This window comes from Marinobacter sp. B-12 (assembly GCF_056857915.1).
The window spans coordinates 230018-286638 of sequence record NZ_JBSXOB010000059.1; the positions used below are offsets into that span (position 1 = coordinate 230018).

A 56621-nucleotide genomic window follows, 5' to 3' on the forward strand; every position below is an offset into this window, starting at 1 on the left:
CGTATCCTGCATGGCCGAAATCGGCGCACTCTCCGTCGATGCCAGCAGCTCGAAGCCCTCCGGCATCACCACAACCTTGTCGCCATGGCTCATCCACACGTCCAGCAACGACTCGCCGGTGGCCGTGAGATGGTCTGTAATGTCTTTCAGCAAGGGCCCCTTGGCCCGCACTTTGACCTGGGCATAGCCGAATTCCCGCTTTTCGGAACTGGCAACACGACCGCCCAGCTGTTCAGCCATGGTCTGCATGCCGTAGCAAATGCCCAGAACCGGAATCCCTTTCTCGAACAGGCCTTCCGGCGCGCGAGGGCCACCCAGTTGGGTCACCGACTCGGGGCCACCCGCGAGAATGATGCCTTTGGGATTGAACTCTTTCAGTTCCTCATCGGTAATATCAAAGGCCTTGATCTCACAATAGACACCAATTTCCCGAACGCGGCGCGCGATGAGCTGGGTGTACTGGGAACCGAAATCGAGAATCAGAATGCGGTGGTCGTGGATGTTGTGGGCCATGAAATCCTCGGAGCAGAAAGAAAAAACGCGGCTCACCGAATGAGCCGCGCCTGAATCGACAATGGTCAGCCGATACGGTAGTTGGGTGCTTCTTTGGTGATGGTCACGTCGTGGACGTGACTCTCACGCATGCCCGCATTGGTGATGCGGACGAATTCAGGCTTGGTGCGCATTTCTTCCATGGTGGCACTGCCGGTGTAACCCATGGAAGCCCGCAGACCGCCCATCAACTGGTGCACAATGTTCCGCATTGGACCCTTGCAGGCAACGCGGCCTTCAATGCCTTCCGGCACCAGCTTCTCGATGCCTTTACTGGCGTCCTGGAAGTAACGGTCACTGGACCCCTGCCCCATGGCACCAATGGAACCCATGCCGCGGTAGGCTTTATAGCTACGCCCCTGATACAGCTCAACCTCGCCCGGTGCTTCGTCAGTACCGGCCAGCAGGCTGCCGATCATGACGCTGTAGGCTCCCGCTGCAATGGCCTTGGAAATATCGCCAGAGAAGCGAACGCCACCATCCGCGATCACGGGCACGCCACGGTCTTTCAAGGCGGCCGCCACATTGGACACGGCCGTGATCTGTGGCACGCCAATGCCGGCCACGATACGGGTGGTGCAGATGGAGCCGGGCCCGATACCCACCTTGACCGCGTCTGCACCGGCGTCCGCCAGATCGATTGCGGCGTCAGAGGTGGCAATATTACCACCGATCACCTGAACTTCCGGGAAATGCTCTTTAATCCAGCGAACCCGGTCGAGCACGCCCTTGGAGTGGCCGTGGGCCGTATCCACCACGATCACGTCAACTCCGGCCTCAACCAGCGCGGCTACCCGTGCATCGGTATCAGCACCTGTGCCGACAGCTGCGCCAGCCCGAAGACGACCCTGTTCGTCCTTGCAGGCCAGCGGATAATCCTTCGCCTTCTGGATATCCTTGACGGTGATCAGCCCGCGCAATTCGAAGTCGTCATTCACGACCAGGACTTTTTCAATGCGGTGGCGATGCAACAGCTCTTTCACGTCGTCCAGATTGGCGCCCTCTTTCACCGTCACCAACTTGTCCTTGGCGGTCATGATTTCCGAGACAGGCGTATCCAGACGGCTTTCAAAACGAATATCACGACCGGTGACGATACCCACCAGATCGACACCATCCACCACCGGCAGACCCGAAATGTTGTTGGCCATGGTGATGTCCACCAGTTCGCGAACCGTGGTGTTTGGCGTTACCGTAATGGGATCCTTTACGACGCCGCTTTCGAACTTTTTCACCTTGCGAACGGCCGCGGCCTGCTGCTCAACAGACATGCTCTTGTGCATGATGCCGATGCCGCCTTCCTGGGCCATGGAGATGGCCAGATCAGCTTCGGTCACGGTATCCATAGCCGCCGATACCAGCGGAATATTCAGGGTGATACCTTTGGTCAGCTGGGTTTGCAGGCTGACCTGGTGAGGAAGAACCTCTGAGCGTCCTGGAACGAGCAGTACATCGTCAAAGGTGAGGGCTTCTTCGGCAATTCGCAGCATTGGGATCCGCCTTTTGAACATGCTAGATTGGAGAATTCTGACACCACACCCCGCCGGCTGTGGCAGTACAAAATTCTTAATCGACCTATTATAAATGGGCCTTGGTTGACAGTAAACCGGGGCTGACTACCTATTGGGTTGCATCTTTTTGAATTTTCGCTATTTTTACTCCCCAATTTTCGGCTTTTGCGTATACAGCAACCCCACAGAAACGAAGGAGCATTCCCTTTGGACAGCGGTTTTCAGGATTCCCGGCCCCGGGCGCTGAGTGTCAGCGAGCTCAATCACCAGGCCCGCCATCTGCTGGAAGCCAGCTTCATGCAGGTTTGGGTTGAGGGCGAATTGTCCGGGTTCTCCCGTCCCTCTTCTGGCCATTGGTACTTCTCCCTGAAGGATCGCAAATGCCAGATCCGCTGCGCCATGTTCCGGGGATTCAACCAGCGGGTGAAAGAGATTCCGAAAGAAGGCGAGCAGGTTCGCATCCGTGGCAAGGTAACGCTCTACGAGAACCGGGGCGATTTCCAGATCATCGTCGAGCATATCGAGCCTGCGGGACTGGGCGCTCTGCAGCAGGCCTATGAGGAGCTCAAACGCAAACTGCAAATGGAAGGCCTGTTCGATGCCGTCCGCAAAAAACCGCTGCCATCAACCCCTCGCCACATCGGGGTTGTGACATCGCCCACCGGCGCCGCCATTCACGATATTCTGACCGTACTTGCCAGACGTTGCCCGGCCATTCCCGTTACTCTTTACCCCACCGCTGTCCAAGGGCAGGCAGCAACGGCTGATATTGTCCGCGCCATTGACCGGGCAGCCCGACACGGACTCGCCGATGTCCTGATTATTGGTCGCGGTGGTGGCTCACTGGAAGATCTCTGGTGTTTCAACGAGGAAGCCGTCGCCCGCGCCATAGCAGCATGCCCCCTGCCAACGGTCAGTGCGGTCGGCCACGAAGTGGACGTGACCATTGCCGACTTTGTCGCCGACTTGCGGGCACCCACACCGTCCGCCGCTGCGGAAAAGATATCACCCGACCAGCAGGACTGGCTGCGACAACTCAGGGAACGGGAACATCGACTCGCCGGCGCAGCCAGTCGAGCCCTCAAACGTATGGGGACTCAGCTGGCGCATCTTTCCGCCAGGCTCAGGGATCCTCGGCGTGAACTGATGGAAAAGGCCCAACGCATGGACGACCTTGACCTGCGGCTGGGCAAGTCCATGCGCCAACGCATCGAGCGGGAAAAGGTGCGATCTGAGCACCTTGGCCAGCGCCTGAGAATGCAATCCCCCGCAAAACGGCTGGACGACAACCGCAAGAGCGTCAGCCAGTTGTCCAAACGACTGACCCGCTTGGCTCGCCAGTCCGTCATCCAACGCCAGGAGCGCCTTGAGCATCTGGCTCAAACACTGAATGTGGTCAGCCCGCTGGCGACCCTGGGCCGGGGGTACGCCATCGTCCAGCAGGAAAACGGGGATATAGTTCGCCAGGCCAGTGAACTCGCGCCCGGCGACAGGATTACCGCGCGTGTTGCCAGCGGCCACGTTGAAGCGAACGTGACCGCAGTCAATTCAGGAAACCAATAACTTTCAAAAAGACAGAGCCTTAGCCTATGGTCTAGTAGTCCTACACCTCAAAGTGCCTAAAGTTGTGGGTAATACCAAACACAACAACAATAGTGATGCGAGGTGGATGTTATGGACTACCACTCCGAGTTCAGGCAATCGATCGACCAGCCTGACACCTTCTGGCGCGAGAAAGCGTCTGCCATTGACTGGATGGAGCCTCCGAAAACCATCTGGCAGCCCACCGATAACGGCCATGGGCAATGGTTTCCCGATGGTATCCTTAACACCTCCGATGTCGCACTGGATGCCAATGTCCGGGCCGGACGCGGCGAACAGAAGGCCCTGATTTACGATTCTCCAGTCACCGGCACCACCCGCTCATACACCTTCAATGAGCTCACCCTTGCGGTAGCAATCTTCGCCGGCGCTCTCCAGGATAGAGGCATCACCAAGGGCGACCGGGTGATTCTCTATATGCCGATGATCCCGGAAGCCGTTATTGCCATGCTGGGCTGCGCCCGAATTGGCGCCATTCATTCAGTGGTCTTTGGCGGTTTCGCATCCAATGAATTGGCCGTGCGCATTGATGATGCCAAGCCCAAAGCCATCATCACGGCCTCCTGCGGTATCGAGATTAGCAAGGTCATCGAATACAAGCCTCTGGTGGACAAAGCCATTGACCAGGCCAGCCATAAGCCGGACTGTTGCATTGTGTTTCAGCGCCCGCAGGCTCAGGCCACGCTTCAGGAAGGTCGCGATTTCGATTGGGATGAACTGGTTAGCCGGGCCCGGGCGGCAGACCCGGTGCCTGTCAGGGCCACCGACCCGCTCTATATTCTCTACACGTCCGGAACCACCGGTAAACCCAAGGGCGTTGTGCGCGACAACGGCGGCCACGCCGTGGCTCTTCGCTACAGCATGCACCTGGTTTACGACGCGAGCCCGGGGGATGTCTACTGGGCGGCATCGGACGTTGGCTGGGTGGTCGGGCACAGCTATATCGTCTATGCCCCCTTGTTTGCAGGCTGCACCACCATCCTTTACGAGGGCAAGCCGGTCAAAACTCCAGATGCCGGCGCCTTCTGGCGCGTGGTCCAGGACCACGGCGTGAATCTGTTGTTCACGGCACCGACCGCCTTCCGAGCGGTCCGCAAGGAAGACCCTGAGGCTGATCAGCTGTCCCGCTACGACATCAGTTCCCTGAAGCGCCTCTTCCTGGCCGGCGAACGACTGGACCCACCCACCTACGAATGGCTGAAGGAACATACCCGCCTGCCAATACTGGACCATTGGTGGCAAACCGAAACCGGCTGGGCAATCTGCTGCAACCCGGTGGGCATTGAGATGATGACAACAAAACCCGGCTCGGCCACGCTTCCGTCTCCCGGGTTCAACGTTCAGGTGGTGGACATGGAAGGCAGCCAGGTTCCTGCCGGGGAACAGGGCCAGATAGCCGTTAAGCTACCATTACCTCCTGGCTGCATGTCCACGGTCTGGGGGGACGACGACCGATTCCGTAACACCTACCTGGCCCCCATTGACGGCTTCTACAGCTCCGGTGATGGCGGATTTGTTGACGAAGACGGATACGTATTCGTAATGGGTCGAACGGACGACGTGATTAATGTCGCGGGCCATCGGTTGTCCACCGGAGAGATGGAGGAGGTGGTTGCCGCCCACCCGGCCATCGCGGAATGCTGCGTGGTTGGCGCTCACGACGACATGAAAGGCCAGGTACCCGTGGGGCTCGTGCTGATCAAGGATGGTGCGACCATTGACCACGACGAACTTGAAGAAGAGTTGGTTGAAATGGTTCGCGAGAAAATCGGCGCTATTGCCTGTTTTCGCAAGGCATTGGTGGTGGAGCGACTCCCCAAAACCCGGTCCGGCAAGATCCTGCGTCGGGTGATCCGCCAGATCGCCGATGGCGAGGACTACGCGGTGCCAAGCACGATCGACGATCCTGCTATACTGGAAGAGATCAGCGAGCAATTCAAAGGCTGACCACCGGCCCCGTCACCAATCGGAACCTACGCCACAGCGGTGCATCCGTTTGGTGACGAGTTTATGACAACTCGTTGTTTTTGCGGTTTAAAAAACTTAGACAAAGTGCCAGAAAAAGCGTTGACGCCTTCCCAACTCGGTCTATACTGAAATTGCTGTGAAAATACAGCGGTATTTGGTGAATGCGTTTCAACGTCCTGCCGCAGTGCTCTTCGTTGCCCCTTTCCTCAGTACTTTCTGAATTTTTACAGCGCCGGTACTCCGACTGGATACCGATGGTCCCGTGAGGGCAAAATTTCAGAAATACAGGAAAGATCAATGTCAGATACAAAAACAGGCCACGTAAAGTGGTTTAACGAGTCCAAGGGCTTTGGCTTTATCGCCCAGGACGGTGGCAGTGACGTTTTCGTTCACTATAGTGCAATCAACGCGAGCGGCTTCCGCACTCTGACCGAAGGTCAACAGGTGCAGTTTACCGTGACTCAGGGGCCGAAAGGTCCCCAGGCGGAAAACGTAACCCCGGTCTGAGGTTACGCGACCCCGCCCTATGCCCCTCACGGGCACAGGGACTCCGAAAGAGCCGGCATTCGCCGGCTCTTTCTTTTTCAGGCACCCGCTTCCGCCGACGCCTTATTGGCGGCCCCATCCCGACGGCCGGCTTCCACCACCTGGGAAACCGCTGAAAACAGCGCCTGCAAGGTAGCCGAAGTTGTATCTTCGGCCAGAGCGGCCGCACTGCAATGCTGTCCATCCACAGTCACACGGATACAGGCTAGTGCGTTGGCATTGGTACCCTCACCCAATGCAAACTCATCGTAAGCTTCCACCGCCAGGATTACACCGTATTCCGCCTCCAGCGACGCTGACACGGCCTCGACCGCTCCAAGGCCATGACCTTTGAGAGTGATCGGACCGGTTTCAGCGCCAATACTCACGACGGCATTGACACCCTCATCATCCCGGTGAAGGTCATAGGACCTCAACTCCCAGGCTTTGGCCACTTTCAGGTAACGATCTTCGAACAACCGATGAATCGTCAGTGAGTCAATCTCGCCGCCATTGGTTTCGGCCTCGCGCTGCACCAGCTTACTGAACTCGATCTGTAACCATCGTGGCAGGCTGATGTTGTAATCACGCTCCAGAACATAAGCCACACCACCTTTGCCAGACTGGCTATTGATGCGAACCACTTCCTCATAACGGCGACCGAGGTCGTGAGGATCAATGGGCAGGTACGCAACATGCCAGCTTTCGCCTTCGGTGCGGCGAGCCAGGCATTTACGGATGGCATCCTGGTGGCTGCCAGAGAAGGCTGTAAACACAAGCTCACCAGCGTAGGGGTGACGCGGATGGGTGGAGATCTCAGTACAGGCTTCAACCACATCGGTAATCTCAGCCATTCCCGACAGGTCCAGTGTCGGATCCACACCCTGGGAGTAAAGGTTCATCGCCATGGTCACCAGATCCATATTGCCCGTGCGCTCACCATTGCCCATCAGTGTTCCTTCTACCCGGTCGGCACCGGCCATGACCGCCAGCTCCGCCGCCGCCACAGCACAGCCACGATCGTTATGGGTGTGAACACTGATACTGATGTGCTCGCGATACCGAACGTGATCGCAGATCCACTCGATCTGATCCGCAAATACGTTGGGGGTCGCCATTTCAACCGTGGCTGGCAGATTGATGACCACCGGCTGGCCCTGGTCCGGGCGCCATACGTCGTTTACGGCATCGATCACGTCTGCAGCGTAATCCAGCTCCGTTCCCGTGAAGCTCTCCGGCGAATACTGGAAAGTCCACTCGGTGTCCGGATACTTGGCGGCATTTGCCTTGACGACACGCGCGCCATTGACCGCAATATCTTTCACGCCTTCACGGTCCATGCCGAACACCTGCTCCCTCTGAACCGTCGACGTTGAGTTGTACACATGCACGATGGCCTTGCGGGCACCCTTGAGCGCGTCGTAGGTCCGCTCAATCAATTCCGGCCGTGCCTGGGTCAGCACCTGAATGTGCACATCATCGGGAATGCGATCTTCCTCAATAAGCTTGCGACAAAAGTCAAAATCCGGCTGGCTCGCCGCGGGAAAGCCGATCTCAATTTCCTTGAACCCCAGCTTTACAAGCAAATCAAACATCCGCTGTTTCTGGGCTACTGACATCGGCTTTACCAATGCCTGATTACCATCCCGAAGATCCACCGCGCAAAAACGGGGAGCGGTAGTGATGACTTTGTTCGGCCAGCGACGATCGGTTTTAGCCACCGGCGTAAACGCAACGTATTTACGATGATCAAATGCCATTGGGGTGATTCCTTGCTGTTCTCACGGGGAATTCATTGATTGTGTATCAGGATAACGCGTCACACGGGGAAAATGATTGCTTTTTCTCCCTCATGACACCAAGAATAGCTACAATATTTCAGGATTTTCATTGAAGGTAAAATTTTATGTCAATTTCCGACAAGTCGCTTATTAAAATCGACAAGATTGACCGCAACATCCTCGAACAGTTGCAGCAGGATGGTTCACTGACGAACCAGGAACTGGCGGACAAGGTTGGTCTATCGCCCTCCCCTTGTCTGCGGAGGGTCCGCGCCCTGGAAGACGCCGGAGTTATTGTCCGGCAGGTAACGATCCTTGATCATAAAAAACTGGGATTGTCCCTTACAGCGATCATACTCATTGGCATGGACCGGCACACACCAGAGCGTTTCGCAGCGTTCGAACGGCAGGTGGGTGAATACCCGGAAGTTCAGGAGTGCTACCTGATTACTGGCCAGGATGCCGATTACATGCTCAAGGTGGTGGTGCCGGATATGGATCACTATCACCACTTTCTGCTAAATCGTATCACCCGTATCCAGGGAGTCAGCGGTGTTCACTCCAGCTTTGTGCTGAGACGGGTCATTGACAGCACGGCCCTGCCTCTGGGGTATCTGTCCTGACTCGCTAGCGGATGAGCTCAGCCAGATAGGCCCGTGCCATGCACTTGAGTTCACTCACCATCGAATGGGCCTGATCCTCCGGCAGGGTTGCCGCCAGCCTGAGAACGGTTCCCGCCGAGCGGGGTAACATCAGGCTCGCCGTCCATCGACGATCTTCCGGAATGCGGGGACAAACGTCCCGCAAGCGGTTATCCAGGTCACGGGCATGACTGTATAACTCCCGGAGATCCAGGTCCCGCAATTCGGGCATCGATTCCACCCCGCTCCAGATCACGGAATAGGCAGGTTCGGTTCGATAAAACTCATAGAACAGGTCGATCAGAACGTCCACGGCATCTACCAGCTCCAGGGTCTCGAGGCGCTCCCTCAACGCCGTCTCCATACGTTCAACATGCCCTTCGGCAATGGCCTTTACGATGGCAGCCTTGTTGGGAAAATAACGGTAGAGGGAGGCGAGAGACATGCCTGACTGACGGGCAATTGCGGACATACTGGTGGCGTCGACACCCACCTCATGGAAAATCGCTGCCGCATGGCTGAGAATGCTATTCACGCGTTCTCGGCTTCTGGCCTGAACGGGCTGACGACGAGGCGTGATATCCACGGTTTCTTCGGTCATATCTCCTGCTTCAGTTGCGGTTATACGGTAAAGCATAGCTGCCCGTTACATGGGCGACCAGTTTCTCCTCGTTTTCCTGCCCGGATAGCAGCCGCACTTCGCAGAAAGCAAGTCGACGCCCCATCCGCAGAACCCTGGCCTCCCCTATCAGGTCATCCGGCGCCGGCTTATGCAGGAAATTGATCGACAGGTTGCTGGTCACCGCCATTTCAACCTGGCCAATGGCGGCCATCACCGCCGCGTACATGGACGCATCCGCCAGGGCCATCTGCACCGGCCCAGACAGCGTTCCACCGGGGCGAATCAGGCGTTCCGAGAATACCAGGCGGGTGCGGGCAAACCCGTCCTCACGCGCCTCGTCGACCGTAAATCCGATATCCTCGGCCATGGGCACACCGGCCCGGATAACGGCCTCGACTTCTACTGCGGTCAGTGTCATTCGCTGCTCTCCCAATGTCCATCTGTACCTCGTGGTAATCGCTCCGTACAATAGCGAGCACGACAGGATAAATAAAGAACCCTTTCTCAACTGCTTACGGATAACACAATGCGAGCAAGCCGCTACCTGATTGCCACCCAAAAAGAAACGCCTGCCGATGCCGAGATCATCAGCCATCAAATGATGCTCCGGGCAGGAATGATCCGAAAACTGGCCTCCGGCCTCTACTCCTGGCTGCCAATGGGATTGAGGGTGCTTCGCAAGGTTGAACGTATCGTGCGCGAGGAAATGGACAAGAGTGGCGCACAGGAAGTCCTGATGCCCGCGGTGCAGCCGGCGGAGCTGTGGCAGGAGTCCGGGCGCTGGGAACAGTATGGCGGTGAACTACTGCGGATGAACGACCGCCATGGTCGCGACTTCTGCTTCGGGCCCACCCACGAGGAGGTCATCACCGATCTGATCCGCAACGAGCTGAAAAGCTACAAGGAATTGCCCGCGAACTTCTACCAGATCCAGACCAAGTTCCGCGATGAACGACGCCCCCGGTTCGGCGTGATGCGTGCGCGGGAATTCATCATGAAGGACGCTTACTCGTTCCATGTGAATGCGGAATCATTGAACGACACTTATCAGGTCATGCATCGCACCTACTGCGCCATCTTTGATCGACTGGGCCTGGATTACCGTCCCGTCGAGGCCGATTCAGGCGCCATCGGCGGAAGCGCGTCCCACGAATTCCATGTACTGGCTTCATCCGGTGAAGACGCCATTGTGTTCAGCACCGACAGCGACTATGCCGCCAACATTGAAAAAGCGGAAGCCGTTGCGCCAGCCGGAGACCGCTCATCGCCTTCGGAGGAAATGGCGGAAGTGGCGACACCAGAGCAACGGACCATTGAGGCGGTTGCCACGTTCCTGAAGGTAGACGCAAGTCGCTGCGCCAAGACCCTGCTGGTCAAGGCCGAAGAAGACGACAACGGCAACAGTGGCTTGATTGCTTTGATTCTGCGGGGAGATCATACCCTTAATGAAATCAAGGCCGAAAACCTGCCCGATGTCGCTGAACCACTGACTATGGCAACCGACGAGGAAATCGAACAGATTGTCGGCTGCAAGGCTGGCTCCATCGGTCCTGTGGCCCTGCCGGTGCCCGTCATTGCCGATCGCAGTGCGGCGCACATGGTGGACTTTGTCTGCGGCGCCAACAAGGAAGGCTACCACCTGACCGGTGTGAACTGGGAACGGGATGTAGCACTGGCCCGCGTGGAAGACCTGCGCGATGTGGTCGAGGGCGATCCCAGCCCCGACGGCAAGGGCACCCTGGAAATCCGACGCGGCATTGAAGTTGGTCACATTTTCAAGCTGGGCAACAAATACAGCAAGGCCATGAACGCCACGGTACTGGATGAAAACGGCAAGAGCTCCATCCTGGAAATGGGCTGCTACGGTATCGGTGTCTCCCGGATTGTCGCCTCGTCCATTGAGCAGAACCACGACGACAAGGGCATTATCTGGCCCGACGCCATCGCCCCGTTTGAGGTGGCCATCGTGACGCTGAACGGCCAAAAATCCCCGGCGGTGATGGCTGCCGGCGAAAAGCTCTATGAGCAGCTTCGCCAGGCTGGTTTTGATGTTCTTCTGGATGACCGGAACGAACGTCCGGGCGTGAAGTTCGCGGATATGGAGTTGATCGGCATTCCTCACCGGTTCGTGGTATCCGAGCGGGGCCTGGCGGCAGAAACCCTTGAATACAAGGGCCGCCGTGACGAAGACAAGCAGGATATTCCGCTGGCCGAGGCACTTCCCTTTCTGATTAGCGCCTCCCCGCGCAACGGCCTTTAGGCCAGCACGCAACGAGCGTGATCGGTTCAGGCCTGTCCTATGGGCATGAACCGATCACGCCCGGTTCCATTTCCAGCGCAATACCAAAGCGGGCTTCGACATCCTCCCGGATACGGTTGGCCAATGCCAACACGTCCTGACCGCTGCCGTTCGAATGGTTCACCAGCACCAATGCCTGACGGTTATGCACGCCAACCCTGCTATTGCGGTACCCCTTCCAACCACACTGGTCGATCAGCCACGCGGCCGCCACCTTGGCATTGTCATCACCGGGGTAGCCGGCGATCTCCGGATGTTTCTTCTTCAGCGATCCCCAGGTTTCCAGTGGTACTACCGGGTTCTTGAAGAAGCTACCGGCATTTGGAAGCTGTTGCGGATCAGGCAATTTGCGGCGACGAACCGCCATGACGGCATTGGCCACATCAAGGGGAGTAAGATCGTTCAGGTCCTGTCCGTCGAAATAGTCGCGGAGGTCACGATAATCCAGTGAAAATGGGCGGGTGCGGGCCAACCGCAGACGAACCTCAGTGATGACGTAACGCCCGGGTTCATGCTTGAACACGCTGTCGCGATAGCTGAAATGGCACAGGCTGTTGGTCAACACCACTTCGTTGCCAGTCCTCCGATCCAGGGCCCGGATATCCACCAGAGTGTCCTGCAACTCAGTGCCATAAGCCCCGATGTTCTGAACCGGTGCTGCCCCGACGGTGCCGGGAATCAGCGCCAGGTTTTCGATGCCCCTGTAGCCCGCGGAGGCCGCGTACAACACACTTTCGTGCCAGTTTTCACCAGCACCCAGTACCAATGTTGCCTCGTCGCCATTAACCTGCTCCCAGCACCGGCGGGCAATGGCGATACGAATCACCAGCCCCGGGAAATCGCCGGCAAACACCAGATTGCTGCCGCCTCCGAGCAGGAGCGGTTCAACCGACGCTTCCGATGCCCACTCCAGCGCCCTCCGGAGCGCCTCGACAGAGGTTACCGACACAAAGTACCGCGCCCTCGCTTCGATACCCAGACTGTTCATGCCCCCCAGGGACACGTTCTCCCTGATCTCACCGGAACGGGTCACACCAGCCGCTCCCGGATATGTTCAAGAAGGCCTTCACTGGCTTCGGTGATCAGATCAAGTACGTGTTCGAACCCCTGGTCGCCACCGTAGTATGGGTCCGGCACTTCTTTCTCACCGGAACGACCGAATCCCAAAAACAGCGCCGGCTCGGTGCCGCCATGTTGCTGCCAGATATCCCTCACTTCCGCGAGGTTCTGACGGTCCATCACCAGCACGTAATCAAATCGCTCCAGGTCCGGTGCCTGGAACTGGCGGGCCCGGAGATCGCTGATATCTATTCCGCGCTTGCCCGCAGCCGCCACGGCGCGTCCGTCCGGGGACCTGCCCACATGCCAGTCGCCGGTACCACAGGAATCGATGGCAATGCGGCCCTCGAACCCGGACCGCTGAACCACCTGGCGAAAGACGCCTTCAGCGCTGGGCGAGCGGCAGATGTTGCCAAGACAGACAAACAGTACGTTTACTTCCGCATTCATGGGTGTCCTGCCCCCTTTTATCTGGTCATCATGATTTGCCGCAGACGCTCGAGATCCTCGGCGGTATCGACGCCTGCGGGTGGCATCCGGCACGCCTCTTCGACGTGAATGCGGGCGCCGTTGTAGAGTGCCCGCAATTGCTCCAGGGACTCAGTGATTTCAATGGGGGCTGGCGCCCAGGTCACGAAATTCCGCAGGAGGCTAACGCGGTAGCCGTAGATACCAATATGACGATAGTAATTACAGCCTTCGGGTAGCGACCGTACGGCGCCGGTGTCGCCACTGCCCAGCCACGTATCCCGGGCCCAGGGAATCGGTGCCCGGCTGAAGTAGTGGGCCATGCCCCGGTTATCGAACACCACCTTGACAACATTGGGATTGAACACGCTGGTTGCGTCCGGGATCCGCTCGCAGAGAGTCGCAATGGCCGCATCAGGATGGGCTTCGAGGTTTGCGGCCACCTGGTCGATCAGTTCCGGTGGAATCAAGGGCTCATCACCCTGAACATTGACGACCCGGTTATCCGGGCCAAATCCCAGCTTCCGAGCCACCTCTTCCAGACGGTCAGTACCACTGGCATGGTTGGCGGAGGTCATCACCACTTCCGCACCGAAGGCGGCACAAGCGGCCTTGATGCGTTCGTCATCGGTTGCGATCACCACACGACCAGCCTGACTTTCACACGCCCGCTCATAAACATGCTCAATCATCGGCTTACCGGCAATGTCTGCCAAGGGTTTGCCAGGCAACCGAGTGGAGGCATAACGTGCCGGGATAACGACGGTGTAGGACATACAGGCTTCCTGTCAGCGTTTGTGAAGTCGCTCGTCGGTCGTCAGAGTCCGGGCTTCGGTGGCGAGCATCACCGGTATCCCCTCGCGAATCGGAAAGGCCATCGCATCCTGATAGCAGACAAGTTCCGTTTTGGCGTCGTTCAGCTTCAGGTCACCCTTGCATACCGGGCAGGCCAGCAGGGCCATCAGTTTTTTATCCATGGTGCGATTCTCACAATGTCGTTGTATCCAGCGATTGGTTGCAGTCATTGACGCGGGCCACGAACGCCTCGGCAAACGCCTCGGGAAGGCTGGCCGTGACAGCCAGGACCCAGGTGTTGTCCGGGGCGATCCCGCGACACTTGACCGCATCCTTGGCGGTCATCACCAGCCATTCGCCGTCTTCGGAGTGCAGGTCGGCGGGCGTAAAACGGTGATGGTCGGGCAAGGCAAGAGGCCTGACCTGAGCCCCCAGCGCCATCAGTGTATCGAAAAACCGGCTGGGATTACCGATCCCCGCCACAGCCCTCACACGCCGGCCCTTAAGGCACTCCGGAGACAGCGCTTCCCCGGTCACAAGGTTGCGCAGTTCAGTCGGGGCCAGGTTCATGGCGAACTGGCGCTCATGCTCGAGCTCTTCGAGAAGGCCGCCATTGGTGATCACGAAGTCGACGGATTCCAGCCGCGCCAGAGGTTCACGCAACGGCCCCACAGGAATCAGGGCGCCGTTGCCGACGCCACGGGCCGCGTCGAAGACGGCAAGTTCAATATCCCGGGGAAGCCGATAATGCTGGAGCCCGTCGTCGCACACCAGAATGGTACCCAGCTCTTGCTCCAGTGCCCATAGGGCACCCCGTCTGCGATCCGGGTCCACCACAACCGGGCATCCCGATTGCGCGGCCAGCATTACCGGCTCGTCACCGGCGATTCTGGCGTCGGTGTCAGCGTTGACCAACAGCGGATAGCGATCAGACTTGCCACCGTAGCCTCGGCTCAGAATCACTGGCTGCCAGCCCAGGTCCTTAAGCAGGCTGGTGAGGGCGACGGTCAACGGGGATTTTCCTGTGCCCCCGGCGGTGATATTACCCACCACCACCACGGGAACCGGGATACGTTCGTTCCTCGCCTGCCAGGCCCGGCGGCGACGGTTTTCAGAAATGGTGCGATAAAGCCAGACCAGTGGATACAACGGCCACAGGGGGCGCTTACCGCTGTACCATACCCGCTCCACCAGCGTGGTCATGCCTGCTCGCTGAACTGCATCTGGTGGAGCTGGGCATAGGCTCCGCCCTGGGCCAGTAATTCGTCATGGCGACCGGACTCGACAATCCTGCCGCCATCCATCACCAGGATGCGATCCGCCTTTTCAATCGTCGACAACCGGTGAGCAATGACCAACGTTGTACGGCCCTGCATGACGGTTTCCAGGGCTTCCTGTATGTGCCGTTCCGATTCTGTATCGAGGGCCGATGTTGCTTCGTCCAGGATCAGCACCGGAGCGTTTTTCAGCAGGGCCCTTGCAATGGCCAGTCGCTGGCGCTGGCCACCGGAAAGCATCACCCCGTTGTCACCAATCATGGTATCCAGACCTTCCGGCATACGCTCGATGAACTCCAGCGCATGGGCCTTGGCCGCCGCATCAGTGATCTGCTCGCGACTGCAGTGGCGGAGGGCGCCATAAGCAATGTTGGCGGCAATGGTATCGTTGAAAAGAACCACATTCTGGGTCACCAGCGCAATCTGTGAGCGCAGGGCTTCCAGGCTGAACTCCTTCAGGGAATGGCCGTCCAGGCGGATATCCCCCCCGGTGTATTCGTAGAAACGCGGCAAAAGACTGACCATAGTCGACTTGCCACTGCCCGAACGCCCGACCAGGGCCACACTCTGACCAGCCGGTATGTTCAGGGAGATGTCCTTGAGTACGTCGTCCAACTGGTCACGATAGCGGAAGGACACGTTTTCAAATTCAATGTTGCCGTTAACCCGCTGCGGCGCGTAGGTACCCGGATCGTGTTCCGGTTCCTCGTCCATGGCTCCAAAGACGTCGTGGGCAGCGGCAACGCCACGTTGGATCTTGGCATGTACGGACGATACCTGGCGAATGGGCTTGGCCATGGTTGTTGCGGCGGTAATGAAGGCCACAAGCTGGCCGGTACTCATTTCTCCACGGATCTCCGGCGCCAGCATGGTCCACACCAATGCTGCAATGGCAATCGCCACCAGCACCTGGATAACCGGAATGCTGATGGCCTGGGTGTAGGCCATCTTCAGGCTCTGCTCCAGGTTTTTCTCACTGACCTTGCGGAAGCGATCACGCTCATAGTGCTCGCCGCCAAAGGTGCGAACCACCCGGTAACCACCGATAGATTCGGAGGCCACGTGGGTGATGTCACCCATCGACCCCTGGATACGTTTGCTGATCTTGCGGAAGCGTTTGCTCGCGTAACTGACCACCAGGGCAATCAACGGCCCTACGGCCAGAAACACGAGGGTCAACTTCCAGTTGGTGTAGATCATAAAGCCCAGCAGGCCCAGGATGGTAAGTCCTTCCCTGAGGGTGATGGTCACGGCGTTGGTGGTGGCATCCGCCACCTGCTCAACATTGTACGTGATCTTCGAAACCAGCCGACCAGAAGCATTCTCATCGAAATAGCGGGAAGGCAGGCTCAGCAAACGGTCGAAGACCTGCTTGCGCAGGGCGTTAATAACCTGGCGCCCGACGTAACTGATGAAATACTGGCTCATGAAGGTACCGACACCGCGAAAGGCAAACACACCGACGATCAGCAATGTCAGCAGAATCCGGTTCTTGTCGGTGGGGTTTTCCAGCGCGGTGATGACGTATTCCATCGCCGCCGCCATACCGGTGGAGGCCGCTGCGTAGATGACGTTGCCAACCACGGCCAGCGAGAACGCCAGCCAGAAAGGCTTTACGTAGGCCAACAGGCGTTTGTAGGTTCCCCAGTTGGTTGCCGGCTGTTGGGACTCTTCGGCTGTCGACGTGGCGTCACTCACTGCCTTGGGCCTCTCGTTCTGTGGTGATGCTGAGTTTGGCAAAACCAAGACGACCCGCCACATCCATGGCACGCACGACAAACTCGTGAGGGGTACGGGCATCCGCAGTGATGATGAACGGCAGCGACGTGTTGTCCTGTGCCAATTCACGAACCGCCCTTTCCAGCGTTTCCCGACGATTATTCACCAGGGTTCGATCGTTGAGGATGTACTGGCCCTCGGCGTTGATGACCACATCAATCAACTCTGCCTCGGACTCCGACCGCTCACCGTTGGCTTCCGGCAATTCGATATTGAGGTGGCTCTCACGGGTAAACGTGGTGGACACCATAAAGAATATCAGCAGCAGGAACACCACATCGATCAGTGGCGTCAGGTCTACCCCGACCTCCTGACTTCTCTGACGCTTGAACTTCACAGTGTTCAGGCTCCTTCCACGTCAATTTCGCGGTCGCCATGTACCACTTCCACGAGCTTGATGGCTTCCTGCTCCATACCTACGACCAACTCATCGACACGGCGAATAAAGTACCGATGGCAAATCAGTGCCGGTATGGCCACGCTCAGGCCGGAAGCCGTGGTAATCAGCGCTTCCGAAATACCCCCTGCCAGATTGCCGGCATCGCCCACACCGGCGAGCTGGATCTCTGCAAATACCTTGATCATGCCGATAACGGTCCCCAGCAGGCCCAGAAGAGGCGTGATGGTCGCAACGGTCCCCAGGGGATTCAGAAAACGTTCCAGTTCATGGATGACCTGGCTCGCCTCGTGCTCAATGCTTTCTTTCATGATCTCGCGACCATGCTTGGCATTCAGAAGTCCTCCGGCCAGAATCCGGCCCAGCGGAGATGATCCCTGCAATGCCTTGAGCTTTCGCCCGTTAAGCTCCTTTTTCTTGATCCACCGCCACAGTTCATTGATGGTGTGCTGGGGCGTTACCCTGGATGGCCTGAGCGTCCAGAAGCGCTCAAGAATGATGGCAAGGGCAAGAATGGAACAGGCAAGAATCGGCACCATGAGGATGCCACCGGCTTTCAAAAGCTCGAACACGCTTGGTCTCCCTGATTGTTTACAAGCCGCGCTACTTTAGCATAGCTGCCGGTGTAGGCCACACCCGGAATGTCACGGTTTTTACACTCCGTTCAAGGGAGTTCGGGTTTGCGAATCCAGAAGGGGGCACCTGCCCTGGCCTTTGTCGTCAACACTCCGCCCGGTTCCAGAACCAGCCTGATTGCGCCGGAGGTAGCGGTATTGACAATGTCGCTGCCAACGGACCGATAACGTTCAACCACATCGGCATGGGGATGACCGAAACGATGCCGGTAGCCGGCGCTGAACAGGGCGAGATCCGGAACCATCCGGGCGACCCAGGATTTCGATGAGGACGTTTTGCTGCCGTGGTGGGGTGCCAGCACAACCCGATAGTGGTCGGCATCATTCCCCAGAGTATCGGCCCGGGCCATAAACGCCTCTTCCACCCGTCGGGTTATGTCGCCAGGCAACACAACCTCAACGGACGGGACAGTCGACGATACCGTCAGTACACAGGACGCGTCATTGCCCTCAACCCTTCCTGGGCTTCGCCAGAACGCCAATTCTAATTCGCCCATCCGGACATCCACCTGGCCAGAACAAGGCTCGACATTTACACCCTCCGGCAACTTGCCGGCAACTCTCCCGGTTTCACCGGTAATAACCCGCCCAACCTCGAATCGATCGAACAGCAACGGCAGCCCCCCGGCGTGGTCACCATCACCGTGACTGATCACCAGGGTATCAATACGGCGAACTCCCAGAGCACTGAGATTGGGAATCAGCACCGACTCCACCGACGAGTAAATACCTTCCAGTGCTGGGCCGGTGTCGTAGACCAGCACCTGATCCTGCTCACGAAGCATGACGGATAGCCCCTGGCCGACATCCCATACCCAGAGTTCAGGGTGGGCCACCGTCTCGTTCGGTTGTCCCATCTCGTTGCCCCTAAACACGAACACGGCAATCCATAACAACACAACACAGGCACTCACCTTCCGATACCCGCCGAACGGCACCACCAAGGCCATCAGAACCACCAGAGAAAACCCCACAATCTGCAATGGGCCAGGCGCCGTCAGCACAATATCAACGTTCGCAAGCCAGGAAAGCCCCTGCCACAGCACCCCGAAGACCCCGTCCAGCATGCTGATCACCAGTGCATCCCCAGCGGGAAGGAAAACCAGCGTAAAAGCCCCCAGGGCCAATAAAGGCATGACCACCAGCGATACCCAGGGAATGGCAAACAGATTGGCAACCAGACCGATCACCGGCTGAGACTGCCCCAGGCTGGACAATATCGGCCAGAGCCCGGCAAACACGGCCATCTGGGCCAGTAATAGCCCCGCAAGCCAACCGACCCTTCCAACACGGAGGGCAAACAGCATTACCAGGACCGTCACAGCGCCAAAAGACAGCCAGAATCCCTGGTCGAGGGGCGAAAACGAATCACTCAACAACACCAGAACCAACGCGGTCAGCAGACCCGTAAAAACCCCGGTTTGCCGGGCGCCAACGAGAACCCACCCGGCGATGATGACCATAATCAGTGCCCGCCTGGTGGGCACGGAAAACCCGGCCACAAGCGCATACCCGACGCTCGCACTGGCAACCACGAGAAAGACCAGCAACCTTAGCCTCGTGGGCGACACTCGACGTTCCGGAAGACAAAGCAGCAGACGGCGACATAGGAAGCCGGCCCCCGCCGCTATCAATCCCAGATGAAGCCCTGAAATGGCGACCAGGTGAATGGTTCCGGTGGCCTTCAGAACGTCCCAGTGTTCGGGCTGCATATGCCCGCGGTAGCCCATCATCAGGGAGGTTATTAAGGGGAAATGGCGAGCGTCAGATAGTCTATCCGAGGTAGCGTCGACAAGCTCACCCCGCCAGCGGTGGTAGCGGCAACGAAGCGGGCATTCAAGGTGGTCTGCGCGGGAAAGCTCGCGAACTGTACCGGTGGCACCAAAGCCCTTTCGATACAGCCAGGATTCGTAGCGAAACCCCGTCGGGTTCACGGCTCCATGGGGGCGTTTCAGGACAACTGTCAGCGTCAGGCGATGACCGGGCGTGTTCGTGACATCGTCGCCATACCAGGCAAGCCGAAGCTGATCCGGCAATTCATCGGAGGGGTAGGTATTGCCGCCCTCGGGCAGGTGCCATTGCGTCACGCAAAAGCCGAAACGGACGCTACCGAAGCTGCCTTCGGACGGGACATCACAAAGATACCCTGACACGTCCAGTGTCTGACCTTCCAGTGCTGGCGGCAACACCGACTGCTGCCGACCGTCGGCTTGCATTGCCGCCCAGGCCAGACCAGCAATCCCACCGGCAAGCAAGACTGCGACCGCCCTGAATGGCGGGGGCCTGACAAGACGTATCGCGACAAACGGGATGAGCGTGGCGGACATCAGCCAGTGCAAAGGTGGCAAGACCGCCAGGCTATACAGTAAGATAACGCCGCAGGCGAAGCCCACGAGGCCGACCCTGGCCATAAAACTTCCGGACAATCCTTGTCCTCCTGATAGTTGGTCAATTCCGGGAGCCGCCATACCCCGGAACCATTATCCCGAGCAGGCAGAACTTCCCAATGCCAAAGAAGTTCATAAAACGCTATCTACCAACGCCGGAACGGGTGCGCTCGATCGAGTCGCTGCACTTCCTCGGGGATATCCTTCATGAACCCAACTTGTGGCACATCAATCGGCACAGTGTCGCCAGAGCATTCCTTGTCGGCATTTTCCTGACCTTTATTCCGATGCCGTTCCAGATGGTTGCCGCTGCCTTCTTCGCCATCTGGTTCAACGCCAATCTGCCGCTTTCGGTGGTGCTGGTCTGGATCAGCAACCCGGTGACCATGCCGCCGATGTTCTACTTTAATTACAAGATCGGAGCCTGGATACTGGACAGACCGGTACTGAACTTCGAGTTCCAGTTGTCCTGGTCCTGGCTCAGCGGCCGGCTACTGGATATAGGAATCCCTCTCTACCTGGGATCGCTTCTGGTAGCCACCTGTTCAGCCTGCCTTGCCTATCTGGTCATTCAATTCCTGTGGCGGCGCAAGGTCCGTAGCGACTGGCGGGAGCGCCAGCTACTTCGAATCCGGCACCGCCGGGCCACCCGCAAGTCCAAACCGGGCGCAGACGCCCATCAAAGCTCCTGAAATAATTCACCCTGCTCCAGCCGAAGCACCCGCCCCAGGCTCTTGGCCATGGCCATGTCGTGGGTGACCAACACGAATGCAATGCCGATTTGATCCCTGAGCGACTCGATAAGCTCGCGGACACTTTCCCCGGTCTGCTCATCCAGATTGCCAGTGGGCTCATCCATTAAGACGCACTCCGGTTCGTTCACCAGGGCGCGGGCAATGGCCACCCGCTGGCGCTCACCACCAGACAGTTCTCCGGGCTTATGCCCCAGACGCGCCCCCAATCCGACACGTTCGAGAATGGCGGTTGCCTGCTCCGAGGCCCGGCGAACGCCGCGACCACCCAACGCACCCGGCATCATGACGTTTTCCAGGGCCGAAAATTCCGGCAGCAAATGATGGAACTGGTAAACAAACCCGAGGTGACGGTTGCGAAAACGTGCCCGGCCGGATTCACTCATCCGATGAATATCCTGCCCACAAATATCAATATGACCCGAAGAAGGCTTATCCAGACCCCCGAGCAGGTTTAGCAGCGTGGTTTTGCCGGCACCACTGCTGCCAACAATACCAATCGATTCGCCGGCCGATACCTGAAGCGAAATGTCCGAGAAAATCGTCAGCTTTCCCGGCCCTTCGTTATAGGTTCTGGTCACTTTGTCGCAGTTGATAACCAATGACCTGTCATCGTTCATGGTTGCTGAATCACTCATATCGCAGGGCCTCCGCCGGGTCGACGCGGGATGCTCTCCACGCTGGATAGATAGTTGCCAACAGACTCATGGCGAGGCCGGCACCACTGATGATCCACACGTCCTGCCATTGCAGCTGGGACGGCAGATAACTGATGAAATAGACGTCAGCACTCAGGAACTGATGCCCCATGAACGCCTCCAGCCAGGCAATAAACCCGCTGATGTTGTAGGCACCCAGGATACCCAGCGCTGTGCCCACCAGGGTGCCGGTAATGCCAATCACCGCGCCCTGAACCATGAAGATCCGCATCACTCGCCCGGGTGTTGCGCCCATCGTGCGAAGGATAGCGATATCGGCTGTCTTGTCGGTAACCACCATCACCAGTGTCGATACAATGTTGAACGCGGCCACCGCGACAATGAACATCAGCAGCAGGCCGATCATTGTCTTCTCCATACGGATGGCCTGGAACAGGTTGCCGTGGGTTCGGGTCCAGTCCGATATGTAGTGGCGGCCGCTCAGCTGGCGCGCAACCTCTTCTGCCACTTTCGGAGCCTGAAACAGATCGTCCACCAGAAGGCGCACGCCCTGGGCTTTGCCGTCGGTGCGCATGAGCTTGGACGCATCATCCATATGAATCAGGGTGTAGTTGCCATCCAGTTCGGCCCCGACACTGAATACGCCCTTGACCGTGAATCGCTTCAGTCGCGGCAACACCCCGGCCGGAGTGACCGATGCTTCAGGCAACACCACGGTTACCCGATCACCCAGTTGCAGGCGCAAGCTGGCGGCCATCTGCCGGCCGATAATGATGCCAAACTCTCCGGATTTGAGATCGTCCAGCCCGCCTTCGATCATATGGTTTTCGATGATGGAAACGCTTCGCTCCTGTTCTGGCAGCACACCATTGAGCATCACGCCGCGAACGTCACCGCCACCTGTTACCATGCCCTGCCCCTGGATAAAGGGCGCTGCCGCGATCACCGACGGGTGCTTCTCTACTTCCCGGTCCACTTCCTGCCAATTATCAAGATCGGGATTACCCTGGATCACAGCATGAGGCACCATGCCCAGAATTCGCTGCTTGAGCTCGCGGTCAAAGCCATTCATCACCGACAACACGATGATGAGAACGGCCACACCCAGCATGAGGCCAATCATGGACGTCAGGGAAATGAACGAAATAAAGTGATTACGTCGTTTGGCCGCGGTGTACCGCAAGCCGACATACAATGATAAGGGTCTGAACATTGGGAGGAGCCTGTCGCTGCCTTCTGGTCTGTCGAAAATCCTGCGGCGATACGGACCGTCAGGAAGCTGCTAAACTGCTATCAGGAAACAATAATACCGTGTTATGGAGCCCAGATGTCTGAAATGACACCCGACAATAACCCGGCGGATATTCCCTCTGACCGCAGGGACTTCTTTCGCATCAGTGACCATATTGGCCTGGAAATCCGAACGCTGGGTCCTGGCGAGGCCAACCGGGAAAACCCTTTTAACGGCGATCACATGGAGAGCCTGCGCTCGGAGTTCAGGCGCCTGGACCAGGATGTCAGGGCACAGCTCGCCAATTTGGCAGAACGTGACCGCCTGCTGACCTCTCTGATCAAGTCTCTGAACGGGAAGCTGGATACGTTGGCGCGCATTATGGCCTTTGAGCAAAATCCGTTGCAACCTGGGGACTGGCAGGATGTCACACTCAGTGAAGGCGGACTGTCGTTCCACAGTCCCACCAACCGTTTTTCCGTCGGTGACCAACTGGCCCTGAGAATGACGCTGCCGCCGGAGCTGTTTCAGCCCGTGGCCACTGCCCGAGTCATTGACGTTGTGCCGGACAAAAGCGGCGGTGGTAAGGTTCATACGGAATTTACCGACATTCATGACAGCGACCGACAGCAAATCGCCCGCCATGTGATGCGATGGCAGATCCGCCAGCGACAGAAAGACTAAACGGTCCACAAATCATCGAATTCGGGCTGACTTTTGTTAGTCTTTGGTGGATATTACGTTTTATCAATGTCTGGCGGATACCCGCCACGGTACGTTCCAGGCAACCCCGTTCAACCGGATACGATCGATCCCAGGGAGTAAATCACTGATGAAAAACCGCACCATAAAAGCCGTTTGTGCCGTCGCAGCCCTCTCAGGACTGGCGACAGCCCCGCTTACCACCGCGGTGGCGGAAGAGGTTCGGGTTCCAGTGATGTCGCAGGCTGAGCGCGGCGCACAGGAAAACCTTCCACGCACTGGCATGAGCCAGTCCAGCGTTCGCAACGGCTGGGGCAACCCGATACGCATGTCCGGGCCCGTGGGCAATCCACCCATATCGCAATGGCACTACGCGGATTTCGTCGTGTACTTTGAAGCTGACCGGGTAATCCATGCGGTGCTGAAGCCCAACCGCTAAAAAATCCTCTGCATATCCTGACGCAACCCCGCTCGTTCGTTAGAATGGCGACTTTTGGATAAGGTGTTCACAACTTGACTTCCAGACCTGTGATGCCCGCCGAATGGGCACCCCAAAGCGCCATCATGCTTACTTGGCCCCATCCCGGAACGGACTGGAGCGACATCCTCGCCGATGTCGAGCCGGTGTTTTTGGAAATCACGCGGACCGTATTGCGTTTTCAGCACGTATTACTCAGCTGTGAGCATGTTTTCCGTTTGCAGGAGCTGGAAAGGGAACTGAATCAGTTCGCTCAAGAGAATGGCTTTCCCGGCCGCGTTGCGGCCGTCCCCGCCCCGGCCAATGATACCTGGGCACGCGACCACGGCCCCATCGCCATTAGCCGTGGCGAGGGCCACGAGTTACTGGATTTCAGGTTCAATGCCTGGGGCGGAAAATTTCCCTGGGAAAAAGACAATGCCCTGAATAGCCACCTGTCGAATTTTGGCAGCTTTGGAGCGACACCGCTGATACCGGTCGACTTCGTTCTCGAGGGAGGCTCTATCGAATCCGATGGTAATGGCACCTTGCTGACCACCAGCGAATGCCTGTTGACGCCTTCCCGCAATCCATCAATGGATCGAGCGGGTATTGAACACCTGCTGTCGGAGACGCTGGGCGCCGAGCGCATCCTCTGGCTGAACCACGGCTATCTTGCCGGTGACGACACCGACAGCCATATCGACACCCTGGCGCGATTTTGCGCACCGGACCATATCTGTTACGTATCCTGCCCGAACGTCAGCGATGAGCACTACAGCGCCCTGGCGGCCATGGAGGAAGAGCTGCAGCAGTTCCACCAGGCCGACGGCCGACCCTACCGCCTGACCCCGCTGCCTTGGCCGGATGCCATTCATGATGAAAACGGCGAGCGCCTTCCCGCAACCTATGCCAATTTCCTGGTCATCAACGGCGCCGTACTGGTACCGGTTTATGGCGTACCTCAGGATGAAGAGGCGCTGGCCATCCTGTCGAACCTTTTCCCGGAGCGGGAAGTGATTCCGGTCAACTGCCGAGAACTGATCACACAGGGAGGCAGCCTGCATTGCGTCACCATGCAGATACCGGCAGGGGTTGTAGGCACATGACTCAGCCCCCTCTATCCGCCAACCTGGCCATTGCCGCCATTCAACAGCAGTGCAGTGCCGACAAGGACACCAGCCTGGCAACCAGCGAACGCCTGGTTCGCCAGGCGGCAGCGGACGGCGCTCAACTCGTCGTCCTGCAGGAATTGCACGCCACGCTCTACTTTTGCCAGACCGAAGACACCACGGTATTCGAACTCGCCGAACCGATTCCCGGCCCGACCAGCCGTCGGCTATCCGCTCTGGCGGCGGAACTCGGCATTGTGCTCGTCGGGTCTATCTTTGAACGGAGAATGAACGGCGTCTACCACAACACGGCCGTCGTTTTTGAGCGGGATGGAACCATCGCCGGCCTCTACCGGAAGATGCATATTCCTGACGACCCCGGCTTTTACGAAAAATTCTATTTCACCCCGGGCGACGCCAGCTTCAACGACGGCCGCAATGGCTTCACTCCTATCGACACCTCCGTGGGTCGGCTGGGTGTGCTGGTGTGTTGGGACCAGTGGTATCCAGAGGCCGCCCGCCTGATGGCCCTGGCCGGCGCGGAGGTACTGATCTACCCCACCGCTATTGGCTGGGATGTCACCGATGACCCTGAGGAACAGGCGCGCCAGTTGGATGCCTGGGTAACCGTTCAACGCGGCCATGCGGTTGCCAATAACCTTCCCGTCATCGCGCCAAACCGCGTCGGCACGGAACCCGACCCGTCCGGCAGTTCGGACGGCATTCGTTTCTGGGGCAACAGTTTCATCTGCGGGCCTCAGGGAGAATTCCTGGCTCGTGCCGACGACCATTCGGAAACTCTACTGTCCGCTACCATTAACCGCTCTCGCAGTGAATCGATTCGGCGCATCTGGCCGTATTTCAGGGATCGGCGCATTGACGCCTACGGCGACATTCTCAAGCGGGTAAGGGACTGAGTACTGCATGAAAAAACTGACGGACACGGTTATCCGCGAGTTAAACAGCATACTGCTGGGCAAGGATCACCAGGTACGACTTTCGCTCTGTGGCTTGCTGGCCAGGGGCCATCTGCTGATTGAAGACATTCCGGGAATGGGCAAAACCACCCTGTCCCATGCGTTAGCCAAGGTCATGGGCCTGACCTACCAGCGCATCCAGTTTACCAATGATCTTTTACCTGCTGACGTACTCGGCTTCTCGATGTACGACAAGCAGGCGGGCAGCCTGGTGTTCCATCCCGGACCGATCTTCGCGCAGGTTGTCCTGGCCGATGAAATCAACCGCGCCTCCCCCAGAACCCAGAGTGCCCTACTGGAAGCCATGGAGGAACGGCAGGTTTCCATCGAGGGAGAGACACGGCCTCTGCCCCACCCATTCTTCGTTATCGCCACACAGAATCCCATCGAGCAGGGCGGCACCTACCCGCTACCGGAGTCCCAGCTTGACCGTTTCCTGATGCGCGTACGCCTGGGCTATCCCGATCCACGCGCCGAGCGGGAACTGCTGGAAGGTGAAGATCGGCGGGTCATGACCGACAGACTGCAATCGCTGCTTTCTTCGGAAAACCTGCAAACCCTCCAGGACGCCGTAAACCGGGTAACCACCAGCCCGGCACTGCTGGACTACGTACAACGCCTGCTGGAACAAAGCCGGCGTATGCCCGGTTTGCTGTACGGCCTTTCACCCCGGGCTGGTCTCGGCCTGGTCCGCGCAGCACGCGCGTGGGCCCTGATGGACGGTCGTCACCATGTATTACCGGATGACATCCAGGCCGTATTTCCGGCAGTCGCAGAACACCGTCTTGAACAGGGCGAGTCCGGAAAGAGCGCGGAGCGGGTGAGGCAACTTCTGACCTCCGTCTCTGTCATTGAATAGATAGCAACACTTAATGGAATGAATTGGGCAAAACAACTGGAAACCAATCCTGTTCATGTTAGCCTTTTGCCCTTTTCCTCCGGGCCAGTCCCCGGACCAACGTACCGATTACGTGAAAACGCCGCCAGCGCAACACGTCCAGATTCGTTAGCGAGAGACCCACAATGAGCGAAACCAAACACTCCAGACTGATCATCCTAGGCTCCGGCCCCGCCGGCTACACCGCTGCCGTCTATGCCGCACGCGCCAACCTGAAACCCACACTGATCACCGGTATTGAAGTGGGCGGACAGCTGACCACCACCACCGACGTGGACAACTGGCCGGGTGACAACGACGGCGTGCAGGGCCCGGAACTCATGCAGCGTATGCTCAAACACGCGGAGCGCTTCGAAACCCAGGTGGTCTACGACACCATCAACGAAGCCGATCTGCGCAACCGCCCCTTCCGCCTCAAGGGCGACAGCGGCGAATACACCTGCGACGCATTGATCATCGCCACCGGTGCCTCCGCCATGTACCTGGGTCTCGACTCGGAAGAAAAATTCAAGGGCCAGGGCGTCTCCGCCTGCGCCACCTGCGACGGTTTCTTCTACAAGAAACAGAAAGTCGCCGTTATCGGCGGCGGCAACACCGCCGTTGAAGAAGCGCTGTACCTCTCGAACATCGCCGACGAAGTCACCCTGGTACACCGCCGAGACAGCCTGCGCGCTGAAAAAATCCTGCAGGACAAACTGTTCGATAAAGCCGAAAACGGCAACGTCAACATCATCTGGGACCATACCCTGGACGAAGTCCTCGGCGACGGCACTGGCGTCACCGGCATGCGCATCAGAAGCACCAAGGGCGACGCCACCCAGGAAATGGATCTGGCCGGCGTGTTCATCGCCATCGGCCACAAACCCAACACCGACCTGTTCCAGGGCCAGCTGGACATGGAAAACGGCTACATCAAGATCCGCTCCGGCCTGGAAGGCATGGCCACCCAGAGCAGCGTACCGGGCGTCTTCGCCGCTGGCGACGTAGCCGACCATGTCTACCGCCAGGCCGTCACCTCTGCAGGCTTCGGCTGCATGGCAGCGCTGGACGCGGAAAAGTTCCTGGATCAGGACTGAACAACGGAATTCGATCAAAGCCAAGGCAGGTAACTCCCAGGTCTGAAAAGGCGGGTGGAGGCGGGTGTCTGAAACTGTGCGGAGCCATGGATGGCGGAGCCCAAGCGCCACACGGACGTGCTCGAGCGTGTTTCAGACACCCGACTCCACCCGCCGACTCCCCAAGGGCCAGAAACCTGAAGGCAACCACCAAAGCCGAAAACAGATGACCTCACTACCCTGGCTAGAACAAGACCAACTCTGGTTCCCCCCCGCCGAGCAGGCCCTGGACGACCCGGACGGATTGTTGGCGCTGGGCGGCGACCTCTCCACCGAACGGCTCAAACTCGCTTACCGCAACGGCATATTCCCCTGGTTCAGCGACGACCAGCCCATACTCTGGTGGTCCCCCAGCCCCAGATGCGTCCTTTTCCCGGAAGAAATCCACGTCTCCAGAAGCCTCCGGCGCACCCTCAACCGCGGCTATTTCACCATCACCGCCGACCAGGCCTTCCCCCGCATCATCCGCCTCTGCGCCAACACCCGTGCCGAAGGCACCTGGATAACTCAGGATATGATTGACAGCTATGGCCAGCTTCACAAACAGGGGGTCGCCCACTCCATCGAAGTATGGAATCCAAAGGGAGAACTGGCCGGCGGCATGTACGGCCTGGCCATTGGCCGCTGCTTTTTTGGCGAGTCCATGTTTTCACTGGAAACCAATGCCTCGAAAGTACTGATGGTCCATCTGGCCAACCAGCTCCGGGACTGGGGGTACCGGATTATGGATTGTCAGGTGGAAAGCGGCCACCTATTGCGAATGGGCGCACGAAGTATTCCACGCAGCGAATTTTTATCTATACTCAGGACATGCGTCGACAGTAGTCCGGACCACAGCGACTGGGGCTTCCGGTGGCAGTGGCCCGGCCCGGAGGTGTGAATGAGCAATCTCAGGACCCTGGTGTTTTTTGCCACGCCGGCCCACGACTGCAGTTACCTGCCAGATCGCGAAGCAACCACCATGTTCGTCGACCCAAGGGCGCATGTGGACAAGCGGTTATACAGCCAGCTGACCGCCCTGGGCTTCCGTCGAAGTGGCTCGCATTACTATCGCCCCCACTGCGAAAACTGCAATGCCTGCGTCCCTGTCAGGCTCAAGGTGGAACAGTTCCAGCCAGACCGCAGCCAGCGCAGGGTCATGAAAAAGAACGCCGACCTTAGCTGCCGCATGGTCAAGGCAACCTTCTCGGAACGGTATTACAGTCTCTACGCGCATTACATTGAACAGCGGCACTCTGACGGCGACATGTACCCACCCTCCCGCGAACAGTTCATGTCGTTCCTGGTGGAGGGCGCCACCGATTCCTGGTTTGTCGAAATCATGGACGGAGACAACCTGGTTGGCCTGGCCGCCGTGGACATGCTGGACGAAGGCCTGTCAGCCATCTATACCGTATTTGATCCTGCCTATGAAAGCCGAAGCCTGGGCACCTTTGCGGTGCTCTGGCAGATCGAGGAAGCAAAACGACGGGGGCTCCCACACCTGTATCTGGGTTATTGGATCGAAGAATGCCGTAAAATGAATTACAAAACACGATTCCGCCCGATCGAAGCGCTCCAGGACGGGCAATGGCACATCATGGAGGTTAACTGATTTTGCCAAATGGCGGTAAATCAGGCAGAATTGCGCAATTTAAAATCACAGCAAGCCAATTTACGAGGTTTTTACTGAATGGCGAAGTCCGATGCTATTGAAATGGAAGGCGTTATTGTTGATACGCTTCCAAACACCATGTTCCGGGTTGAACTCGAAAACGGCCATATTGTGACCGCTCACATTTCTGGCAAGATGCGCAAGAACTACATCCGCATTCTGACAGGCGACAAGGTCAAGGTGGAGCTGACCCCGTACGATCTGAGTAAAGGGCGCATCGTTTACCGCGCTCGTTGATAGCCTTGAGACATAAAAAGGCCCTGGTGTCTCCACCAGGGCCTTTCTTTATCTTACAGCCAAACCTGTTTCCGCTTTCCTAAACCGCTTCCGCAGGCTCGTCCTCATACTCAAATTGCAGTTCGCCATCCTTGAGGTGAATGTGGACATCGCCACCGTGTTCTGACAACCGACCGAACAATATCTGTTCCGCCAAGGGACGCTTGATCTTGTCCTGGATCAGACGTGCCATCGGGCGCGCGCCCATGGTGACGTCATAGCCCTTCTCTGCCAGCCACTCTTTCGCCGCGTCGTCCACATGGAGCACCACATGCTTCTCATCCAGCTGTGCCTGAAGTTCGGTCAGGAACTTGTCCACCACGTGGGTGATGGTGGCCGGCTGGAGATCACCGAACTGGATAATGCCGTCCAGACGGTTGCGGAATTCCGGCGTGAAGGTCTTGGAAATGATTTCCATACCATCCGTGCTGTGGTCCTGCTCGCTGAAGCCAATGGAACGACGGGCCATGCTTTCGGCACCGGCGTTGGTGGTCATCACCAGGATCACATGACGGAAATCTGCCTTACGACCGTTGTTATCCGTGAGCGTACCGTGATCCATGACCTGCAACAGCAGGTTGAAGACCTCCGGATGAGCCTTTTCGATCTCATCCAGCAACAGCACGCAATGCGGATGCTTACTGACGGATTCCGTCAGCAGACCACCCTGGTCGTAACCGACATAGCCTGGAGGCGCACCGATCAACCGGGACACCGTATGCCGTTCCATATACTCGGACATGTCGAAGCGGACCAGCTCAATACCCAACACCTTGGCCAGTTGCTTGGTGACTTCGGTCTTGCCCACACCCGTGGGGCCGGCAAACAGGAAAGCACCTTCCGGCTTCTCCGGCGCCTTCAGGCCAGCACGGGCCAGCTTGATGGCAGTGGACAACGACTCGATGGCCGGATCCTGCCCGAAGACCACCATCTTGAGGTCCCGCTCCAGGTTGCGCAGCAGGTCCTTGTCGCTGGTGGACACGTTCTTCGGCGGGATGCGGGCGATGTTGGCCACCACATCCTCGATTTCCGACACGTCGATTGTCTTCTTGCGTTTGGACACCGCCAGCAGACGCTGGTGAGCACCGGCTTCGTCGATCACGTCAATGGCCTTATCCGGCAAATGGCGATCGGTGATGTAGCGCTCAGAAAGCTCCGCCGCCACACGCAGTGCCTGGTCGGTGTATTTCAGGTCATGGTGCTTCTCGAAATTGGATTTCAGCCCCTTGAGGATCTGGAAGGTATCCTCAACGCTGGGTTCGTTCACATCAATCTTCTGGAAACGGCGAGCCAGCGCGCTGTCCTTCTCGAAAATGCCACGGAATTCCTGGAAGGTGGTGGAGCCAATGCAACGGATTTCCCCTGAACTCAGCATGGGCTTGAGCAGATTGGAGGCATCCATCACACCGCCGGATGCGGACCCGGCACCGATGATGGTGTGGATCTCATCGATGAACAGAATCGCATGCTTCTCTTTCTTCAATTCTGCAAGCAGCCCCTTCAGCCGCTTCTCGAAATCACCGCGGTACTTGGTACCGGCCAGCAGAGCACCAAGGTCGAGTGAATAGACCACTGCATCGGAAATGATCTCCGGCACCTGGCTATCCACGATGCGCTTGGCAAGGCCTTCGGCAATCGCAGTCTTCCCCACGCCAGCCTCGCCCACCAGGAGCGGATTGTTCTTGCGACGGCGGACCAGTATCTGTACAACCCGCTCGACTTCGTGTTCACGGCCGATCAACGGATCAATGCGGCCCTGTCGGGCCTGATCATTCAGGTTGGTTGCGTAGCTTTCCAGTGGGCGTGACGCGCCGCCTTCTTCAGCGGCTTCATCGTGGGACGCCTGGTCGTGGCCCTCCTGGTCTTCGGCACCCTGAACGCGAGAGATACCATGGGAAACAAAGTTCACCACATCAATGCGGGCGATGCTCTGCTTCTTGAGCACATACACCGCCTGGCTCTCCTGCTCACTGAAGATGGCCACCAGTACATTGGCACCGGTCACCTCCTTCTTGCCAGAGGATTGCACGTGAAAAACAGCACGCTGAAGCACGCGCTGGAATCCGAGCGTGGGTTGCGTTTCCCGCTCGCTGTCGTTGCTGGGGATCAGTGGTGTGGTTGAATCCACAAACTCTACGAGTTCTTCCTGAAGCCGGGCCAGATCTGCACCGCATGCTTTCAGGACGCCCACTGCCGATTCGTTGTCGAGCAAGGCCAGCAAAAGATGCTCGACGGTCATGAACTCATGACGCTTGTCGCGGGCACTTTTGAAAGCCGTATTCAGTGTAATTTCAAGATCTTTGCTCAGCATGGGCCACCCCAAGGTCTATCAGTCCGCACGTTCAATCTCGCAAAGGAGCGGATGTTCGCATTCCGAGGAATACTGGTTCACCTGTGCCGCCTTTGTTTCCGCGATGTCCCGGGTATATACCCCGCATACAGCCTTTCCCTGCGTATGGACGAGCAGCATCACCTGCGTCGCCTTTTCTTCGTTCATACCGAAGAATGTCATCAACACATCCACAACGAAATCCATGGGTGTGTAATCGTCGTTCAGAAGCAGAACCCTGAAGCGCGCGGGGCGCTTGAGGGCGGGCTTCTCGGGAGCAACGCTGACATCGTCCTGACGCCCTGGTTGTTCGTCCTCCCCCTGATTTAATACTAGTAGAGAATTCTGGATAGTCCGCATGATTCTTTACCGGAAATCGGTGCCTCTGCTTAAAGATGGTTGTCTGCCGCCCGGTTTTCAAGGTACCTCCGGTAACCGGGCGTGCACTGGTTATCAATATCCTCATGATACAGGCTCCGGCCCCGGTTCAACCATACATTCCGGCTATAACTGCTATTGACTCTGAGCGAATATTGGTCAACAGTACGATAGCAATGTAAAATATTGTAAATTGGCGTAAGAAGCCTGTAACAGGCTGCAATCCGTGCAAGGCGAAACGCTCGGTAATAATATCAATAACAAAGACACTGACAGTGAAAGAACAGGGGAGTTCATCATGCCAAGAGGCAAGGTAAAGTGGTTCAACAATGCCAAGGGTTATGGCTTCATTATCGAGGAAGGCTGCAGTGACGATCTGTTTGCTCACTTCTCTTCAGTGCAAATGGAAGGTTACAAAACCTTAAAGGCCGGCCAGGCCGTCACCTTCGATAAAAAGCCTAGCGATAAGGGGATCCACGCGGTCAACATTGTCCCAGAAGAGCAGCCACGGAAGCAGAGCTCACCGGAGGACTCTTCTGAAAAAGCATCCGGCAGCGATGACGACGTGGAACGGGATCAAGACAGCGGATACCAGGATCAGCCCCGCGCAGCTAACGCCTGAATGCTGACACTGCCACAACCCGGGCAGACAACACCGGCTCGCTATGACCGGCAAGTCAGTCTGCGTCCGGACGTTCGGTCGTTCCGAAACCAGTTGGGGCGGCCGAGCCCAGGGGCGTAGCCCCTCCCCTCGTTTTCTTCTGGCATAATGCGCCTTTTCAAATTCGATTCCCCAAATCGAGGTTCATTTGCCACGATGGCAACGCTGATTCTGTTCAATAAACCGTTCCGGGTTCTTTGCCAATTTACCGACGAGAAAGGCGGTACGGACGGCACCGTCCGCTCCACCCTCGCCGACTGGCTTACTATTCCCGCCATCTACCCTGCCGGCAGGCTTGACTATGACTCGGAAGGCCTCCTGCTGCTGACGGATGACGGACAGCTGCAACAGCGAATCGCCTCTCCGCGGCTGAAAATGCCAAAAACGTATTGGGTTCAGGTCGAAGGCGAGATCAGCGAAACGGCGCTGAACCAACTGCGCGAAGGCGTGGAACTGAAAGACGGTAAGACTCGCCCAGCCGAAATATCAACGATGGCACCACCAGAGATCTGGCCCAGAAACCCGCCAGTGCGGCACCGGGCATCGATCCCCACAAGTTGGGTAAAGATCACCATTACCGAGGGTAAAAATCGGCAGGTCCGCCGTATGACTGCGGCGGTCGGCTTCCCTACCCTGCGATTGATTCGCTATGGTATTGGAGACTGGACCCTGGACGGGCTTTCGCCCGGCGAATACAGGGCGACCATCGTACATGCGCCCGCACCTCCGCCGGGTAACGCGGCGCGGAAGCCGGCGAAATTTCGCAAACACCCACCCCGGAGGCGCTCCCGCCCATGACCTGGACACCCCACGCCACAGTCGCCGTTATTGTTGAAGATGACCAGGGCCGTTTTTTGCTGGTTGAGGAGCTCAGCCATGGTCAGGTGGTGCTCAACCAGCCTGCTGGCCACGTAGAGGAAGGCGAAAGGATTCTTGACGCCGCACAGCGGGAAACGCTGGAGGAGACTGGCTGGGAGGTGGTACCTCAACACTTTCTTGGCGTCTACACCTATAAGGCCCCCGCCAACGGCGTTACCTACTACCGGTTTTGTTTCTCAGCCAGGGCCCTGAGCCGCGTGACCGATGAGCTGGACGACGGCATTATCGCCGCCCACTGGTTAACACCCAGCGAAATTCGCTCACAGGCCGACAAGCTTCGGAGCCCTCTGGTCATGCAATGCATAGAAGATTACCGAAACGGACGCCGCTTTCCCCTGGATGTCATCGTCGAGCCGCAGACGTAACCTGGCTTAAATGCTAGAATCCGCCCCTTTGACCCCGACAGACCCAGACATGACTAAAGCACCTGAAAATACCCGAGTGATTGTCGGCATGTCCGGCGGCGTAGACTCTTCCGTGGCAGCCTGGCTCCTGAAGGACCAGGGCTACCAGGTGGAAGGCCTGTTCATGAAAAACTGGGACGAGGATGACGGCACCGAATACTGCACCGCCATGACCGATCTGGCAGACGCTCAGGCAGTAGCGGAAACTATCGGTATTACGCTGCACACCGCCAGTTTTGCGGCGGAATACTGGGACCGGGTATTCGAGCACTTCCTGTCGGAATACAAGGCCGGCCGGACCCCGAATCCCGATATCCTCTGCAACAAGGAAGTGAAATTCCGGGCGTTTCTGGATTACGCCATTACCCTGGGCGCTGACTACATTGCCACCGGTCACTACACCCGCCAGCGTCCTCTGGACGACGGCAGTGGTGGAGCCGAACTGCTCAAGGGCCTTGACCCCAATAAGGACCAGAGCTACTTCCTGCACGCCGTCTCCGGCGAACGTATTGCCCGCACGCTCTTTCCAGTGGGCGAGCTTGAAAAACCGGAAGTACGGCGCATTGCCGCCGAACAGGGCTTTATCACCCACGACAAGAAAGACTCCACCGGTATCTGCTTTATCGGGGAACGTAAGTTCCGGGATTTCCTCAAACAGTACATTCCCGCACAACCCGGAAATATCGAGACCCCCGATGGCCAGGTGATCGGCCGGCATCAGGGCCTGATGTACCACACCATTGGCCAGCGTCAAGGCCTGGGCATTGGCGGCCTGAGTGAGTTTGGCGACGAGCCCTGGTACGTCGCGGAGAAAGACCTGTCCCGCAACGTACTGGTTGCCGTTCAGGGCAAGCACCATCCCCTGCTGTTCTCCCGGGGGCTGATCAGCGGACCGGTGGATTGGATTGCCGGCGAAGCTCCGGCAGCGGAATTCCGCTGCAAGGCCAAGACCCGCTACCGCCAACCGGACCAGGACTGTACGGTGACTGCCCTGGACAACGGGTTCAGGGTTGTCTTTGACGACGCACAGCGCGCCGTCACTCCAGGTCAGTCGGTCGTGTTTTACCGCAACGAGGTCTGCCTTGGTGGCGGCGTTATCGAACAAACCTGGCGGGACGGTGAGCAGGCGCCCACAGGAACTGAAAGCAAGGCGGAAGGAGCCGGCGCATGAGCCGATCGATACACGACCAGACCCTGGCTCTGGCGGGCGTCTTCCAGGCCTCTGCTCTGGTTCAGCAAATAGCCCATTCCGGCCAGTGCGCGGAGTCCAGCTTTGAAACCTGCCTGCGTTCACTGTTCGCCACGCAGCCTGAAACGACCCTGGATGTGTTCGGCGGTGAACTGAAGGACCTGCGTGAAGGCCTTTCCACCCTCGCCAGCGTAATGAGCCAACAGAGCAAACAGCAGGACATTGAAGTACTGCGTTACGCCCTGAACCTGATCAATCTCTCTTCCAAGCTTCGTCAAAACAGCGATATGCTGGATGTGATCGGCAGTCGGATCGATCAGGCCCGGCACACCGCGAGCCATTTCGGCTACAACCACAGCAACCTGATTGCCAATGTGGCGTCGATTTACACGGACACCATCAGCACCTTCCGCCAGCGTATCCAGGTCAGCGGTGAACCTACCATTCTTCAACGTGAGGAAAATGCGGCCAAGGTACGTGCCCTGTTACTGGCCGGCATTCGCTCCGCCGTACTTTGGCACCAGACCGGTGGCCGCCGCTGGCAGCTTATCTTCACTCGCCGCAAGGTCATCATGACCGCCCGGGAGTTGGCGGAGAAGGCAAACCGCTCGGTTTACGACTGAATCCCGGCCATCACTGGTGTATCATATGCGCCCCCAGTTTTTCTTTTGACCGTATCTTTGATGACTTGAGAGGTTTTCGATGGAACTCAACGCCCTGACCGCCATTTCCCCGGTCGATGGACGCTATGGCAGTAAAGTCAGCGTTTTTCGTAATATTTTCAGTGAGTATGGCCTGATCAGGAACCGCGTGACCGTTGAGCTCCGCTGGCTGCAGAAACTGGCGGCCCATCCCGACATCACTGAAGTGCCAGCCTTCTCTGCCGACGCCAACCAATTTCTGGATCGAATGATTTCGGAGTTCAGCCTGGCAGACGCGGAACGGATCAAAGGCATTGAACGCACCACCAACCATGACGTAAAGGCGGTGGAATACTTCATCAAGGAAAAGATTGCCGAGACTCCAGAACTGCACGCCGTTACTGAATTCGTGCATTTTGCCTGTACCTCTGAGGACATCAACAACCTGTCCCATGCCCTGATGTTGCGTGAAGGGCTGGACCACGGCCTGCTGCCGGCCATGGAGCGCATCGTTGACCGGCTGGCAGAGCTGGCCCATGAGCACGCGGAACAACCCATGCTGTCCCGCACCCATGGCCAGACAGCCTCGCCCTCCACCGTCGGCAAGGAACTGGCCAACGTGGTTCACCGCTTGCGCCGGCAGGTGAAACAGATTCGCGCCGTAGAGCTGATGGGCAAGATTAACGGAGCCGTGGGCAACTACAACGCCCACCTGTCTGCCTACCCATCGATCGACTGGGCCCAGAATGCCAAGGACTTCATTGAAAGCCTGGGACTGGACTGGAACCCCTACACCACCCAGATCGAACCCCACGATTACATCGCCGAGCTCTACGACGCTATTGCGCGCTTCAACACCATTCTGATCGATCTGGACCGGGATATCTGGGGTTACATCTCCCTGGGCTACTTCAAGCAGAAAACCGTGGAAGGCGAAGTAGGCTCGTCCACCATGCCCCATAAGGTCAATCCGATTGATTTCGAGAACTCTGAAGGCAACCTGGGCATCGCCAACGCCCTGTTCAGCCATCTTTCGGCCAAGCTGCCCATTTCCCGTTGGCAACGTGACCTGACCGACTCAACCGTTCTGCGCAACCTCGGCGTGGGTTTCGCACACAGCCTGATTGCCTACGAGGCCACCCTGAAAGGTCTGGGTAAACTGGAAATCAACCCGACACGTCTGGACGAGGACCTGGATCACGCCTGGGAAGTGCTGGCGGAGCCGATCCAGACCGTTATGCGCCGGTACAACATCGAGAAGCCCTACGAAAAGTTGAAGGCGCTGACCCGTGGCAAGGCCATGACACCGGATGTAATCAAGGCCTTTGTGGAGTCGCTGGAGATCCCCGATGCCGCCAAAGCCGAACTGATGGAACTGACACCGGGTAGCTATATTGGCAACGCCACACAACAGGCACGGGATATCTGAACCATGCAATTGCCCGGCGGAATGCCCGCCCAGGAATTCCTGCGGGACTACTGGCAAAAAAAACCACTGGTCATCCGCCAGGCCTTTGCAGGCTTTGAGTGCCCTGTCTCGGCCGACGAACTGGCGGGATTGGCCTGCGAGGACGCTGTTGAATCCCGCATTGTGATCGAGAACGACAACGGCAAACCCTGGCAGTTGCACAACGGTCCTTTCGAGCCCGAACGTTTCAGCAAGCTGCCGGACAGTCACTGGACACTACTGGTTCAGGGTCTTGACCACTGGGTTCCAGACTTCGCGGACCTGCTGGACGAATTCCGTTTCGTACCCAACTGGCGGCTGGATGACATCATGGCCAGTTATGCGCCAAGAGGTGGCAGCGTAGGCCCCCACTACGACCAGTACGATGTCTTCCTTTTGCAGGCCGAGGGGCACCGGCGCTGGACCTTTGGCGGCCATTGTGACCACACCTCGCCGCGCGTGGACGGTACGCCGCTACGAATCCTGAGCAGTTGGGATGGCGAGGAAACGGTAACCCTGGCACCGGGAGACATGCTGTACCTGCCACCGGGCGTTGGCCACCACGGGGTCGCCGAGGACGACTGCATCACCCTGTCTATCGGGTTCCGAGCGCCTACGGTCGACGACGTGCTGACAGGCTTCACCGACTTCCTGTGCAGCCGCTCCGATGCCTTTGAACACCTGGACGATCCGGACCTGAAGATCCAGGACAACCCCGGCGCCATCGGGCCCGACGTTATCCATCGGCTTGACCGCCTCATCCGCGACCAACTCAGTGATCAACGCCAGTTGGCGCTCTGGTTCGGCCAGTACTCAACGGCGCCCAAGAGCCTGGAGATCGTCGTGCCCGCGGAAGAGCCGGTCACACCAGAATTGCTGGGTGAATTGATTGCGGCCGGCAATCCTTTACGCTGGAACGAAGGCTCACGTTTCGCCTACCATGACTTTGATGACGAAACAGCCCTGTTCGTGGACGGCGAGCAGTTCCTGCTTCGGGGCGACGCGCGGCCCCTGGCAGCCCTTCTTTGTGCCGGCGCTCGTCCGGACATGGGCGCACTGGCCAGTTTTTCCGGTGACGATGCCATACAGGGTCTTCTGAGCACCCTGGTCAACCAGGGCTCTCTGTACTTTGACTGACATCTGACTGAAACCTGGGTGAAGGCAGCATGAACGTACGGGTTCGAAAATACAGCTGGCAACTGGCGCCGGCCGATGTCCGGAACATTCGTCAGTCCGTATTTGTGGACGAGCAGAAAGTCCCACCAGAACTGGAGTGGGACGACACTGACGAAATTGCCGACCACTACCTGATGGTATTGCCCGACAACACCCCCGTTGGCGTCGCACGCCTGTTTTCCACCCTTGAGGAAACCGCACACATTGGCCGCATGGCCATCCTGCCTGCCCATCGGGGCAAGGGTCTGGGCGAAGTCCTGCTGCGCCATCTTGTCTCCGAAGCCGCAGAGCGGTTCACCGAGCTGCAACTTTCCGCCCAGGAACACGCCATCCCCTTCTACCAACGCTCGGGCTTTCACGTGTCCTCCGACCTCTACGATGACGCCGGCATCCCCCATGTCGACATGCGCTGCCTGGCTCCGAAGCTGGTGAACGACGCCTACTCAACCCGCGAGAATCCAATGTTGTTGGGTGAAGATCGGGACGCCTGGCTGTTTGACCGCGAGAACACCATGGTAGAACTGATCGACTCCCTGGCTGGCCAGGCACGGCAGCGGCTCTGGCTGTATGACCGAGTGCTGGACCATGATCTCTATGACCGCCTGCGTTTCCGGGAACTGATATCCAGCCTGGCCCGAAGCCATCGGCTCAGTGACGTGCGGCTTCTGATCCACGATGACAAGCCGCTGGTCCAGCGCCGTCACCAGATTGTTGAACTGATGCGCCGCCTGCCCAGCCGGATTGAACTGAGGCTGGTGAACGAGGACTATCCGGTGGACGACCAGCCCTTCCTGCTTGCGGACCGCGAAGGCGTGGTTTACCGGCATGACTTCTACAAGCCGGAAGGCTTTGCAACGTTTGCCAACAGCGGCCGGGTCAAACTGCTGGCGGAGTCGTTCCAGCGCATGTGGGATGCTGGAAGGAGCTCTCTGGAACTGCGAGAACTACCGCTCTGAGTGGCGGATACCGGGCACCCCGGTGGATTCAAACTGTGCTCCGAACGGGGCAAATTCCGCGTCTACCTCTTCCGCCACTTCGGCAATCAGCTTACGTAACCACTGGTGATCCGTGTTGTGTTGCAACAACGGGCTCCAGGCCATCTTGAGCTCGAACGGCGGTATCTCGAACGGTGGCACCTTAACCACCAGGTTGGCATTGTCTTTCTGCAACCAGGCCGCCCGGCACGGCAGGGTGGCGATCAGGTCATGCTGTTCCGCCAGCAGCATCGCCACCTGGTAATGCCGCGTAAACACGGAGATCTGGCGTTTTCGGCCCATCAGCGACAAAGCCTCGTCCACCCACCCCAGGCGCTGGACGTCCTTCGGATTCACCCCTACCCCAACACCAAAACCGGTCTTGCTAACCCAGATATGGCTGGCGTCCAGGTACGTATCGAGGGTAAACGGCTCCTTGAGGATCGGATTACGTGCATTCATCAGACAGGCAAAGTATTCCGTCCACAACGTTTTCTGGTGAAACGACTGGGGGATCTTGTCAAAACGGTTGATCGCCATATCGAGACGCCCCTGCTCCACGTCGAGGAAACTCACATCACTGGGCGTCAGGACATCCAGAGTCACGTGAGGGGCTTCCTGGCGGATTCGACGGAGCACCCGTGGCATCAGGCAGGATTCCGCGTAGTCGCTGGCCATGATTCGGAACACGCGCTGACTTTCCATAGCCGCGAACGCGGTTTTCTCGTGAACGGCCTGCTCAATATCAGAAAGGATGCTACGCACCAGTGGCTGAAGCTCAGTGGCACGCTCGGTTGCGGTCATACCCTCACTGGTACGAACCAGCAGCGGGTCACCGAACAGGTCCCGCAATCGGCGCAGACCATTGCTCATCGCGGGCTGGGTAATCCCGAGATGATTAGCGGCTTTGGTGACGTTCCGCTCCCGTAACAGTACGTCGAGATAAACAAGCAGATTGAGGTCTACCCGGGAAATGTCCATGAAGTGGCCCTATCGGAGGTAACACATAAAACGGCTTTTATTCACTAGAATAATGGTCAGCAGGATATCAATTCATCGAATTGATATGAAGCAGCAATCTTTCACATTTCGCAACGGAATCATCCCGGGTTTTCTGCTAATCTTCCGGATACTTGCTGGACTTCTCCGGATTTTTTTCTGTGGCCGGAGCTGCCAGTGGCCTATCCATTTAGCCGGAGCGTTTGCAACAAGATGGATACCACAATGATTGTGCTGCTGCTGGCGGCTGTCGTTACCGTTTCGATCATTATTATTGTGGCCAGTCAGATGCGAGAGCGCGCACGTATCGAGCGTATTCGTAAAACAACAGCTCTGGAAGACAGCTACAACAGAGCCAGCCGCCTGCTCTCCGAAATTCCGGGCCAGTATTTCACTGCAGATCTGAAACTGTTATTGATCAAGCGGATGGAGGAGTCTTGCAAAGACCTCCAGGCCCTGAAATCTGATCAGCCCGTTGAAGAACGACTGAGTGCTGTACAACAGCTGAAAAAGTCCGTTATGGACGGCGAAGACAAGCGCGCTCCGATCAAAATTGATTCCCCGGAAAAGTCCACCTATGTTCAGGAGCTGCTGCAGAACCTGTTCAAGATGATCGAAAGCATGCACAAGGCTGGTAAGATTGATAGCGCCACAGCCAAGAAAAACCTTAAATTCGTGTTGTTTCTGGTGCACAAGACCCACGCCGACCTGCATGTATTCCAGGCACGCGATTATGTGAAGCAGAACCAGATTCGAAAGGCCATTCACGCCTATCATCTGGCCAGTACCGAAATGGGCAAGTCCAGGGACAACCCAATGGCCATGAAAGCCGTTAAAAGCTTCCGTACCCGCATTAAGGAGCTGGAGGTCTTGAAGGGAGATGACGTCCACAGTGCCGCGACAGCAGGACCGTCCAGCCTGGACAAGGAATGGGACACGTTCCTCCACGACGATGAGTGGCGCAAGAAAGCCGATTACGACGACTAAGCGTTGGCTGGCGCCGCGCCAAAACCACCGAAACGTTATGACAGGGACCGTGAAACGCCGTGACAACTGCATTCCAAAAGCGGCTATCCTATCGCCTGACCCGTGACACCGTTTTAATCGCAATGGTGTTGGGCCTTATGCTCAACATTGTCCAGGTCACTCTCGATTATTTCAGCGCCAGGGACTCCATGGAACAGGAGATCCGTGCGCTCATCGAAATTAGCCACAGCCCCGCTTCCCAGATCGCCTATAACATTGACATCCGGCTTGCGGAAGAGCTTCTTGACGGCCTACTTCGCCATCCCGCAACGATCGACGCCCGCATTATCGACAACAATGGCCAAACCATGGCTGCCGCGAGCCAGAGTAGCCCTGATTCACGTTATCGTTGGATCAGCGACCTGTTGTTCGGCGACAGCCGCGTATTCAGCCAGGAGCTGGTGGTGCCGCAACTGAGCGATCTTCCCCTAGGGAGTCTCACGGTGACCATTGATACCTACCACTACGGCCTGCTGTTCCTCCAACGGGCAGCCTATACGGTCATCAGCGGCCTACTGAAAAGCCTGGTGCTGACCGCTGCTCTGTTGTTCATTTTCTTCTTCGTGTTGACCCGGCCCATGCTGAACGTTATCGGTGCTCTTAGCCGGGTTAAGGCTGAGACGCCCGAAAAGGTCCGTCTTCCAGTACCGGAAAATCATCGTGAAGATGAGATCGGCCTGATGGTAGGTGTTATCAATCAACACCTGGAAACCATTGATTCCAGCCTCGCACAGCTCAGGATGGCCGAAAGTGCGATGAAGAACTACTCCAGCCAGCTGGAACAGGAGGTGGAAGACCGTACACGGGAAATTTCCGAGAAAAATGAAGCCTTGCAGCGAGGCAATCGCGCACTGGTTCGCGCCAAAGAGGATGCTGTACGCCGCGCCAGGGCCCGTGCCAACTTCCTGGCCAGCATGAGTCATGAGATACGCACACCACTCAACGGTGTTCTCGGGATGCTTGGCCTGGCCTTGGAAGGCGACATGGAACAGGCGCAACGAAACCGGCTGGAAATTGCGCTCAACGCAGGCCAGAGCCTGCTCGGCCTATTGAACGACATTTTGGACATATCCAAGGTCGAAGCCGGGAAGCTGAGCCTGGAGAACATCCCGTTTTCGCTCCGCAATTTGGTGGAAGAGTGCGCAACGCTGCATGCCCAGCAAGCCAGGCGAAAAAATATTGATGTCGTGGCGGATATTGATTGTGAACTGCCAGAATCCTTCCTGGGCGACCCGACCCGCACACGGCAGATCCTCAACAACCTGCTCAGCAATGCCATTAAGTTCACTAAGCTGGGTTGCGTTCGAATTCGTGCCACCCGCTACAACGGCAACGTGCGCATTGACGTTATTGACACCGGCATTGGCATGTCCAAGGAAGGACTGCATCGCATATTCTCACCTTTCTCTCAGGCAGACAGCGATACCACCCGGCTCTATGGTGGCACTGGCCTGGGCCTGACATTATGTCGTCAACTGGTGGAACGGATGCACGGCCAGATCCTGGTAGACTCCGAGGAAGATGAAGGCACGCATTTCACCGTTAATCTGCCCCTCCCGGTTCATGATGAGCAAGAGAGCAGTCCGTCGATACCTCCCATTCCAGACCGACTCCGGCAGATAGGGGTGGATATGGGTCTACCCCAGGAATATCCACATCGCGGCCCCATTGAGCATCAACTGAGAGCCTGGAGCATTCCACTACGCGATGCCGCACGTGGCGGAGAAGGAATCCTGATGATCGTCGCCGACAAAAGCGACGAAACCGCAGGTCAGCTTGCCTCGGCCTGGCCGGGCACCGGCATTATCCTGGTGGACAGGGACAGCACCACCCAGCCCTCCGAAGATCGTCAGATACTGTCGATGCCACTGAGGCGTGAGCAATTGTTCCGCGCTCTTTGCAGGGCCGCCGGGCTGGAGCAGGACGCCACCGGTAGCAGGGCAGCCGCCAGCGGCACGCCAGCCAGCGCGCCACGCGCACTCAACCTTTTACTGGTCGAAGATAATCAGGTCAATCAGGTGGTCGCCAGCGGCATGCTGAAAAAGCTGGGCCACACCGTCACCCTGGCCGAAAACGGCAGGCAGGCACTGGAAGCCTTGCAACAGAGCGGGGGGGCATTCGATATTGTATTAATGGATTGCCAGATGCCGGTGATGGACGGCTATGAGGCCACCCGCAATATTCGTGCAAACCCCGAGTGGCAGGATTTACCCGTGATCGCGGTCACCGCCAACGTCATGCAGGGGGACCGGGACGACTGCCTTGAGTCCGGCATGAACGACTACATGACCAAGCCGTACAATCGCGCTGACCTGGAATCCATTATCGACCGCTGGGCCCCTCCTCAGCCTCCAGAAGGCTGAGGACCGATCGCAACTCTTCCCTCAGTTCCACAATGCGCTCCTGATCAATGCCGGTACCGCACAGCAGGCGGCCGGGAATATCCCGAGCCTCCTGGCGCATGGCACTGCCCTTCTCGGTGGGGGCGACCGTAACCACTCTCTCATCGATGGTATCCCGCAAACGGGTTACCAGACCACGCTCGGCCAGACGTTTGAGCAGCGGCGTCAGGGTACCGGAATCCAGGCGTAGCCGTTTGCCCAGGTCAGACACCCTGACCGTCTGTCCGTTCTCCCCCGCTTCCCACAGCACCAACATGACCAGATACTGCGGATAGGTCAGATTCAGTTCCGCCAGCAGCGGACGGTAGCGGGCGGTTATTGCCCGGTTGGCTGCATAGAGGGCAAAACAGAGCTGATTGTCCAGCGTCAGGATGTCGTCTTCGTCAGTCATGGTTTACAGTAACGCTTCAATGTCAGCGCGAATGGCAGACGGCTTGGTGGTTGGTGGGTAACGACGCACTACGTCACCATCACGATTCACGAGGAACTTGGTAAAATTCCATTTAACGGCTTCGGAACCCAACAGCCCCTTGGCACTGTGCTTCAGGTACTCAAACAGTGGGTGGGCATTAGGGCCGTTGACGTCAATCTTTGCGAACATGGGAAAGTCCACGCCGTAGTTAAGGCTACAAAATTCACTGATGGCCTTGTCGTCCGCCGGGTCCTGATTCCGGAACTGGTTACAGGGGAAACCGAGCACTTCGAGACCGTTTTCTTTCAGATCGACGTACAGGGACTGCAAACCCTCGAACTGTGGGGTAAAACCGCACTTGCTGGCCGTGTTCACAATCAACAGAACTTTGCCACGGAACTCACCCAGGGAGTGCTCCTCGCCACGAATATCGGCCGCGTTAAAGTCGTAGATGCTTTGCGTGCTCATTACATTCCTCCCTTGTATTTTTCGCTATTATATTGTGCACAACCCTATTTACAACTGATTCCGTCATGGTTGTCACGCTCAGTTCATGGAATCTGTGAGCTTTGGGCGTTAAATCTCCGCATTTGTGCCACAATTCATCACAATTGGCCTGTTGCCGCCGGCCGTTGCTCCGCTAGAATACAGGCTTGTCTTTGAAACATGACACTTGTCACCTTACTGATCTGAGGAACTACCGGGCTTATGCAGAACTATCTCAAATCCGCCAAGCTGGATAACGTGTGTTACGAGATACGTGGCGTGGTTCTGCGTGAAGCCCGTCGGCTGGAGGAAGAGGGCCACCGGGTTCTCAAACTCAACATCGGCAACCCAGCGGCTTTCGAACTGGACGTTCCTGAGGAAATCCAGCAGGACGTTATTCACAACATGCCCCTGGCCCAGGGGTATGTTGAATCAAAAGGGTTGTTCTCCGCCCGTAAGGCCGTGATGCACTATTGCCAGCAACGGAGCATCGACAAGGTGGATATCGACGATATCTATCTGGGCAATGGCGTCAGCGAAATGATTGTGATGTCCATGCAGGCCATGCTCAATACCGGCGACGAGGTGCTGATCCCAGCCCCTGACTACCCGCTCTGGACTGCCGCCGTGACCCTGTCCAGCGGCAAGCCGGTTCACTACCGATGCGACGAGCAACAGGACTGGTTCCCGGATATCGACGATATCCGCAAGAAAATAACTCGCCGCACCCGGGCTATCGTGCTTATCAACCCCAACAACCCGACCGGCGCCGTGTACTCCCGCGAATTGCTGGAACAGGTGGTGGAGCTGGCGCGGCAACACAACCTGATCGTGCTATCAGACGAGATCTACGACAAAATCCTGTACGACGGCACTGAACACGTACCCACCGCGTCACTGGCCGATGACGTGCTGTTCTTTACCTATAACGGCCTGTCCAAGAACTACCGTGCCGCCGGCTACCGTTCCGGCTGGATGATTATCAGCGGCGCCAAACACCGCGCGCAGGACCTGATCGAGGGCATCGAAATGCTCTCCAACATGCGCTTGTGCGCCAATGTACCGGCACAGCTGGCCATCCAGACCGCGCTGGGGGGCTACCAGTCGATTGAAGATCTGGTGGCACCGGGTGGTCGCCTGTTCGAACAACGGGAAACCGCCTGGAACCTGCTCAATGATATTCCAGGTGTCAGTTGCGTGAAGCCCAAGGGCGCGCTTTACCTGTTTCCGAAGCTGGACCCAAAGCGCTTTCCTATCGTCAATGACGAAAAGCTGGTATTGGACCTGCTGCTGCAGGAACGGATTCTCCTGGTTCAGGGTTCCGCCTTTAACATCGACGACAAGCAACACCTGCGTGTAGTTTTCCTGCCCCGTGAGGACGCCCTTGAGGATGCCATGAAGCGTTTGGCCCACTTCCTGTCGTCCTACCAGTTGTGAAGGAGGCTTGATGGCGGACATTCATATCGAAGAGTTCTACAAGGACGCCGCAATCGCTCTGGTTCAGCTCTATAATGCGTTTCCCCGCCGGGTGAACCTGTTTGTGGAAGACATTGCTGGCGCTGACGAACCAGACGAGTTCGGGCTCCACAGCAAGCGGCACATGGCCTGCTTCGGCACCCTGCTCTGGTTGGCCGAGGAAGGCCTGCTCCGCTACGTGGATACCATCCGCCAGGAAGCCCTGGACCAGGCCGTGCTGACCCAGCGGGCGTTCGTGCGGCTGAGCTCACCTGCCAGCCCTGACCTGCTTGAGGAAAACCACTCCGATAGCGGGCAGAACCTGCCTCCGGCCATTCGAGAGGACTTCTCCACTCATATCCACACACTTCGCAACGCCCTCCGAAGCGGCAGCTCCGCGAAAATCAGCCGCGTAATGCAAGCGACGTTCTTTCACGACCGTTCCGATCATTAAATTGGCGTAAACCTGTTGAACATGGCCACGCTGGCCACATATAAATACCCAGACACAAACCGCGGTTTGCAGCCGATGATTCAACAAGGGATTCAAGATGCGTATTCTGCTGTTTCTTGCCACCAACCTGGCTGTCATTCTTGTCGCCAGCTTCACCCTGAAACTTCTGGGTGTTGACAGCTACCTCGCCCAGAACGGGATCCAGTACGGCTCACTGCTTGCCTTTGCCGCGGTCTTCGGCTTTGCCGGCGCCATTATATCGCTGCTGATTTCAAAACCCGTGGCTAAGTGGAGTACCAAGGCGAAGGTGATCGAGTCGCCACGCACACCGGCTGAGCGCTGGCTGGTAGACACCGTTCGCGAGCTTTCGAAAAATGCCGGCATCGGTATGCCGGAAGTCGCCATTTTCCCAGCCTCACAATCCAATGCCTTTGCCACCGGCTGGAACAGGAACAACTCCCTGGTAGCCGTCAGCGAGGGACTGCTGCACCGCTTTAACAAGGATGAGATTCGTGCGGTCCTGGGCCACGAAATAGGTCACGTGGCCAACGGCGATATGGTAACCCTGGCGCTGATTCAGGGTGTGGTGAACACGTTCGTGATTTTTGCCTCCCGTGTGATCGGCTCGTTTGTTGACCGCGTGGTGTTCAAGAACGAGAGCGGGCACGGTATCGGCTTCTTTGTGGTCAGTATCGCGGCGGAAATCGTGCTGGGCATTCTTGCCAGCACCATCGTGTTCTGGTTCTCCCGACGTCGGGAATACCGTGCCGACATCGCTGGCGCGCAACTGGCAGGCCGTGGGGCCATGATCAACGCGTTGGCGCGGCTAAAACAGGAAAGCGAAGTACCTGATCAAATGCCCGACAGCCTGCAGGCGTTTGGCATCAATCGAGGTGCAAGGGCGGGAATCAGCGCCCTGTTCATGACACACCCGCCGCTGGACAGCCGGATTGAGGCTCTGAAGAGCGCGCCACTTTAATAGGTTGCCAATAAGTGCGAACAGACGCGTTCGCGGGAACGTCAGATCTTCAACTTAAAGCCAAGGGCCCGGAAAGTATCCTGCATGGATTTACTCGTGCCCTTGAGCTGGATCTTCAGACTGGAAAACTCCCGGCGGACGGGATAATCCCGGCGCAACCGGTCAAAGGCCTGGGCCCGATCTTCCGGCGGCAACGCCATTGCCAATCGCATGCGGGCATCATCCTGACGCGGATCGTAGCAGGACCGTATGGCAATATTGGCTGAAGCCATTTCTTCTGCTGCACTGGTAAAGGACAGTTTGTTCAGCGCCGGCTCTGGCAGGAACTGGCCAGCCTTCTTGCGGGCCGGAAGCCCCATATAACGGCTCAGGGCCTGGTAGACCATCTCACTACCCTGCACCTTGCCTTCCAGGCTATAGCCTGCGATATGGGGAGTGGCAAGCCATGCTTTTTCAACCAGTTCAGCGTGAACCCGGGGCTCATGCTCAAAGACATCCAGTACCACTGTGGGCGCGTTTGGCGCCCCCAGGCGCGCCAGCAAGGCGGAGGTTTCGATAACTTCGCCCCGGCTGGTATTGATCAGCAACTGGTCTTCAGTCAGCGAAGACAGACGTTCCGGCCCGAACATATGGAACGTTGCATGCTCTCCCTCGCGGGTCAGTGGCGTGTGCAGTGTTACCACGTCGCACGCCATGGCCTCGTCAAGACCGACATACGCCTCGCCTTCGTCGCCTTCCCGTTCGGCCCTCGGCGGGTCACAAAGGCGTACATTGAAACCGAGCCTGTCCAGCTTGTGTGCAAGCTCTCCACCCACATTGCCGGCACCCACGATACCAACACTGAGTTTTGACCAATCCACAACGCCACGCTTTTCCGCGTGCAGGGAGATCACTGATAGCACGTACTCAACCACACTGTTGGCGTTGCAGCCGGGAGCCGCCGAAAACGCGATGCCGCTGGATTCAAGCCAATTCTGGTCGACATGGTCGGTACCGATGGTACAGGTGCCAACGAAGCGAACCCGGCTTCCTTCAAGCAATGCCTGATTGACCCGGGCGACTGAGCGAACGAGCAGGATATCCGCATTCTGAACATCCGCAGCTGACATCGTGCGCCCGGACACTGGTCGTATCTCGCCGATATCGCCAAAAAACGATTCCAGTAAGGGTATGTTCTCGTCCGCTACTATCCGCATGATCCTGCTTCCCGACCTGTTAGTTCCTGCGTTGACGCTGGTTGCCGCCACGCCCGCCCTGGCTGCGGTTGCCCTGGGGACGCCGGCCACCACGCTTGCGAGTGATGGGCGGTTTGGCGAGTTCGGTCATCAGCGCTTCATCCGGCACCGCCGTGGTCAGTTTCTGGCTGATGTAGGACTCGATGGCCGGCAGTGAAAAGGCATCGTCCTCACTGGCAAAGCTGACAGAGACACCGTGCTTTCCTGCCCGACCGGTACGCCCGATACGGTGAACGTAATCTTCGGCGTTGTCCGGGAGATTATAGTTGAATACGTGGGTTACGCCGTCGACGTGGATGCCACGACCGGCGACATCCGTGGCGACCAGTACCTGAATGCTGCCATTCTTGAACTGCTCCAGTGTCTTGAGTCGCTTGTTTTGGGCAATTTCACCAGACATCAGCGCGACCTTTACGCCCTGATTGCGAAGATCTTCATCCAGGTCACGGCACTGGTCACGACGGTTCGCAAAGACGATGGCTTTTTCCACCTCCGGGCGCTGAAGATAGTTGACCAGCACCGGCAGTTTTTCATCCTCGCCCACCAGATAGACGGTCTGCCTTACTCGCTCAGCGGTCTTCTGTTCCGGCTCGATCTCGACGAACTCCGCGCTTTTGGTCCACATCGAGGCAAGGTTGAGAACATCCTGATTAAAGGTGGCGCTGAACAGCAGGGTCTGACGCTCTTCCTTTGGCGTGCACTTGCGAATAATGCGCTTCACATCGGGAATAAAGCCCATGTCCAGCATCCGATCCGCTTCATCCAGGATAAGGATGTCGAGTTGGTCGAGAAAAACGTCCTGAGAGCCCAGGAAATCGATCAACCGGCCCGGGGTTGCCACCAGTATGTCAACAATCTCGTTCTGGAGCTGATCGCGCTGCTTATCGTAGTTCATACCGCCCACCACGGTGACCACATTATGGCCCGTGTACCCGCAAAGCTGCTCCGCGTCCTTGGCGATCTGCATGGCCAGTTCACGGGTTGGCGCCAGGGCCAGAACCCGGGGTTCCGAGGCGAACCGGTCCTCTTTCGGAATCGGCGTTTCCAGCATGCTCTGGATAGCAGTGATCAGGAATGCGGCGGTTTTGCCGGTGCCGGTCTGAGCCTGGCCGATCAGGTCCTGGCACGCCAGGGTGAACGGAAGAGTTTCTGCCTGAATGGGTGTGCAATGCTCAAAACCGATATCGGTGATGGCATCGAGCACTCGCTGGTCAAGGTTGAGATCCTTGAAAAAGGTTTTGCCGGCTTCGGGTGCGTCAGATGTCATGTTGCTTCAATCTACCTCAGTGTCTGTGGCGGAATCGTCGGGCATCAGGCGCCTGGTCTCTTTCTTCCAGACTTCGTTAAAGTCAGCCCCGGTTCCGTAAAATGTCTTGAGCGTCTCGAAAAACAGGCCCGCGCGGGCCGGCATGCCGTGCTCAAGGTAATAATCTGCCTGCGCCCGCACATTCCTGCGAAAGGCGCTCTCATCCCATGCCCCGCAACCGGAGAGATTGTCGACGCTGATGTGGAAGCGTGTGCCCGATGCGGCAGAGAACAGCCATTCCAGGGCCTGCGGCTTGATTTCAGCCTTTTCGAACGCTTGCTGCTGCGCCTCGTCACGGCCATCGGGACAGTACCAGTAGCCGAAGTCCCGAAGTGTGCGCCGATGCTCACCGGCGATACACCAATGACTGATTTCGTGCAGAGCACTGGCATAATAACCGTGAGCAAAGATAATCTGCGCGTAATTGCCAGACGCCGTTGCGGGCAGGTATTCAGGCTCATCGCTGCCCTTGACCAGAACGGTCCGGTAGTTCCCCCGGAACAGGTCACTGAACAGCATGATAAGATCATCAGGATCGTGTTTCATGGGACGGCTATTGTGCGACTTTAGACCGTTCAATACCAGAGGGAACTTTTGCCTGACAAATGAGTCCATTGCAACCTTGGGATGCAAGGTTTCAACAGACACTGAGACCGCGCAGATATTTCCGGAACCAGCTACGGTAATCCATTGATTATGACCGGCAACAATACAGCCTCACGCAGTAGTGCTCTCCATCGGGTGCTGAGCCGCTTTTTAGTGTTTCTGGCACTGTCCACCGTATCGCTGTTCGCGTTCGGGGCAGGCAATTCGCTGTTCGGCGGCAGCAACGATTTCCTGCCGGTGGACGAAGCCCTGCCGTTCAATTACACCGTTGATGCCGGCGCTATTGTGCTGTCCTGGGATGTCACTCCTGAACACTACCTCTATAAAGGTCGCATCCAGGTAAGCAGCAAGACAGACGGCGTCACCCTGGGTGAGCCTGATTTCTCCTACACCGGCACCGATACGGAGGATGAGTTCTTCGGCAAGGTCACAGTCTTCTACGATCCGGTCCAGGCACGCGTCCCGGTCAATCTTCCTGAAGGCGTCCGCGAGGCGGAGCTGCAGGTAACCTACCAGGGCTGTGCCAAGGCAGGCTTGTGCTACCCGCCGCAAACCCGTGACGCGTTATACTACGCCAGCGCCGGAAGCGACGATGCCTCTGTTCCTGCCGGCATGTCCGGCTCTTCGGGGTCATCAGGCAATGCCCAGTCGTCTTCGACAAATGCACCCACGGATACATCCACGGCGACCGGGCTCGCCGGCTTTTTGGCCAACCAGTCAGTCCTGTTCATCGCGGCCCTGTTTCTGCTGCTCGGGCTGGGGCTGACCTTTACACCCTGCGTCCTGCCCATGGTGCCGATCATTTCCTCACTGGTGTCTGGGCGCAACACCGGTACTACCGCCCATGCGCTGTTGCTGGCCAGCAGCTATGTCCTGGGCATGGCACTGACCTATGCCGCGGCGGGTGTGATTACCGGGTTACTGGGTGCCAGCTTCAACCTTCAGGCGCATCTGCAGTCGCCTTGGGTGCTGAGTGTTTTCGCGGCACTGTTCGTGGTATTTGCCCTCTCCATGTTCAACCTGTTTGAGATACAGCTACCCCGGTTTATCCGGGAGCCGCTTAACGATGCCAGCCATCGCCTGACCGGACGTCGGGTCGTCAGCATCTTCGGCATCGGTGCGCTGTCAGCACTGATCGTTTCACCCTGCGTGTCGGCACCGCTTGCCGGTAGCCTGCTATACATCAGTACCACCCAGGATGCCGTCATCGGAGGCGTGGCCCTGTTCGCCCTTGGGCTCGGCATGGGCATTCCCCTGATACTCGTGGCGGTGGGCGGCCGTAAACTGTTGCCCTCCACCGGTCCCTGGATGAACGTGGTCAAGGCATTCTACGGAGTCATGCTGCTGGCTGTTGCGATCTGGTTGGTGGAACGGCTGGTCCCAGCCTGGCTGGCGCTGACGCTCTGGGGGTTACTGATTGCCGTTACCGGCGTTCAACTCGGAGCCTTCGATGCAGCAAAGGCTGGCTGGGAGCGCACCCGCAAAGGTCTGGGCCTGGTGATGTTTGCCTACGGCATCGCGTTATTGGCCGGTGCCGTATCCGGCGCCAACGACCCGATGAAGCCGTTAGCGCCGTTCACCGCATCCAACCCGGCGGTTACTGGTGGCTCTGCGCCCCAGATGGCCCACGCCCAATTCCTTCGGTTGGAGTCGCCCGCCGATATTCGCAATCAACTGGCCCTGGCGAAGCAAGACGGCACCCCGGTAATGCTGGACTTCTACGCCGACTGGTGCATCTCCTGCAAGGTCATGGAGCGAAACGTCTTCAGCAATGGCTCTGTGATCCAGGCGCTTTCACCCTACACACTGTTGCAATTGGATATGACGGACAACACGCCGGCCCAGCAGGCACTGCTTGAAGAACTGGGACTGTTTGGTCCCCCTGCCATTCTGTTCTATGGCAACGATGGGGCTGAGCTGGAAACCGCCCGGATATTGGGCGAAATGGATCGCGAACAGTTCCTCGGCCATCTGAACGCACTGGACATGTCCGGCGGCTCCTGACGGCCTTCGGTCACTCCCCCCGGCGGATGAAGTAAACGAATTCCTGGTTGTCCTCGGCGCTGTAAACCAACTCGTGATTCAGGAACTGGCAGAATCTCGGTATGTCCCGGGTTGTTGACGGGTCCGTGGCAACCACCTTCAAGACGCCCCCTACACTGATATCCACGATTCTGTTGTGCAGCAGCATGACGGGTTCCGGGCAAAACAGCCCCCGGGCGTCCAGCTCTGCATCGTGCTCCGGTTGTTCCAATGTTATTCCTCCTGCGATTCCACCTGAAATTTAGAAAATACGTGCTAAATTATTGTTTATAGATGTCAAAAAACAAAACGAGGTAAACAATGATCCGGGTGCTGATTGAACGTCATATTGCTGAAACACTCGAATCCGCTTACGAGGACAGATCCCGTAAGGTCCTTCAGAACGCGGTAAGCGCCCCCGGCTTCGTTTCCGGTGAAACGCTGGTTGATACCCACGACTCCAACCATCGCCTCACCCTCTCCAACTGGCGCTCCGAAGCGGACTGGCAGCGCTGGCTCCTCTCCGAGGAGCGCCGGGAACTGATGGCGGAGTTGATCCCAATGATGGACCGGGACGAGATTATCACTGTGTGGCAGCATAGTAGCTAAAGCACGCCATTCACAGGCGCTCAGTCCCTGCGCTCTATGAAACAGGTGATCTCCTCACGATCGTGGTAAAGGTGACGGGCCCTCAGCAAGAAGTTCATTTCCGTCCGTGCAAGACCTTCTTCCAGGATGTCCTTGCACACCAACCATTCGTCGTACCGTTTTTTCATCGGTAGTTTCAGATTAAAAACGGTATAGCGGCAGAGCTTGGCGGACAGCCAATGCACGACCATCTCCGACGTTCGGCGTGGATGGTCGACGATATCGCACACCATCCAGTCCACACCTCGCCGGGGCCGCCATTGATAACCATCTGCCTCAACATGCTCTACGTGCCCGGAAGCCATCAACTCAGCATTCATAGGCCCGTTATCAACGGCGCTCACCATCATACCCTGCCTGACCAGTTGCCAGGTCCAGCCACCGGGGGCAGCACCCAGGTCCACAGCCTGCTTGCCACTTCCCAGGTAGTCCAGTTCCTGGCCCGGGGGCAGGAATACCTTCCACGCTTCTTCCAGTTTCAGCGCCGACCGGCTGGGGGCGGACGCGGGCAGTCGAAGCCTTGGAATGCCACCGACGTAGCGCGCACGATTGCGAGCCAGACTGAATCCGATAATGGCGCGCTCGAATCCCGTCAGTAACACTTCAAGCCGCGCTGGCGACTCAGCTTTCGAATCCTTTTCCAGTAACCCGGCGCCCCTTAGCGCTTTCGACAGCGGGGAGACCCACTTACGTGCGAAGTTGCCAAGGTCCGCATCCGCATTGTTTTCAGGAAGGCGGATTTCTACACGGGCACAGGCAGGAATCACCCCATCAACAGGTCGCAATGCGTCGATGACAGCGCCGACCCGGTCAGACATGGGCAAGGCTGTGTCCGCCAAAACCACAAACCAGTCCCTGACAAACACCAGTTGGTCGATGGATAGCCTTTTGAGCAGCGTTTCAACCTGTTCTGGCCCCGGACAGTGAAAGGTCAGAAATCCCTGGTTCACAGAGGGCTCGAAGTAGCCATAGACCCCGCCACCGGCTGCCGAGTCGGTCAACTCCCGCCCCGCTTCCGTCTCGAACCCGGGACGACAAATTGCAATCAGTTGTTCCATTAGGCACCTGGAAAGGGCTTCTCGTCAGAAACCCCTAAATTTGAATCTGTTTAACATATACACAGCCCGCAATTGTCTACACTAACGGGCTTTCCGCTGGCAGGAATACCTTAATGCCGCTGTACCTGCGCTTTCTGCTTCCACTGATCGGGCTACTACTGGTTACGGACCTGCCACTGGCAGCCCTTCCGGGAACCACACCTCATTGTCCGGCGCTGGACGCCAACGATCCGGTGCAACGGGAAGCGCTGATGAACCATGTCTGCTTCCTGAGTGCAACACCGAACACGCCCGCACATCGGGCCGAATCCCCCCGTGAACTGCCGGCGGATGTTCAATGGACATCCGCCAGGGGACACGACCTGGTATTCAGTCACACCGATTCGGTGTACTGGGTTCGCCTCAAAGTTCGGAACTCTGGCGATACCCGGAAGCTTTGGTATCTGAAGCTCAATTACCCACTGCTGGACGAGGTGACGTTCTGGCGCTCCGGTGAACTCGTTGAACCAGCCATGACCACGGGGGACCAGCAACCCTTTCTCTCGCGGGGCATAGATTACCGGTATTTCCTGCTCCCCGTCACGCTCGGCGCTGGCGAGACCCAAGCCATCACCTTGCGGATTCAGAGCAGCGGGGCACTGAATGTTCCACTGTCGCTGGAAACGCCGGAAACGACGATCGCGGAAAGCAACCACCTCACCCTCATACACGGCGTCTTCTATGGGGCGTTGCTGGTTTTCGCAATATTCAACCTGCTGCTCTTTTGCAGTTCCGGCACCAGCTACTACTTCTACAATGCCTTTTACATGGCATCACTGGGACTGTTCCTGTTTGCCATGGGCGGTTTCGCCAACCAGTATTTCTGGCCCGACAGTACCGGTTTCGCCAATACATCGATTCCCATACTGATGTCGATCAGTTCGCTGGCCATGACCCTGTTCGGGCGCTCATTCCTCGAAATCCCCACCAACACCATTGCGGACAAGGTGCTGACGGGGCTGGCTCTGACCAGCGCAGGCTTGTTCTTCATGGCGTTCTTGCTGCCCTACAACAAATCCATTGTATTGAATACCGGGATTGCACTGCTGATCATCGCCTGCCTGTTTATCATGGGCATCGTCCGCTGGCGCCAGGGATACTCTCCCGCCAAGTGGTACGTGATGGCATGGTCGGGCATGCTGGCAGGCGCCCTGATCTATTCAATGGCGGCCTTTGGTCACCTGGCCGATTTCCTGGCGCGGGAAATCTTTATGCAGACCGCCGTGGCAGCACAGGTCATTCTGCTCAATTACGCCATGGTACAGCGCTGGCGACTATTGAATAA

57 protein-coding genes (2 of these 57 running past the window's edge) are annotated in these 56621 nt (G+C 57.7%); 31 read left to right on the forward strand and 26 right to left on the reverse strand.

Annotated features, from left to right (window positions below; translation table 11 throughout):
* Both guaA and guaB read right to left on the reverse strand, forming a co-directional pair.
* On the reverse strand, positions 1 to 513 hold the beginning of the coding sequence (guaA, locus tag AC13D2_RS14550; protein WP_300498244.1) for a glutamine-hydrolyzing GMP synthase. It extends 1065 nt beyond the left edge of the window; 513 of the gene's 1578 nt are visible here — the first part of the coding sequence; the start codon lies at positions 511 to 513; the stop codon falls past the left edge of the window.
* 65 nt (positions 514 to 578) lie between these two features.
* Complete coding sequence (guaB, locus tag AC13D2_RS14555; protein WP_420388966.1) at positions 579 to 2042, reverse strand: IMP dehydrogenase; 1464 nt, start codon at positions 2040 to 2042, stop codon at positions 579 to 581.
* Between the two features lie 228 nt (positions 2043 to 2270).
* On the opposite strand from guaB, the gene xseA reads away from it, so the two are divergent.
* The 3 genes from xseA to AC13D2_RS14570 all read left to right on the forward strand — a co-directional run bounded on the left by xseA (position 2271) and on the right by AC13D2_RS14570 (position 6140).
* Positions 2271 to 3626, forward strand: a complete 1356-nt coding sequence (gene xseA / locus AC13D2_RS14560; RefSeq protein WP_292049280.1) for an exodeoxyribonuclease VII large subunit — start codon at positions 2271 to 2273, stop codon at positions 3624 to 3626.
* Positions 3627 to 3737: 111 nt separating this feature from the next.
* Complete coding sequence (locus tag AC13D2_RS14565; protein ID WP_292049281.1) at positions 3738 to 5612, forward strand: propionyl-CoA synthetase; 1875 nt, start codon at positions 3738 to 3740, stop codon at positions 5610 to 5612.
* 318 nt (positions 5613 to 5930) lie between these two features.
* A complete protein-coding gene (locus AC13D2_RS14570) occupies positions 5931 to 6140 on the forward strand; it encodes a cold-shock protein (RefSeq protein ID WP_008169155.1) in 210 nt (69 codons plus the stop codon).
* A gap of 77 nt (positions 6141 to 6217) precedes the next feature.
* Here the strand turns inward: AC13D2_RS14570 and leuA are convergent, their stop codons facing one another.
* Positions 6218 to 7918, reverse strand: a complete 1701-nt coding sequence (gene leuA, locus AC13D2_RS14575; RefSeq protein ID WP_292049282.1) for a 2-isopropylmalate synthase — start codon at positions 7916 to 7918, stop codon at positions 6218 to 6220.
* A gap of 146 nt (positions 7919 to 8064) precedes the next feature.
* Between leuA and AC13D2_RS14580 the strand changes: the two genes are divergently transcribed.
* Positions 8065 to 8562: an Lrp/AsnC family transcriptional regulator gene (locus AC13D2_RS14580; RefSeq protein ID WP_292046960.1), complete on the forward strand. Its 498-nt coding sequence runs from the start codon at positions 8065 to 8067 to the stop codon at positions 8560 to 8562.
* Positions 8563 to 8566: 4 nt separating this feature from the next.
* Here AC13D2_RS14580 and AC13D2_RS14585 read toward each other — a convergent pair whose 3' ends face one another.
* A complete protein-coding gene (locus tag AC13D2_RS14585) occupies positions 8567 to 9181 on the reverse strand; it encodes a TetR/AcrR family transcriptional regulator (protein WP_292046959.1) in 615 nt (204 codons plus the stop codon).
* A gap of 10 nt (positions 9182 to 9191) precedes the next feature.
* Positions 9192 to 9620: a PaaI family thioesterase gene (locus tag AC13D2_RS14590; protein ID WP_292046958.1), complete on the reverse strand. Its 429-nt coding sequence runs from the start codon at positions 9618 to 9620 to the stop codon at positions 9192 to 9194.
* A 108-nt stretch (positions 9621 to 9728) separates the two neighbouring features.
* Between AC13D2_RS14590 and AC13D2_RS14595 the strand changes: the two genes are divergently transcribed.
* Entirely contained in the window at positions 9729 to 11462 is a 1734-nt protein-coding gene (locus tag AC13D2_RS14595; protein WP_482938839.1) for a proline--tRNA ligase, read from the forward strand.
* Between the two features lie 37 nt (positions 11463 to 11499).
* On the opposite strand, the gene murB is transcribed toward AC13D2_RS14595, so the two are convergent.
* The 9 genes from murB to AC13D2_RS14640 all read right to left on the reverse strand — a co-directional run bounded on the left by murB (position 11500) and on the right by AC13D2_RS14640 (position 20337).
* Positions 11500 to 12534, reverse strand: coding sequence for a UDP-N-acetylmuramate dehydrogenase (gene murB / locus AC13D2_RS14600; RefSeq protein WP_482938840.1), 1035 nt, complete (start codon positions 12532 to 12534; stop codon positions 11500 to 11502).
* Entirely contained in the window at positions 12531 to 13010 is a 480-nt protein-coding gene (locus AC13D2_RS14605) for a low molecular weight protein-tyrosine-phosphatase (RefSeq protein ID WP_292046954.1), read from the reverse strand. The genes murB and AC13D2_RS14605 overlap by 4 nt, the downstream gene beginning before the upstream one ends.
* A 17-nt stretch (positions 13011 to 13027) precedes the next feature.
* On the reverse strand, positions 13028 to 13804 hold the full coding sequence (gene kdsB, locus AC13D2_RS14610) for a 3-deoxy-manno-octulosonate cytidylyltransferase (RefSeq protein ID WP_292046953.1): 777 nt from the start codon (positions 13802 to 13804) through the stop codon (positions 13028 to 13030).
* 12 nt (positions 13805 to 13816) lie between these two features.
* Positions 13817 to 14005: a Trm112 family protein gene (locus AC13D2_RS14615; RefSeq protein ID WP_007155362.1), complete on the reverse strand. Its 189-nt coding sequence runs from the start codon at positions 14003 to 14005 to the stop codon at positions 13817 to 13819.
* Between the two features lie 10 nt (positions 14006 to 14015).
* Positions 14016 to 15026 (reverse strand): tetraacyldisaccharide 4'-kinase, encoded by a 1011-nt coding sequence (lpxK, locus tag AC13D2_RS14620; RefSeq protein WP_292046951.1) that lies wholly within the window; start codon positions 15024 to 15026, stop codon positions 14016 to 14018.
* Positions 15023 to 16798, reverse strand: a complete 1776-nt coding sequence (gene msbA, locus AC13D2_RS14625) for a lipid A export permease/ATP-binding protein MsbA (RefSeq protein WP_482938841.1) — start codon at positions 16796 to 16798, stop codon at positions 15023 to 15025. Before msbA ends, lpxK begins: the two co-directional genes overlap by 4 nt.
* Positions 16791 to 17216 carry an ExbD/TolR family protein gene (locus tag AC13D2_RS14630; protein WP_007155359.1) on the reverse strand — a complete coding sequence of 142 codons (426 nt, stop codon included), beginning with the start codon at positions 17214 to 17216 and terminating at the stop codon, positions 16791 to 16793. Before AC13D2_RS14630 ends, msbA begins: the two co-directional genes overlap by 8 nt.
* A gap of 5 nt (positions 17217 to 17221) precedes the next feature.
* Complete coding sequence (locus AC13D2_RS14635) at positions 17222 to 17848, reverse strand: MotA/TolQ/ExbB proton channel family protein (RefSeq protein WP_292046947.1); 627 nt, start codon at positions 17846 to 17848, stop codon at positions 17222 to 17224.
* Between the two features lie 92 nt (positions 17849 to 17940).
* Positions 17941 to 20337, reverse strand: a complete 2397-nt coding sequence (locus tag AC13D2_RS14640; RefSeq protein ID WP_482938842.1) for a DNA internalization-related competence protein ComEC/Rec2 — start codon at positions 20335 to 20337, stop codon at positions 17941 to 17943.
* Positions 20338 to 20417: 80 nt separating this feature from the next.
* On the opposite strand from AC13D2_RS14640, the gene AC13D2_RS14645 reads away from it, so the two are divergent.
* On the forward strand, positions 20418 to 20990 hold the full coding sequence (locus tag AC13D2_RS14645; RefSeq protein ID WP_292046944.1) for a DUF2062 domain-containing protein: 573 nt from the start codon (positions 20418 to 20420) through the stop codon (positions 20988 to 20990).
* Here AC13D2_RS14645 and AC13D2_RS14650 read toward each other — a convergent pair.
* Positions 20978 to 21688: an ABC transporter ATP-binding protein gene (locus AC13D2_RS14650; RefSeq protein ID WP_292046943.1), complete on the reverse strand. Its 711-nt coding sequence runs from the start codon at positions 21686 to 21688 to the stop codon at positions 20978 to 20980. The two genes, AC13D2_RS14645 and AC13D2_RS14650, sit on opposite strands and share 13 nt — an antisense overlap.
* Positions 21681 to 22922: a lipoprotein-releasing ABC transporter permease subunit gene (locus tag AC13D2_RS14655; protein WP_292046942.1), complete on the reverse strand. Its 1242-nt coding sequence runs from the start codon at positions 22920 to 22922 to the stop codon at positions 21681 to 21683. Before AC13D2_RS14655 ends, AC13D2_RS14650 begins: the two co-directional genes overlap by 8 nt.
* Before the next feature lie 114 nt (positions 22923 to 23036).
* On the opposite strand from AC13D2_RS14655, the gene AC13D2_RS14660 reads away from it, so the two are divergent.
* From AC13D2_RS14660 to infA, 9 genes are all read left to right on the forward strand, one after another.
* A complete protein-coding gene (locus AC13D2_RS14660; RefSeq protein WP_300495731.1) occupies positions 23037 to 23624 on the forward strand; it encodes a PilZ domain-containing protein in 588 nt (195 codons plus the stop codon).
* 148 nt (positions 23625 to 23772) lie between these two features.
* Positions 23773 to 24081, forward strand: a complete 309-nt coding sequence (locus tag AC13D2_RS14665; RefSeq protein ID WP_300495734.1) for a hypothetical protein — start codon at positions 23773 to 23775, stop codon at positions 24079 to 24081.
* Positions 24082 to 24173: 92 nt separating this feature from the next.
* Positions 24174 to 25208 (forward strand): agmatine deiminase family protein, encoded by a 1035-nt coding sequence (locus AC13D2_RS14670; protein WP_482938871.1) that lies wholly within the window; start codon positions 24174 to 24176, stop codon positions 25206 to 25208.
* On the forward strand, positions 25205 to 26128 hold the full coding sequence (locus AC13D2_RS14675) for a carbon-nitrogen hydrolase (protein WP_482938843.1): 924 nt from the start codon (positions 25205 to 25207) through the stop codon (positions 26126 to 26128). The genes AC13D2_RS14670 and AC13D2_RS14675 overlap by 4 nt, the downstream gene beginning before the upstream one ends.
* Positions 26129 to 26135: 7 nt before the next feature.
* A complete protein-coding gene (locus AC13D2_RS14680) occupies positions 26136 to 27047 on the forward strand; it encodes an AAA family ATPase (protein ID WP_292049286.1) in 912 nt (303 codons plus the stop codon).
* Positions 27048 to 27211: 164 nt separating this feature from the next.
* Complete coding sequence (gene trxB / locus AC13D2_RS14685) at positions 27212 to 28162, forward strand: thioredoxin-disulfide reductase (RefSeq protein WP_300495739.1); 951 nt, start codon at positions 27212 to 27214, stop codon at positions 28160 to 28162.
* Positions 28163 to 28367: 205 nt separating this feature from the next.
* On the forward strand, positions 28368 to 29081 hold the full coding sequence (gene aat, locus AC13D2_RS14690; RefSeq protein WP_420391111.1) for a leucyl/phenylalanyl-tRNA--protein transferase: 714 nt from the start codon (positions 28368 to 28370) through the stop codon (positions 29079 to 29081).
* Entirely contained in the window at positions 29082 to 29795 is a 714-nt protein-coding gene (locus AC13D2_RS14695) for an arginyltransferase (RefSeq protein ID WP_292049289.1), read from the forward strand.
* 78 nt (positions 29796 to 29873) lie between these two features.
* Entirely contained in the window at positions 29874 to 30092 is a 219-nt protein-coding gene (infA, locus tag AC13D2_RS14700) for a translation initiation factor IF-1 (RefSeq protein WP_007153725.1), read from the forward strand.
* A gap of 79 nt (positions 30093 to 30171) precedes the next feature.
* Here infA and clpA read toward each other — a convergent pair whose 3' ends face one another.
* The gene (gene clpA / locus AC13D2_RS14705; protein WP_300495744.1) at positions 30172 to 32442 is read right to left on the reverse strand and encodes an ATP-dependent Clp protease ATP-binding subunit ClpA; all 2271 of its coding nucleotides are present in this window, start codon (positions 32440 to 32442) and stop codon (positions 30172 to 30174) included.
* Between the two features lie 18 nt (positions 32443 to 32460).
* The gene (clpS, locus tag AC13D2_RS14710) at positions 32461 to 32820 is read right to left on the reverse strand and encodes an ATP-dependent Clp protease adapter ClpS (protein ID WP_137434762.1); all 360 of its coding nucleotides are present in this window, start codon (positions 32818 to 32820) and stop codon (positions 32461 to 32463) included.
* A 316-nt stretch (positions 32821 to 33136) separates the two neighbouring features.
* Between clpS and AC13D2_RS14715 the strand changes: the two genes are divergently transcribed.
* From AC13D2_RS14715 to AC13D2_RS14750, 8 genes are all read left to right on the forward strand, one after another.
* The gene (locus tag AC13D2_RS14715) at positions 33137 to 33460 is read left to right on the forward strand and encodes a cold shock domain-containing protein (protein WP_292049395.1); all 324 of its coding nucleotides are present in this window, start codon (positions 33137 to 33139) and stop codon (positions 33458 to 33460) included.
* Positions 33461 to 33655: 195 nt separating this feature from the next.
* Positions 33656 to 34297 carry a pseudouridine synthase gene (locus AC13D2_RS14720; protein ID WP_292049292.1) on the forward strand — a complete coding sequence of 214 codons (642 nt, stop codon included), beginning with the start codon at positions 33656 to 33658 and terminating at the stop codon, positions 34295 to 34297.
* Positions 34294 to 34743 carry an NUDIX hydrolase gene (locus AC13D2_RS14725; RefSeq protein WP_292049293.1) on the forward strand — a complete coding sequence of 150 codons (450 nt, stop codon included), beginning with the start codon at positions 34294 to 34296 and terminating at the stop codon, positions 34741 to 34743. The genes AC13D2_RS14720 and AC13D2_RS14725 overlap by 4 nt, the downstream gene beginning before the upstream one ends.
* Positions 34744 to 34792: 49 nt before the next feature.
* Complete coding sequence (gene mnmA, locus AC13D2_RS14730) at positions 34793 to 35953, forward strand: tRNA 2-thiouridine(34) synthase MnmA (protein WP_482938844.1); 1161 nt, start codon at positions 34793 to 34795, stop codon at positions 35951 to 35953.
* Entirely contained in the window at positions 35950 to 36594 is a 645-nt protein-coding gene (gene hflD / locus AC13D2_RS14735) for a high frequency lysogenization protein HflD (protein ID WP_292049295.1), read from the forward strand. Before mnmA ends, hflD begins: the two co-directional genes overlap by 4 nt.
* Positions 36595 to 36673: 79 nt before the next feature.
* Complete coding sequence (gene purB, locus AC13D2_RS14740; RefSeq protein ID WP_482938845.1) at positions 36674 to 38041, forward strand: adenylosuccinate lyase; 1368 nt, start codon at positions 36674 to 36676, stop codon at positions 38039 to 38041.
* A gap of 3 nt (positions 38042 to 38044) precedes the next feature.
* Positions 38045 to 39196 (forward strand): JmjC domain-containing protein, encoded by a 1152-nt coding sequence (locus AC13D2_RS14745; RefSeq protein ID WP_482938846.1) that lies wholly within the window; start codon positions 38045 to 38047, stop codon positions 39194 to 39196.
* A gap of 29 nt (positions 39197 to 39225) precedes the next feature.
* Entirely contained in the window at positions 39226 to 40191 is a 966-nt protein-coding gene (locus AC13D2_RS14750) for a GNAT family N-acetyltransferase (RefSeq protein WP_482938847.1), read from the forward strand.
* Here the strand turns inward: AC13D2_RS14750 and AC13D2_RS14755 are convergent.
* Positions 40180 to 41190 carry a LysR family transcriptional regulator gene (locus AC13D2_RS14755; protein WP_007153713.1) on the reverse strand — a complete coding sequence of 337 codons (1011 nt, stop codon included), beginning with the start codon at positions 41188 to 41190 and terminating at the stop codon, positions 40180 to 40182. The two genes, AC13D2_RS14750 and AC13D2_RS14755, sit on opposite strands and share 12 nt — an antisense overlap.
* A gap of 231 nt (positions 41191 to 41421) precedes the next feature.
* Here AC13D2_RS14755 and AC13D2_RS14760 point away from each other — a divergent pair, with 231 nt between their 5' ends.
* Both AC13D2_RS14760 and AC13D2_RS14765 read left to right on the forward strand, forming a co-directional pair.
* Positions 41422 to 42195: a hypothetical protein gene (locus AC13D2_RS14760; RefSeq protein WP_300495761.1), complete on the forward strand. Its 774-nt coding sequence runs from the start codon at positions 41422 to 41424 to the stop codon at positions 42193 to 42195.
* A gap of 59 nt (positions 42196 to 42254) precedes the next feature.
* Positions 42255 to 44597 (forward strand): hybrid sensor histidine kinase/response regulator, encoded by a 2343-nt coding sequence (locus tag AC13D2_RS14765; RefSeq protein ID WP_420388983.1) that lies wholly within the window; start codon positions 42255 to 42257, stop codon positions 44595 to 44597.
* On the opposite strand, the gene AC13D2_RS14770 is transcribed toward AC13D2_RS14765, so the two are convergent.
* Positions 44557 to 45027: a MarR family winged helix-turn-helix transcriptional regulator gene (locus tag AC13D2_RS14770; RefSeq protein WP_292049302.1), complete on the reverse strand. Its 471-nt coding sequence runs from the start codon at positions 45025 to 45027 to the stop codon at positions 44557 to 44559. The genes AC13D2_RS14765 and AC13D2_RS14770 overlap by 41 nt on opposite strands.
* A 3-nt stretch (positions 45028 to 45030) precedes the next feature.
* Positions 45031 to 45516, reverse strand: a complete 486-nt coding sequence (locus tag AC13D2_RS14775) for a glutathione peroxidase (RefSeq protein WP_300495764.1) — start codon at positions 45514 to 45516, stop codon at positions 45031 to 45033.
* Positions 45517 to 45756: 240 nt separating this feature from the next.
* On the opposite strand from AC13D2_RS14775, the gene AC13D2_RS14780 reads away from it, so the two are divergent.
* The 3 genes from AC13D2_RS14780 to htpX all read left to right on the forward strand — a co-directional run bounded on the left by AC13D2_RS14780 (position 45757) and on the right by htpX (position 48422).
* Positions 45757 to 46971 carry a pyridoxal phosphate-dependent aminotransferase gene (locus tag AC13D2_RS14780; RefSeq protein ID WP_482938848.1) on the forward strand — a complete coding sequence of 405 codons (1215 nt, stop codon included), beginning with the start codon at positions 45757 to 45759 and terminating at the stop codon, positions 46969 to 46971.
* Between the two features lie 10 nt (positions 46972 to 46981).
* A complete protein-coding gene (locus AC13D2_RS14785; RefSeq protein ID WP_300495769.1) occupies positions 46982 to 47443 on the forward strand; it encodes a hypothetical protein in 462 nt (153 codons plus the stop codon).
* Positions 47444 to 47540: 97 nt separating this feature from the next.
* Entirely contained in the window at positions 47541 to 48422 is an 882-nt protein-coding gene (gene htpX / locus AC13D2_RS14790) for a protease HtpX (RefSeq protein WP_292049306.1), read from the forward strand.
* 41 nt (positions 48423 to 48463) lie between these two features.
* Here the strand turns inward: htpX and pdxB are convergent, their stop codons facing one another.
* From pdxB to AC13D2_RS14805, 3 genes are read right to left on the reverse strand one after another with little or no spacing between them, the layout of a single operon-like run.
* Positions 48464 to 49618, reverse strand: coding sequence for a 4-phosphoerythronate dehydrogenase PdxB (pdxB, locus tag AC13D2_RS14795; protein WP_292049307.1), 1155 nt, complete (start codon positions 49616 to 49618; stop codon positions 48464 to 48466).
* A 19-nt stretch (positions 49619 to 49637) separates the two neighbouring features.
* Positions 49638 to 50924: a DEAD/DEAH box helicase gene (locus tag AC13D2_RS14800; protein WP_420388987.1), complete on the reverse strand. Its 1287-nt coding sequence runs from the start codon at positions 50922 to 50924 to the stop codon at positions 49638 to 49640.
* 6 nt (positions 50925 to 50930) lie between these two features.
* On the reverse strand, positions 50931 to 51509 hold the full coding sequence (locus tag AC13D2_RS14805; protein ID WP_292049309.1) for an elongation factor P hydroxylase: 579 nt from the start codon (positions 51507 to 51509) through the stop codon (positions 50931 to 50933).
* 150 nt (positions 51510 to 51659) lie between these two features.
* Between AC13D2_RS14805 and dsbD the strand changes: the two genes are divergently transcribed.
* Positions 51660 to 53573 carry a protein-disulfide reductase DsbD gene (dsbD, locus tag AC13D2_RS14810; protein WP_292049310.1) on the forward strand — a complete coding sequence of 638 codons (1914 nt, stop codon included), beginning with the start codon at positions 51660 to 51662 and terminating at the stop codon, positions 53571 to 53573.
* A gap of 10 nt (positions 53574 to 53583) precedes the next feature.
* On the opposite strand, the gene tusA is transcribed toward dsbD, so the two are convergent.
* On the reverse strand, positions 53584 to 53823 hold the full coding sequence (tusA, locus tag AC13D2_RS14815; protein ID WP_292049312.1) for a sulfurtransferase TusA: 240 nt from the start codon (positions 53821 to 53823) through the stop codon (positions 53584 to 53586).
* 89 nt (positions 53824 to 53912) lie between these two features.
* On the opposite strand from tusA, the gene AC13D2_RS14820 reads away from it, so the two are divergent.
* A complete protein-coding gene (locus tag AC13D2_RS14820) occupies positions 53913 to 54200 on the forward strand; it encodes an antibiotic biosynthesis monooxygenase family protein (protein ID WP_292049314.1) in 288 nt (95 codons plus the stop codon).
* A gap of 20 nt (positions 54201 to 54220) precedes the next feature.
* Here the strand turns inward: AC13D2_RS14820 and rlmM are convergent, their stop codons facing one another.
* The gene (gene rlmM / locus AC13D2_RS14825) at positions 54221 to 55297 is read right to left on the reverse strand and encodes a 23S rRNA (cytidine(2498)-2'-O)-methyltransferase RlmM (RefSeq protein ID WP_292049315.1); all 1077 of its coding nucleotides are present in this window, start codon (positions 55295 to 55297) and stop codon (positions 54221 to 54223) included.
* A 113-nt stretch (positions 55298 to 55410) separates the two neighbouring features.
* Between rlmM and AC13D2_RS14830 the strand changes: the two genes are divergently transcribed.
* Positions 55411 to 56621, forward strand: partial view of a sensor domain-containing diguanylate cyclase gene (locus AC13D2_RS14830; RefSeq protein WP_300495786.1) — the 5' portion only. It continues 631 nt past the right edge of the window; 1211 of the gene's 1842 nt are visible here — the first part of the coding sequence; it begins with the start codon at positions 55411 to 55413; its stop codon lies beyond the right edge, outside the window.

What these genes read in the sequence shown, in the direction of transcription:
- AC13D2_RS14770 (WP_292049302.1), bottom strand. Translation starts at nt 45,027, where the DNA reads ATGACTGACGAAGACGACATCCTGACGCTGGACAATCAGCTCTGTTTT.
- AC13D2_RS14570 (WP_008169155.1), top strand. Translation starts at nt 5,931, where the DNA reads ATGTCAGATACAAAAACAGGCCACGTAAAGTGGTTTAACGAGTCCAAG.
- AC13D2_RS14745 (WP_482938846.1), top strand. Translation starts at nt 38,045, where the DNA reads ATGCAATTGCCCGGCGGAATGCCCGCCCAGGAATTCCTGCGGGACTAC.
- AC13D2_RS14760 (WP_300495761.1), top strand. Translation starts at nt 41,422, where the DNA reads ATGGATACCACAATGATTGTGCTGCTGCTGGCGGCTGTCGTTACCGTT.
- clpA (WP_300495744.1), bottom strand. Translation starts at nt 32,442, where the DNA reads ATGCTGAGCAAAGATCTTGAAATTACACTGAATACGGCTTTCAAAAGT.
- pdxB (WP_292049307.1), bottom strand. Translation starts at nt 49,618, where the DNA reads ATGCGGATAGTAGCGGACGAGAACATACCCTTACTGGAATCGTTTTTT.
- AC13D2_RS14660 (WP_300495731.1), top strand. Translation starts at nt 23,037, where the DNA reads ATGTCTGAAATGACACCCGACAATAACCCGGCGGATATTCCCTCTGAC.
- AC13D2_RS14680 (WP_292049286.1), top strand. Translation starts at nt 26,136, where the DNA reads ATGAAAAAACTGACGGACACGGTTATCCGCGAGTTAAACAGCATACTG.
- hflD (WP_292049295.1), top strand. Translation starts at nt 35,950, where the DNA reads ATGAGCCGATCGATACACGACCAGACCCTGGCTCTGGCGGGCGTCTTC.
- lpxK (WP_292046951.1), bottom strand. Translation starts at nt 15,026, where the DNA reads ATGACCACGCTGGTGGAGCGGGTATGGTACAGCGGTAAGCGCCCCCTG.
- AC13D2_RS14720 (WP_292049292.1), top strand. Translation starts at nt 33,656, where the DNA reads ATGGCAACGCTGATTCTGTTCAATAAACCGTTCCGGGTTCTTTGCCAA.
- AC13D2_RS14650 (WP_292046943.1), bottom strand. Translation starts at nt 21,688, where the DNA reads ATGAGTGATTCAGCAACCATGAACGATGACAGGTCATTGGTTATCAAC.
- AC13D2_RS14780 (WP_482938848.1), top strand. Translation starts at nt 45,757, where the DNA reads ATGCAGAACTATCTCAAATCCGCCAAGCTGGATAACGTGTGTTACGAG.
- AC13D2_RS14670 (WP_482938871.1), top strand. Translation starts at nt 24,174, where the DNA reads ATGCCCGCCGAATGGGCACCCCAAAGCGCCATCATGCTTACTTGGCCC.
- AC13D2_RS14775 (WP_300495764.1), bottom strand. Translation starts at nt 45,516, where the DNA reads ATGAGCACGCAAAGCATCTACGACTTTAACGCGGCCGATATTCGTGGC.
- leuA (WP_292049282.1), bottom strand. Translation starts at nt 7,918, where the DNA reads ATGGCATTTGATCATCGTAAATACGTTGCGTTTACGCCGGTGGCTAAA.
- AC13D2_RS14675 (WP_482938843.1), top strand. Translation starts at nt 25,205, where the DNA reads ATGACTCAGCCCCCTCTATCCGCCAACCTGGCCATTGCCGCCATTCAA.
- AC13D2_RS14785 (WP_300495769.1), top strand. Translation starts at nt 46,982, where the DNA reads ATGGCGGACATTCATATCGAAGAGTTCTACAAGGACGCCGCAATCGCT.
- AC13D2_RS14615 (WP_007155362.1), bottom strand. Translation starts at nt 14,005, where the DNA reads ATGGATAAAAAACTGATGGCCCTGCTGGCCTGCCCGGTATGCAAGGGT.
- AC13D2_RS14800 (WP_420388987.1), bottom strand. Translation starts at nt 50,924, where the DNA reads ATGACATCTGACGCACCCGAAGCCGGCAAAACCTTTTTCAAGGATCTC.
- trxB (WP_300495739.1), top strand. Translation starts at nt 27,212, where the DNA reads ATGAGCGAAACCAAACACTCCAGACTGATCATCCTAGGCTCCGGCCCC.
- purB (WP_482938845.1), top strand. Translation starts at nt 36,674, where the DNA reads ATGGAACTCAACGCCCTGACCGCCATTTCCCCGGTCGATGGACGCTAT.
- htpX (WP_292049306.1), top strand. Translation starts at nt 47,541, where the DNA reads ATGCGTATTCTGCTGTTTCTTGCCACCAACCTGGCTGTCATTCTTGTC.
- AC13D2_RS14655 (WP_292046942.1), bottom strand. Translation starts at nt 22,922, where the DNA reads ATGTTCAGACCCTTATCATTGTATGTCGGCTTGCGGTACACCGCGGCC.
- clpS (WP_137434762.1), bottom strand. Translation starts at nt 32,820, where the DNA reads ATGCGGACTATCCAGAATTCTCTACTAGTATTAAATCAGGGGGAGGAC.
- mnmA (WP_482938844.1), top strand. Translation starts at nt 34,793, where the DNA reads ATGACTAAAGCACCTGAAAATACCCGAGTGATTGTCGGCATGTCCGGC.
- AC13D2_RS14565 (WP_292049281.1), top strand. Translation starts at nt 3,738, where the DNA reads ATGGACTACCACTCCGAGTTCAGGCAATCGATCGACCAGCCTGACACC.
- aat (WP_420391111.1), top strand. Translation starts at nt 28,368, where the DNA reads ATGACCTCACTACCCTGGCTAGAACAAGACCAACTCTGGTTCCCCCCC.
- AC13D2_RS14820 (WP_292049314.1), top strand. Translation starts at nt 53,913, where the DNA reads ATGATCCGGGTGCTGATTGAACGTCATATTGCTGAAACACTCGAATCC.
- AC13D2_RS14645 (WP_292046944.1), top strand. Translation starts at nt 20,418, where the DNA reads ATGCCAAAGAAGTTCATAAAACGCTATCTACCAACGCCGGAACGGGTG.
- AC13D2_RS14755 (WP_007153713.1), bottom strand. Translation starts at nt 41,190, where the DNA reads ATGGACATTTCCCGGGTAGACCTCAATCTGCTTGTTTATCTCGACGTA.
- AC13D2_RS14580 (WP_292046960.1), top strand. Translation starts at nt 8,065, where the DNA reads ATGTCAATTTCCGACAAGTCGCTTATTAAAATCGACAAGATTGACCGC.
- kdsB (WP_292046953.1), bottom strand. Translation starts at nt 13,804, where the DNA reads ATGTCCTACACCGTCGTTATCCCGGCACGTTATGCCTCCACTCGGTTG.
- AC13D2_RS14725 (WP_292049293.1), top strand. Translation starts at nt 34,294, where the DNA reads ATGACCTGGACACCCCACGCCACAGTCGCCGTTATTGTTGAAGATGAC.
- rlmM (WP_292049315.1), bottom strand. Translation starts at nt 55,297, where the DNA reads ATGGAACAACTGATTGCAATTTGTCGTCCCGGGTTCGAGACGGAAGCG.
- AC13D2_RS14805 (WP_292049309.1), bottom strand. Translation starts at nt 51,509, where the DNA reads ATGAAACACGATCCTGATGATCTTATCATGCTGTTCAGTGACCTGTTC.
- AC13D2_RS14750 (WP_482938847.1), top strand. Translation starts at nt 39,226, where the DNA reads ATGAACGTACGGGTTCGAAAATACAGCTGGCAACTGGCGCCGGCCGAT.
- AC13D2_RS14665 (WP_300495734.1), top strand. Translation starts at nt 23,773, where the DNA reads ATGAAAAACCGCACCATAAAAGCCGTTTGTGCCGTCGCAGCCCTCTCA.
- AC13D2_RS14585 (WP_292046959.1), bottom strand. Translation starts at nt 9,181, where the DNA reads ATGACCGAAGAAACCGTGGATATCACGCCTCGTCGTCAGCCCGTTCAG.
- AC13D2_RS14590 (WP_292046958.1), bottom strand. Translation starts at nt 9,620, where the DNA reads ATGACACTGACCGCAGTAGAAGTCGAGGCCGTTATCCGGGCCGGTGTG.
- AC13D2_RS14595 (WP_482938839.1), top strand. Translation starts at nt 9,729, where the DNA reads ATGCGAGCAAGCCGCTACCTGATTGCCACCCAAAAAGAAACGCCTGCC.
- AC13D2_RS14715 (WP_292049395.1), top strand. Translation starts at nt 33,137, where the DNA reads ATGCCAAGAGGCAAGGTAAAGTGGTTCAACAATGCCAAGGGTTATGGC.
- dsbD (WP_292049310.1), top strand. Translation starts at nt 51,660, where the DNA reads ATGACCGGCAACAATACAGCCTCACGCAGTAGTGCTCTCCATCGGGTG.
- AC13D2_RS14605 (WP_292046954.1), bottom strand. Translation starts at nt 13,010, where the DNA reads ATGAATGCGGAAGTAAACGTACTGTTTGTCTGTCTTGGCAACATCTGC.
- guaB (WP_420388966.1), bottom strand. Translation starts at nt 2,042, where the DNA reads ATGCTGCGAATTGCCGAAGAAGCCCTCACCTTTGACGATGTACTGCTC.
- infA (WP_007153725.1), top strand. Translation starts at nt 29,874, where the DNA reads ATGGCGAAGTCCGATGCTATTGAAATGGAAGGCGTTATTGTTGATACG.
- AC13D2_RS14695 (WP_292049289.1), top strand. Translation starts at nt 29,082, where the DNA reads ATGAGCAATCTCAGGACCCTGGTGTTTTTTGCCACGCCGGCCCACGAC.